Origin of the sequence: Janthinobacterium sp. FW305-128 (assembly GCF_020858135.1) — a bacterium.
In the GTDB taxonomy this organism is placed as follows: Bacteria; Pseudomonadota; Gammaproteobacteria; order Burkholderiales; family Burkholderiaceae_D; genus Janthinobacterium.
Genome location: NZ_JACYMK010000011.1, coordinates 230,687 through 287,942, shown reverse-complemented (window position 1 = coordinate 287,942; position 57,256 = coordinate 230,687). Strand labels below are relative to the sequence as shown.

Genomic DNA, 57,256 nt, shown 5'->3' with positions numbered 1-57,256 from the left:
TCGGACGGGTGCGCTTGCAGCATCGCCAGGTCGGTGCCGGCATCGAGCAGCAATTGCGCCGCCAGCGCCATGCGCCCGGTGATGCCGGCGGCGGCCTGCGCGCGCATCCGCTCCAGGCGGGCCACACCGATAGCGGGCACGGCTGCAGCCAGCAGCTGGGCAAAATCGATGGCCAGCCCTTCCGTCAGGGTGGCGCTGGCCACCGTTCCCTGGTTCAGCAGGGCCAGGCGCGCGGGCGCGACGTCGGCGACGCCACGGCTCATGCAGCACCCTGCATTTCACCCTTATCCGTCTTGCGCCAGGCTTTTTCCAATAGTCCACTCAACAACTGCATCTCGTCCGGCGTGAAATCGGCAAACAGGCTGGCGATCCATTGCGCGTGTTCATCGACCAGGGTGGCAGCCGCCGCTGCTCCCTTGGCACTGAGGCGCACCAGCAGCTTGCGCCGGTCGACCTGGTCCGCGTGGCGCGCCAGGAAACCGTCGCGCTCCAGGCCGTCGAGCAAGCCCGTGATGGTGCCGCGCGTCACGCCGGCCCGCTCGGCCAGTGCGTGCGGCGAGAGCCCCTCGGGCACGTCGCGCAGCAGGGCCAGCAGCACAAACTTGCCTTCCGACAGGCTATACCGGCCCAGACGCGCGGCGCAATCGCCATCGATGGCCGATGCCAAGCCCAGCACTTCAAAACACAGGCGCAAGCGCGCCGTGGACTGCATCATGTCGAGACCGCTGGCGCGGCGCTGCACGTCACCGAGCAAGGCCGTGTATTTCTGTTCGAGTTTTATCATATGGCGCAATATAATATGGCGCCATACTAAATGTCAAATGGAAACCTGAACGGCTTTCCCTTGTGCTTAGAAACGCGCCTTGTCCCTCGCCCACGCGATGATGGCGTTGGCATCGATGGCGCCCGGCTGGCGCGCCACTTCCACGCCGCGCAAAAACAGGGCCAGGGTGGGAATGCTGCGGATATTGAAACGGCTGCCCATGTCCGGCGACGCTTCCGTATTCACCTTGACGACGCGAAACGCGGGTTCCAAGGTCCTGGCGGCTTGCACATAGAAAGGCGCCATGCTGCGGCACGGGCCGCACCATGGCGCCCAGAAGTCCACCAGCACGGGAATGTCGCTGCGTTCGATATGCTTGAGGAAACGGGCGCTGGCCAGGTCCACGGGCTGGCCCGTGAATAGCTCCTTCTGGCACTTGCCGCACGTGGGCTGTTCCGTGAGCCGGGCCGCCGGCAGGCGGTTGACGGCGTCGCAATGGGGGCACACGATGTGCAGGGAGTCTGGCGTGGTCGAGGTCATGGCATTCCTGGAAAGCGTAGCGTCAAGTTGACGGACATTTTACGGGGTATCGCGCGGCAGCGTCGGCTCGCTGGCGGCACATTTGCCAATACTCGCCTATAGTGCGCTGGAACGGCGCGCGTATTGCCCGGCCGGCCAAGGAGCAACATGCCTGATGTCGCAAACAACATGGAACTGAAGCACGCCGAACTCGCTGCCGCCCTCGCCTTGCAGCGCGCCGCCTGTCTGGCCCACCCCGTGCCGCCCCTGGCCGAGCGCAAGCGCGACCTGCAAACCCTGCAGCGCTACATCCGCGACCACAAGCTGGCATTGTGCGAGGCGATCAGCGCCGACTATGGCAACCGTTCCCACCATGAAACCTTGCTGGCGGAGATATTCCCCGCCATCGACGGCATCGATCACGTACTGAAAAAGTTGAAAAAGTGGATGACACCGCAGCGCCGCAGCGTGGACTGGCGCAATTTTCCGGGCGCCCGCAACCGCGTGCTGCCCCAGCCCTTGGGCGTGGTAGGCGTCATCGTGCCGTGGAATTTCCCCGTCAACCTGAGTCTGGTGCCCCTGACTTACATTTTTGCCGCCGGCAACCGCGCCATGGTCAAGATGAGCGAGAACTCGCGCCACCTGGCGCGGCTGCTGATCGAGACCATGCGCGCCTATTTCCCGCCGGAAAAGCTGCAGTTTGTTGACGAAACGGGCGGCGTGGGCATGGCGTTTTCGCAACTGCCGTTCGACCATCTGCTATTTACGGGTTCCGGCCAGACGGGCCGCGCCGTCATGGCGGCGGCCGCACGCAATCTGTGCCCCGTCACGCTGGAGTTGGGCGGCAAGGCGCCGGCCATCGTCTGCGCCGATTTCGACGTGCGCACGGCTGCCGAGCGCATTTTGTTCGTCAAGTACCTGAATGCGGGGCAAATCTGCACCAGCGTCGACCACGCCTGGCTGCCCGAAGCCAGCATCGCCGCCTTCGTCGAGCATGCGCGCCGGATCGTGCCCACGCGCTACCCGCGGCTCGATACGCCCGACTACACCTCCATCATCGACGAGGCCGCCTTTGAGCGCCTGCTGCAGGCCCTGGATGAAGCGCGGGAACGGGGCGCGCAAGTGATTTCGCTGCTGCCGGGGCCAGCGTATGACCGGGCCACGCGCAAGATCGCGCCGCACATCGTGCTCGACGCGCCCGAAGATTGCCTGCTGCTGACGCGGGAAATCTTCGGCCCCATCCTGCCCCTGCGCGGCTATGCGAAGCTGGAGACCGTAGTCGCCAGCATCAACGGCGGGCCGCGCCCGCTGGCCATCTATCCGTTCAGCAACGACAAGCAGACCGTGCAGATGCTGATCGACACGGTAATGTCGGGCGGCGTGTCCGTCAACGACGCGCTGTTCCACGTGGGCCAGCATGATCTGCCCTTCGGCGGCGTGGGCGAGTCCGGCATGGGCCACTACCACGGCGTCGAAGGTTTTCACACTTTCAGCAAGCTGCGGCCCGTGTTCTACCAGGCACGCTACAGCCCTTTGACGCTGCTGCGGCCGCCTTACGGCAAGCTGGCCAGCCGCATATTGAACTTCCTGACCCGCTGATTACAGGAACAGCGAGGCGGCGATGGCCCACATGACGAGGGCGATGATGCCGTCGAGCACGCGCCATGCCATGGGCTTGGCAAACACGGGCGCCAGGTAGCGGGCGCCAAAGCCCAGCAGGAAGAACCACAGGGCCGAAGCCATGATGGCGCCGCCGGCGAAGTAAAAGCGTCCCACGCCTTCATGCTGGCCGCCGATCGAGCCAAGCAAAATCACCGTATCGAGGAAGGCGTGCGGGTTCAGCAGGCTGAACGCCAGCGCCGCGCCGATCACGGCCCAATAGCCTTCGGGCGCCTTGGCGGCCGATACCGTCAGGGCCGTCGGGCGCCAGGCCGATTTGGCCGCGCGCAAGCCGTAGGCGATCAGGAAGGTGGCGCCGCCCGCCTTGGCCCACAGCAGGAAATTGGGGTTGTCGGCAATGAAGGTGCCCATGCCGGCCACGCCGGCCGTGATCAGGATGGCGTCGCACAGCAAACATACAAGAATGCAGGTGAGCACGTAGTGACGCTTCAGCCCCTGCTTGAGCAAGAAGGCGTTTTGCGTGCCGATGGCCACGATCAGGCTCGCGCCGAGCCCCATGCCTTTCAAGAAAATTGCGCTGTCCATATCGATTCCTTTCCATTGCTTTCCATCACGCGCACGGCCGCCCACGCTCTGCCGGCAACGGCAAAGTCATCAGAGGTAGGTGGAGGGTGGTGCGGAACCAGGAGGACCGCGCGGGAGAGTGGAGTTGTTACCCTATTTCAACAGTGTAAAGAAAAAGTAAATATAAGTATAATGAATGATTCTAAACATATATAAGAGAAACTTATGCGCGTCGTCGATTACCGTGGATTGGCAGCCCTCGACGCCGTGATCGGCCTGGGCAGCTTTGAAAAGGCCGCGCAGGCGCTGGCGATCAGCCAGCCGGCCGTGTCGCAGCGCATCCGTACCCTGGAAAACCTGGAAGGCACGTTATTGATCATCCGCAGCCACCCGCCCCTGCCGACGGAAGCGGGCCAGCGCCTGATCGCCCACTACCGGCAAGTCAAGCTGCTCGAAGCGGCGCTCGACGCCCAGCCCGGCCCCACGACGCAATTGCCGGCGCTGGCCATCGCCGTCAATGCCGACAGCGCCGCCACGTGGATACCGGAAGCGCTGGGGCCGCTGCTGTCGCCGCCGTCGTGCCTGCTCGATATCCGCCTCGACGACCAGGACCATACCTTGAGCCAGCTGCGCGAAGGGCGCGTGTTTGCCTGCGTCACCAGCGCCAACGACCTGGTGGCCGGCACCACGGCCACGCCGCTGGGCGGCATGCGCTACCTGTGCGTGGCGTCCCCCGCATTCGCGCAGCAGTGGTTTCCCCATGGTTTTACGGTGGAAGCCGTCAGCCAGGCGCCCGCCATCACCTTTGGCAGCAAGGATGCGCTGCACGAGCGCTACCTGCAGCACCGCCTCGGCTACACGGGCCGCTATCCGCACCATGTGCTCGGTTCGGCGCGCGACTTCGTACGCTTCATCGAAGCGGGCTATGCTTATGGCATGGTGCCCCTGCTGCAGGCGGAAACGGCGCTGGCCGCCGGCAGGCTCGTCGACGTGGCGGCCGGGCAGGCGCTCGACGTGCCTCTGACCTGGCATGCCTGGGATATCCAGACCCCCCTCACGCGCACCCTGTCGGACGCCGTCATCGCCACGGCGCGCAAATGGCTGTTACAGGATTGATTGACGCATGCAACATTTATCTATGCCAGACAGCAACTTCCCCGTGTGCACCCTGCCCAGCCTGGCCTACACTGCAAGCATCCACCATCACCTTCGGGAGCCCGCATGACGATCCTGCGCACCACCCTGCTCGGTTTGCTGGCGGCCATCCCGCTCACTGCCGGCCTGGCTGCCTGCTCGCCCTTGACCGCCATCAATGCCTTGTCATCCGGCAGCACCTCGCACGTGACGCGCGGCCTGGCCTACGGCCCCCTGCCACGGCAGAAACTCGATGTGTACGCGCCCAAGACCCGCACGGGACCCGTGCCCGTGGTCGTGTTCTTTTATGGCGGCAACTGGACGACGGGCGAGCGCGCCGACTATGCCTTCGTCGGCCACGCGCTCGCGGCGCGCGGCTACCTGGCCGTGATCGCCGACTACCGGCTGTATCCGGACGTGCACTACCCCGAGATATTGCAGGATGCGGCCCGCGCCGTGGCCTGGGCCGCGATGGAATCGAGCCGCCATGGCGGCGACCCGACGCGTTTGTTTGTCATGGGCCATAGCGCCGGCGCCTACAATGCGGCCATGCTGGCGCTCGACGCCAGCCTGCTGGCGCGCCATGGCATGCGTCCGCACGACTTGCGGGGCTGGATAGGCCTGGCCGGCCCCTATGATTTCCTGCCGATCGAAAACACCATCACCCGGCCCGTGTTCTTTTACCCGGACACGCCCGCCGCTTCGCAGCCCATCCATCACGTGACAGCCGACGCCCCGCCCGCCCTGCTGATCGCTCCAAAGCCCGGCAAGGACAAGCTGGTCGATCCACAACGCAACACAGGCGGCCTGGCCAACGCCTTGCGCGCGCTGCACCGGTCCGTGACGGAAACCTATTTCGACCATGTGGGCCACGCCACCCTGGTCGCCACGCTGGCCGCCCCGTTGCGCAGGCTGGCGCCCACGCTGGACGCCGTCAGCGCCTTCATCGATGCGAACAGTGGCGCCGGCAACGCGGTCTCGTCAGCGGTCTTGCCCGCAGTCTTGTCAGATACCGGCTCGCCGGCAGGGCCAGCCTTGCCGCCCCGCTCACCTGGCTCAGGCACGTCAGCCCCGGAGCTGCACGCATACGACAAAACGCCCGCCCCGTGAAGGACGGGCGCTCTGCCCAAACCAATACGCACAATGCCGCGTGCCGGCTGGCCGCATAGCAAGGCTCGGCCCTCGCGATGCGGCTCAGCTGCAAGCAGCTTCGTACTTACTCTTTACGGCTGGCGCTGCTGCTCTTGCTTTGAGCGGAGCCCGCTTGCGATGCGCTGCCGCTGGCCGAGCTTTCGCTGCCGGACGACTGCTGGCTGCCCTGGTGGCTGGCGCTTTGCAGGCTTTGACCGTCACGGCTTTGCGCACCGCGCTGCTGGTCGCGGTTAGCGCCGTTTTGCTGATAGGCCTGGAACGGTTCGGCCATGCGCTGCATCGCTTCCTGCTGCTTGCGCACGTTTTTCTCCGTTTCTTCCGAAGCGGTGCGGGCCACTTCTTCAGCCAGGGCCTTGGCGGTACGGCTCGTTTCATTCACATGACGCTCTGCCACATTGGCCAGTTCGACCTGCGTATCGGCAGCCAGGCGCGACACCTGTTGCTGATACTTGCGCAGTTGCTCAGCGGCTGGCTGGCCCGAGGCGGCGGCCACCTGGAATACATCTTCGGCGCGCTCGACCGTCAACAGGTTCTGGCTGGTGACCGTGCTTTCTTCCAGCAAGCCTTGCGCCAGTTGCATGTTCAGGTCACTGAAATGCTGCATCGATTGAAACAGCGACTTCGACAGGCCATTGAAGAAAGCCAGCTGCGCTTCCAGGTGATTTTTGGCGGCGGGGGTAACACTACGGGAATATGGATACATGGAGTTCCTCATTAATAGCGGTTGGGTGGACATAAACAGATGGCGATACCACCGGCTGTCGAACGGTGAGACAGACAGCCGGGCTACGCCACGAACGCGAAAAAACATATCCGATTGGTGGGAAGATGCTTTGCAACGCGAGTCCCAAGGCTACGTGAGCACCGCAGGTGAGGCATGATCTGGATCAAAGGTGCGCTAGGCTGCGCAAAAAGTTTGGGCTGGACGGCTTGCTCTTGGCAAACGTCAGTAACGGAAAGGGAAATCTGTGTCAGGCAAGCTCAGCCAGCGGCGCCCGTGCCCGGCACGACGGGCTTGTAGCCATGGCTGCGCAGCGACGCTTCCAGCCAGCGGTTGCCGTACCAGCCGCGCGCCAGCAGGTAACTGAGTTCCGCGCCGGCCATCAGCAGCATCATCGGGCCGATGCGCATTTCGGTGGCGAGATGGCTGCCAAACCACAGGCAGGCATCCATCGCCAACATGAGCAGCACCAGCCACCAGCGGCGCTTGGCGACGGCCCAGAACGAGCCCAGGAACAGGGCCGGCCAGGAGAAACCCGCTTTGACGTAGGCATAGCGGCCGGCATCATCGGCAAACAAGGTGGCGCTGTGCTTCATGCTGCTCTCTTCAGGTAATGCCCGGCATCAAGGCTCGGGACGGTGGCAGACGGCTTCGACATTGTGGCCATCGGGCCCCAGCACGAAAGCGCCATAGTAATTCGGGTGATAGATGGCGCGGATGCCGGGCGCGCCATTATCTTTGCCGCCCGCGTCCAGCGCGGCCTTGTAGAACGCGTCCACCTGGGCGCGGTTGTCGGCCGCGAAGGCGAGATGCATGCCGGCATGCGCCGCGCCGCCCACGCCGAACCAGAAATCGGGCTTGCCATCCTTGCCCATGCCAACCCAGCCCTGCTCTTCCATCACCACCGAGACGCCCAGAGGCGCCAGGGCGGCGGAAAAGAAAGCCTTGCTGGCCTGTGCATCGCTGACAGTCAAACCGATGTGATCAAGAATCATGATGGCGCTCCTTGCAGGTAGTGGGAAAGGAAGCGCATTATGCGCCAGCATTGCCTTTTAAGCAAGCAAAGCTACAGATCCTGCGCGTAGCGGGCAAGCATCTGCTCCTGTGTTTCCAGCGGGCCAATACTTCCCGTCTGGTCCCCGATCATCCGGCCCATCGTCGGCAAGACGGAGCGTTCGACCTGGGCCGTGCTATCCCACAGGCGCGCACGCATCAAGGCCTTGGCGCAGTGCAAATAAGCTTCGGCCACGCGCAGGCGCATGAGCAGGCGCGGCGGGTTGCGCTCGCCGGCAAAATATGCCAGCAGCGCCGCATCGTCGCTGAGGCTGGCCTCGCCATTCACGCGCAAGGTTTCATCGACGCCGGGAATCATGAACAGCAGTCCCGCCCTGCCCGTCTCGGCAATATTGCTGAAACTGTCCAGGCGGTTATTGCCCTTGGCATCGGGCAGCAGCAGAGTATGGGCATCGAGCACGTGCACGAAACCGGGCGCACCGCCCCGTGGCGAGGCGTCGAGCTGGCCGCCAGCCCCGCCCGTGGCCAGCACGACGAACGGCGACAGCCCGATGAAGGCGATGCAATGCGGATCGAGGTGGTCGAGCTGCTTGCTCAGCGCCCGCCCCTGCGCGGGCGGATAATGCGCGCGCAGTTGCTCCAGCGAATCGATTTCCATGCGCCCCCCGCTTAGCGCAGATTGCCCGTATGGCCCAGCGAATAGCGGCCCGGCTGCGGCCAGACGGTCAGACCGTGCGGTTCCTGGCCGACTTTCACTTTGGACACGTCGCCGCTGTTCGTATCGATGCGGTACACCACGTCGTCAAAACGGCCGGACAGCCACAGATACTTGCCGTCGGCGCTCACGTTGCCCATGTCGGGGCTGCCGCCGCCGGGAATCGGCCAGTTCGACACGACTTTTTCCGTGGCGAAATCGATCACGCTGACGCTGCCCTTGCCCTTCGGCTTGCCGTGGATGCGGTGCGTGCCGCGGTTGGCCACGTACAGCTTTTTACCATCGCGGCTCGGGTACAGGCCGTGCGCGCCCACGCCCGTCTGGATGAAGCCGATTTCCTTCAGGGTGGCGCCATCGACGATGTGCACGCCGTCGGCGTCCATGTCGGCGATAAAGAATTTCTTGCCGTCCGGCGAGATGCGTATGTCTTGCGGCATGCCCTTCTTGACGCTGCAGATTTCATTCGCCGGGCCGCCCACGGGGCCGGACTCGGCAAAGCGCTTGGCCGGCATCTGCAATTTCAGGTAACCGTCGACCTTGCGGCCCACCAGGTCGATCTTGGCGATGGTGCCGTCGAATTCGCAGGTGAACATGGCGTAGCGGCCATCGTTCGAAAAATCCGCATGGTTGATGCCGCCGCACTGGGGCGTATCGATCGAATACTGCACCGCCATGGTTTTCGGATCGCGGAAATCGAGGCGGTGGCGCGCTTCGGCCACGACGATGGCCGACTTGCCGTCCGGCGTGAAATACATATTGTAGGGATCATCGACGGGCACTTCCTTGCCCGGCTTGCCCGTCAAGGGGTCAACCGGCGTCAGGCTGCCCTTGTCCGTGCGCTCGGCATTGTTCGCCACCCACAGTGTGCGCAAGTCCCACGACGGCACCACGTGCTGCGGGCCGCTGCCGACCTTGAACTTGTCGACCACTTTCAGGCTGTCCTGGTCGATCACATAGACATCGTTCGAGCGCAGGTTCGGCACATAGACGCGGCGCAAGTGATCCTTGACGACGGGACTCATATTGCTGCTGGCGATGCTGCCGTACACGTTTTTCGGGTCCACCAGCGGCGGCATGCCCGGCAGCGGCGAATAGGCGGCCGCCGGCGCCGCGGCGACAGCGGCCGGGGCCGGCGTGCTGGCGCCGATGACCTGGCTGGCCACGCCCAGGCCGGCCAGTGCGGCAGCCAGGGCGGACAAGGTGACGATGGTGCGTCGTTGAGATTTTTTCATGTGTTTTCGCGTCATTTCGTTGCAAAAGCCGGAAGTTCAACACGTCCAGCGGAAGATTTACTTATTTCGTTGCAGCAATTGCTTGATGGCGGCCACCGAGGTGTCCACCTGCAGCTTGATACCGATCTGGCCCAGCTCCTTTGTTGCCCGCGTCGCGTCGCCGCGCACGCCGTCCGCCACGCCGGGCTTCGGTCCGTGCGCCATGGCCTCGCTGCGCACGAGCGACGGGTCCGTCGCCAGCATCAAGGCCGCGTCCGCCAAGCCCGCATGCAGGCCGATCTCGGCGCTGCTGTGGCCGCGCTTCTGCAGTTCGGCAATATAGGCCGATTGCGTGATGTCATAGTAATCGAGCAAGGCGTAGGCGCGCGCTTCCTTGCCCGCAGGTGTCTTGCCCCAGGCGCGGTTGAGTTTATTCGCCACGTTCTGCTCGTTCTTCTGGTAGCCACCGTGATCGCCAAGGAAAATGATGTCGCGGAAGCCATGCTGACGCAGGCTGGCGGCGGCCCCTTCCAGAACGGCTTCAAAGGCGGCCGGCGGTATCGAAATCGTGCCGGCAAAGCGCATGTGGCCGGCCGGTGGCGAAATCGCCCCTTCCGGCACGTAGGAAACGACGGGGGCGACGATGGTGTTACCCAGCTGCTGTGCGATCTGGCGCGCCAGCAAGCCGGCGCGCACATTGTGCTTGCCCAGTGCGATATACGGCCCGCTCTGCTCGACTCCGCCGATCGGCACGAGCACGGTGGTGGCGCCGTGGTCGATACGGCTGCGCAACTCCGTGCTGGTCAGTTCTTCCAGCATGACGCTGCTGCTGGCAGGCGCGGCCGCCATGACGGGCGCCGTACCCAGCAGAGGCGACAACGTCAGGACGAACAGGGAAACAAGGGACTTGCGTGAAATACGAAGCGTGGATGGCGCACACGGCGCCGTTCGCTGGAGGAACTGCAGAGTCATAAGCCAACATCTTTCCGAGGTCAAAGGCGCCGTGCCCGGCCTTGCCAGGCAAGCTGGCTGCCACGCAAGAATTGTATTCCATCATGACAGGAAGGGCACGTTAATTTGACGCGGCAGTTTGCGAGGAATTGACCTGGGGCAGCGAATGGCGCAGCGTCGTCCGCATGAACAGCGAACGCCGTGCCTGATCAGGAGGGCCATGCCGACGCGCTAAGCAACCCCCAATAAATTATTGTGATTTCTGACTGCCATAACCGGCGCTCTGCAAGGTGGCCGACGAGGCTTGCTCACTGCTAGCAGTGCCCGCACTGCGTCGCAGCGAGCGCCTTGCACAGCATCCGGTTCTGTTTGTCATAAATTCACACTAATTTCCCGAGGATTACTTAGAAATTGCCGACAAGCCGTTTGCTTCTTACGTTTGCTTATTACGTTTGCTTATTACGTTTCACGACATCGCCGCTACCCGTCAAGAACAGCCGCAGGTAGTTCGCTCGAATTTACTCAAGCGTATTGCGCCTGCGCCATGCAATAAAACGGCCCAGTGCGGCGCCCGTCATGACCGAGATCAAAAGCCAGCCTTTGACCTCTGCCTCATCCTGAGAAATAACCATCCAACTGCCCATGCCTACGACGAAACCTGCCAAGCCGCCGTAGCCGATGTACATGCGCCGATCCAGATTGTCCACGGTTTGTTGCAAGGCTTCAGGACGGGCAATTGCTTCTTGTATAAGGATGGTTCCACATTCGAGGCAACGTGCACTCATGGCTGAATTTTGGGCATTACACACTGGACAGGTCATCGGCGGCCGGAAAAGAAAAGTGGTTAATTGATATAACGTGGCCGAGGATAAAATTTCCAAGAGGCAACTTATATAATATAACATGCCTGTTAGCTGTTTTTCAAAAAATGGTCCGCCAACCGTAATGCGATACCGATATCTGAAACTTTGGCATGGCACCATATTTATTTCCACATCAGCTTGAGCAACCCAAGCTTGCACCCTGGCGCTTACGCGAATGTGACAATGTGTGATGTTTCCATGTGGAAAATTTGCTATCGTTGATGGCATTCCTTCCTTATCTTCAGATTGAATCTGATTAAAACCATCCTCTCAATGAAAAGAATATCAACTGCTTTCCTTATTTATCTGACCTTCTGCTCCGCTCTGGCCTTTGTTGACTTCGATTGGGATGCGGAAAACGAACAAGCTGCAAAGTCATCAATCTATAAGCAGACGCTCTACATGAACAACGTCCAACGACAGGCATATATAGACGACCTCGAAACCATCCATTCTGCGGGCGTGATGGGGGGAGTAAACGGCAGACGCCTGCATGGAAATGAGGCCAGCGATATTCACGATTTGGCGAACCAGATTCGTCAAAAAACAGGGAGGAACATCGTTGAATTTCCCTCCAAACCGTTTGGCGAGGCCATTTCCAGCTTTTTCAAAATCCCATTTATATTATTGATTAATAAATAGAAAAAACGTTTACTTGGGAATATGGCGTCGATGCGTCAAAGCAGGTGTGGAAGCCTTCCAGCACCTGACAATGACATACGGCATGCCCGAGTTCATCCCAGCATGCGGCGCGCCGGTTGCGCTGCGCGGCGCGGGGCCGTTGCCGGGGCCGGCAAGCCGCCCGCCACCTTCAATGATTTTTCCTTGGCATCGCCGCGCAGGCGGAATACGGCCACCACATCGACCAGCTCAACGGCGCGGTCTTGCAGCGAGGATGCGGCTGCGGCCGCCTCTTCCACCAGGGCCGCGTTTTGCTGGGTGACCTGGTCCATTTGCGAAATGGCCTGGTTCACTTGCTCGATGCCGGCGCTTTGCTCGTGGCTGGCGTTGGCGATGTCGCCCATGATGTCCGTCACGCGGCGGATGCTGGCGACGATTTCTTCCATTGTCGCGCCCGCCTGGTCGACCAGCGCGCTGCCCGTGTTGACTTTATCCACGGAATCCTCGATCAAGCCCTTGATTTCCTTGGCAGCCGCTGCCGAACGCTGCGCCAGGTTGCGCACTTCCGTTGCCACCACGGCGAAGCCACGGCCCTGCTCGCCCGCGCGGGCCGCCTCGACGGCCGCATTCAGCGCCAAAATATTGGTTTGGAAGGCAATGCCGTCGATCACGCCGATAATGTCGGCGATCTTCTTCGCCGATTCGTTGATCGAACCCATCGTACCGACGACCTGCGCCACCACGGCGCCGCCCTTGCGCGCCACGTCCGAGGCGGACACGGCCAGGGTATTCGCCTGGCGCGCATTGTCCGTATTCTGGCGCACGGCCGAGGTCAGCTCTTCCAGGCTGGAGGCCGTTTCTTCCAGCGACGACGCCTGCTGCTCCGTGCGCACGGACAGGTCCGCGTTGCCGGCGGAAATCTGCGCAGCCGCCACGCTGACCGTATCGGCCGAGGCGCGCACGGTGGCGATCACGCCGACGATACGCTCCAGAAACTTGTTGAAGGCGGTGGCCGTGCGGCCCACTTCATCCATGCGCTCGACGGGCATGGCGGCGGACAGGTCCAGCGAGGCGCTGACCCGCTCCAGCGTATGTTCGATATTGCCCAGACCGCCGCTGATGGTGCGGTAGATATGCCAGGCCAGCGCGCCCGTCAGCAGCACGGCCACGCCCAGCACGGCCAGCATGGTGTTGAACGCCGTGTCGTAGGCGGCCAGGCTTTCCGCTTTGACATCGTCGACCAGCTTGTTGTTGTAGGCGATATGGTCATCCATGCTCTTTTTCGCGGCGGCGGCCGTGATGGCCAGCGGCGTGCCGGCCAGCAAGGTGGCGCGCACGCCATCCATGTCGCCCGCGTAGGCGGCGGCAAAGAATGGCACCAGCGCGCGGCGGTACGCTTCCATGGCGGCCTGGTCGGCGTCGAGCATCTTGCTGTCCGTCGCGTCGTACAGGCGCTCGGCGCGGTAGGTGGCGATGACCTTGTCGAAATTCGTGTTGGCGTCGGCCACGGCCTTGTCCAGCGCCGTCTTGTCGGCCAGATTCGAGAACACGGACAGGCGGTAGCCGGCCAGGCGCGAGTCGGCCAGGAAACCCTTGGCCGCATTCAAGCCCTGGATGCTGGGAATGATGCGGTTTTGCACGGTGTCAAAACGTTCCTGGGCGCGCTGTAGCTGGATGGCGCCGCCGGCGCCCAGCAATAGCAGGGCCAGCAAGGCGATGGTGAGGGTCAGGATTAATTGCTTGGTGATATTCATGGTGTTTCACAGTAAAAAGGTGGCCTGGCAAGGCCAGGCGGGATGAGTAGCTGCCGATCAGGTGGCCAGGACCGGTGGCAGGCGGCGCGGGCTTAGGCCGCCAGCGGGGCTGCGTCAGGCGTGCGGCGCAGCAAGTCACCATGCTGGCGGCAAAACGCCAGGCCCGCCTTGTGGCCCACGTCGAACAGCAGTTGCATGTTCGAGCTGGACCAGTCCAGGGTGTCGGGCCAGTGCTGTTCCGGGATGCCGCCCATCAAGTCGAGCTTCAGCAGACGCCGCTTGGGCTGGCCCGTGCGCGCATCCGTGTTGTGCTCAAGCTCAAACAGGCGCAGCTCGCTCTTGGAAATCTTCACCAGCGGCGTGATGATGGAGCGCACCCAGGCGTCGTACAGGTTGCGCGGCTTGCGCAACAGGCGCTCGTCGCCGAGGATGTCGAGGATGACCAGGGTGTCGGCGTCATGGTGCTCGCCCTTGCCTTCGATAAACGGGTCGAAATTGAGCGTGTCGAGGGCCGCGCCTTCGATGTAGTCGTCGCCGTCGATGGTCGTCGGCGCATACAGAAAGGGAAACGACAGGGCCGCGCGCACGTGGATGGGCTCGATCTCGTGCTTGCCCCAGATTTGCATGCGGTGCTCGCTGAGGTTGTAGGCATTGATGTAGAAATCGGGGCGCATGCGCGTCACGCCCGAGAAGTCGACGGCTTTTTCCAGGAAGGGCAAATGCGCGCACAGGCCCAGGCTTTTCGCGGACAGGTCCGATGGCGACAGCGACGACACCATCAGCTTGCCCCAGTCCGACCAGGCCGTGGGCACGCCCGCAAACGTTTGCTGGAATGCCTGAAAAAAAGGATTGTTGGCCGGCGGCTGGAAAGCGTCGCGGAAGGTGCTCGCGTGCATGCCCGGCTTCTGGAATACCTTGTAGTTGATCGGGATCATCTTGTAGATGCTGTCGGCCACGCCCGTGTCGGCCCAGCTTTGCAGGGCCTGGCGCGGCGTGGCCTCGTGCGGCGTCGTGTAAAGCAAACCCATCAGCACTCCCGCGCCGGACGCGGAAATGACGTCGAACTCGATGCCCTCATCGAGGAAAGCGGCCAGCGCGCCGGCGATCAGGGTGGAATTTGGTGCACCGCCACCCAGCAGCAAACCCGTTTTGCGGGCCGGTTTCGCGGTCGCGGCTGGCGCCGGATCCGGCGGCGTCGTCATCACTGTCTTCATGCACACTCCCTGAACGGAACGGGGCAGTCACCCCTTAATTGTTGGTTACTACACGCTTATGGCGCCTAATCCTGCACATGTCCCGGCAACCGCCGAAGCGATGCAATGTTGCAGAAACAGATATGAAATTAACATAAATAAATTCCTTATGGCAATTTCAATAACGTATGACTGATATTCAGGAAGGGCATAAGCTGATGCTGTGCGGCATTGCTTGATGCGGCGCAGCAAATATAAATTTAGCGGATTAGGATTAATCGCTTTGGGGTAGGAATATTCCCCAACCCGCCGCCAGCGCGGGGGCCAGGGGTATCAGGCGATGGATGCAGGGTCGGGAGGGGACGCGGAAAAATGCAGGTGGGTACACAGATGGTCAACAAAGACACGGATTTTGGGCGACAGGTGGCGGCTCGACGGCCACAGCACCCAGAACTTGCTCGAGTACAGCAAGCTGTCGGCCAGCACGGCTTGCAGTTCACCGCGTGCGATGGCGTCGCGCACGATAAAGTCGGGTAAATAGGCGAGGCCCACGCCCTGCGTGGCGGCACCGATCAAGGCTTCGATATTGTTGCAGGTCAATGCGGTCGGCAAGCGCAGCTCGCCGCCGCTGTCGCCCTCGGCGCGCTGCAGCGCCCATTCCTGCAACTTGCCCGTGGTGGGGAATTTATAGCGCACGCAGGCGTGCCCTTCCAGCGCACGCGGCGTGGCCGGCACGCCATGGCGGGCGAAGTACGCGGGAGAACCGACGATGGCAAAGGCAAACGGCCCCAGTTCGCGCGCCATCAGCCGCGAATCGGTGAGCGTTCCGCTGCGCACGGCCACGTCGACGCCTTCGGCCACCACGTCGACCAGGCGGTCGTTGAAATCGAGGTCCAGTTCGATCTCCGGGTACTTGCGCGTAAAGTCCGCCAGCAGGGGCAGGATGATGCGGTAGCCGATCACGGGCAGGCTGACGCGCAGCTTGCCGCGCGGCGCCTCGGCCAGGTGCGACAGTTCCGCCTCGGCATCGCCCAGGTCGGCCAGGATGCGCTGGCAGCGCTCGTAAAACAGCGCGCCCTCGTTGCTCAGGCTGATGCGCCGCGTGCTGCGGTTGAGCAGGCGCACGCCCAGCTTTTCTTCCAGCCGCGCCACGCTCTTGCCCACGGCCGAAGCCGACACGCCGAGCAGCCGCCCGGCCGCCACGTAACTGCGCGTTTCCGCCGCGCGCACGAAGGCGGCAATGCCGTTCAAATTATCCATGCGACCTCAATTAGGGAATATTTGTCCGTTATGAGTGGATTTTCAGCCACTTTTTCATGGATTGCATCCATATTATCATCGGATTCCCTCTTTCTGGAATCATTCCCATGGATACGAATCACCGCATGCAGCCTGCCTCCGCGTCCCGGCGCGCCTTCGTGCTGGCCGCCGTCTGCCTCGCTGCGCTGTGCATGCCGCTCAGTTTTACGGGACCGGCCATCGCCATTCCCGCCATCGCCGCCGAGCTGCGCGGCACGCCGCTGGCGCTGGCCTGGATCACGAATGCCTTCATGCTCAGCTTTGGCGGCTGCCTGATGGTGGCCGGCGCGCTGGCCGACCGTTATGGCCGCAAGCGCGTGTTCTTGCTGGGCATGGCTGTGTTTTCCGCCGCCGCGCTGGCCTTGGCGGCCGCGCCCGCCATCCTGTGGCTCGACGTGCTGCGCGCCGTCCAGGGCCTGGGCTGCGCCATGGCCCTGTCGAGCGGACTGGCGGCCCTGGCTCAGGAATTCGACGGCCCGGCCCGCGCGCGCGCCTTCAGCCTGATCGGCACGGCCTTCGGCGTGGGCCTTGCCTTCGGCCCCTTCCTGGCCGGCACCTTGATCACGCACACGGGCTGGCGCGCCATCTTCATCGTCACGGCCGTGGCCGGCCTGGCCGCCCTGCTGGCCGCCGCGCGCGCCATGCGCGAATCGCGCGACCCGCAAGCGCAAGGCGTCGATTGGCCCGGCGCCCTGACGTTTACGGGTGCGCTCTCCCTGTTTACCTATGGCTTGCTGCAGGCGCCGCACAAAGGCTGGGCCAGCGCCGCCAGCCTGGGGCTGTTCGGTGGCGCGGCCTTGCTGCTGGCTGCGTTCATCCGCGTGGAACGGCGCGACGCGCGGCCCATGCTGGACTTGACCCTGTTCCGCCTGCCCGCCTTTGCCGGCGTGCAATTGCTGGCCGCCGCGCCCGCGTTTTCCTTCGTCGTGCTGCTCGTATTGCTGCCGGCCCGCTTCATCGGCATCGAAGGCTACAGCGCGCTGGAGGCGGGACGCATGATGATCGCCCTGTCCGCGCCCATGCTGGTGCTGCCGGTCCTGGCCGGCCTGGCGGCGCAGCGCCTTGCCGCCGCGCACATTTGCGCCAGCGGCCTGCTGCTGGCGGCGGGCGGCTTGCTGTGGCTGTCGACGTGTGCGCCGGGCCAGTCGCCCACTACCTTGATCGGGCCGCTGCTGCTGATCGGTTGCGGCATCAGCCTGCCCTGGGGCTTGATGGATGGTCTGGCCATCAGCGTCGTGCCCGTCGAACGGGCTGGCATGGCGGCCGGCATCTTTAACACGACGAGGGTGGCGGGCGAAGGCCTGGCGCTGGCCATCGTCAGCGCGCTGCTGGGCACGTTTACTGTCGCGGCGCTGGGCCACGCCGACCTTGCCGGCATCGGAGCGGAACAGGCGGCGCACGCGGGCTCCTTCCTGGCGCTGGGCGAGCTGCGCCATGCGGCCACCCTGCTGCCGCAGGCTGGCGCCGCCGAACTGGCGCAAGCGTACGGCACGGCCTTTTGCCACTTGCTGTATGTGCTGGCCAGCATTACGACGACCTCGGCCCTGCTGATTCTGGTCTTCCTGCGGCATCCTGCCCTTGCCGCAACGGACTCGACCACCCTGCCCGCCTGCGACACTCCCTCCTGATCTCCTCCTGCCATACACGGCGGCGCCCACGCGCCGTCGCCCGCCTTTGATGTTTCTCCGCAACACCCACAAAGTTTCCGAACGACGCCAAGAACAAAACGAGTTTACTTATCAAAGCGCTTTGAACTATACTCAAAGCGCTTTGAAACATAGTTAAAGCGCTTTGGTTGTGCAAAGTGATGCGCGCCGATCCCACATCTATAAAAACACTGGAGACACAATGAACAAATTTTTCTTGAAAGCGTTGCCAGCGGCAGTGCTCATGGCCTTGAGCGCGTCGGCCCAGGCAGCCCTGCCGATCGACTTCGGCGGTTACATCCGCTCGGGCATCGGTACCAGCAGCGAAGGCGGCAAGGAAGCGTGTTTCGGCCTGGCCGGCGCCTCGTCCAAATATCGTCTGGGCAATGAGTGCGAAACCTACGGCGAGCTGAAATTCGGCGGCGAAGCCTTCAAGGCAGCGAACGGCACCACCTTCCGCATCAATACCCTGGTGGCGTTCTCCGTCAACCAGAACCAGGACTGGGAACAATCGGACCCGTCGTGGCGCGAAATGAACGTGGTGGCGGACAAGATCGGCACGGGCGCCTTCGCCGAAGCGCGCGCCTGGGTCGGCAAGCGCTACTACGACCGCCAGGACGTGCACATCACCGATTACTACTTCTGGAATAACAGCGGCCCTGGCGCCGGCCTGGAAAACATCGACCTGGGCGCGGCCAAGCTGGCCTATGCCATCGTGCGCACGGCCGACGATGGCGACAGCAAGCGCATGGGCCTGTCCCACGACTTGCGCTTTTCCGGCATCAAGGTCAATCCGGACGGCGAACTGACCTTGGGCCTGCAATTCAACCAGAAACGCAACGCGCAAGGCGCAGCCCCCATCGCCAGCGGCCACTTGCTGACCATCATGCATACGCAAGGCAATCTGCTGGGCGGCTTCAACAAGGTGGCACTGCAGTACGGCAAAGGCAGCGCGGCCAACACGGGCGGCTTCAGCCTGGGCGCCAGCAAGGATGACAAGGTCGTGCGCCTGACGGAACAAATCATGATCCAGCCCAAAGGTTCCTGGTCGGGCATGGGTACCTTCGTCTACGAAGACAAGGAAACGGCAGGCGTGAGCAGCAAGTGGACGTCGATCGGCGCGCGCCCCGTCTACCACTTCACGGACAACTACAGCCTGGCCGTGGAACTGGGCCACGACATCGTCAAGCCGGAAGGCGGCGAAAGCCGCAACCTGACCAAGCTGACCTTCGCGCCGCAACTGTCGGCCGGCAACAGCTTCTGGTCGCGCCCCGTGCTGCGCGCCTTCTACACCTACGCCAAATGGAACAAGGCAGCCCAGTCGGCCGCCGCGGCGGAATCGGCGCTGTCGTCGACGGGCGTGTTCGGTGGCAAGACCAATGGCAGCTCGATGGGCTTCCAGGTGGAAAGCTGGTGGTAATCGCCGGCATCTAGAACGTCGGCAAGCGTCCCCGGACGCTTGCCGGTGGCAGCAACACCGCCCGCTTTTTCAGGGGCAAGTCATATCCGGACCCACCATTTCGCCGCTGCACGCGATGGCCGGCAGCTTCAATGTAGTGATTCAGCAGTATCCTCTTTTAGCGCGGGCGCCCCTGGGTTTGCCCGCGTATTTTTTTGGGCGCCGCCGCCGCAGGTCATACCCCTGATCATTCCGGCATTTATCAGATAAACTACCCTTCATCGCACCGCATCGCTCCCGACCCACCCCATACGCAGCATTCATGAACCTCAAAAATCTCGCCAGAACGCTAGGAATATCCGAAACCACCGTCAGCCGCGCCTTGAATGGCTATCCGGAAGTGAGCGAACGCACGCGCGAGCGGGTGCTGGCCGCCGCACAGGCGGCCGGCTACCGCCCCAATCCCATGGCGCGCAGCCTGGCCGTGGGGCGTACGAACATCGTCGGCATCATCTACCCGCTGATGCCGAACGACCTGGCCGACCCCATGTTCATCGACATCGTGGGCGGCATGTCCGAAGCGCTGGAAGCGCAGCAGATGGACATGATGATCGCGCCCGCCTCGGCCACCAACGAATTCCACACGTATGAACGCATGGTCAAGGGCCGCCGCATCGATGGCTTGATCGTCGGGCGCACGAAACCGTTCGACGAGCGCATCGCCTACTTGGCGCAGCAGGGCATGCCGTTCGTCGCGCATGGCCGCACGCAGCTGAACCAGCCGCATGCGTGGTTCGACTACGACAACGAAGCGGGTATGCGCCTGGCCGTCGAGCGCCTGGCGCAGCTGGGCCACCAGCGCATCGGCCTGATCAGCGCCACGCCGGACCTGAACTTCGTGCGCCAGCGCGTCGAGAGTTTCCAGCACGCCATGCAGGCGGGCGGCCTGGCCATCGATCCCGACAACCTGGTCGACAATGCGCACGACCGCCGCGCCGGCTACCAGGCCATGCAGCGCCTTCTGGCCCGCTCGCCGCGCCCTACCGCCGTCATCGTCGACAACCACATGTCGGGCGTGGGCGCCGTGCGCGCCCTGCTCGACGCGGGCATCGCCATCGGCCGCGAAATGTCGCTGATCGTCTGGGGCGTGATGGAAGATTCCCTGGCCGGCCACAACGTCACCACCGTCGTCCAGCCCGACCCGCGCGGCGCCGGCGCGAAGATGATCCACATGCTGCTGGCCCTGATGGACGGCACGCCCGTCACCGACCTGCAGGAACTGTGGCCATGCGAACTGTTGCCGGGCGAGTCGGCGGGGCCGGTAATCCACGCCTGATTTACCCCTAGAGCAAACTACAGGGGTCGGTCACTGCATTGGAATGCATCCCATTGGGACGCATTCCCCCTCAGGGTCCGACCCCAGCCTCCGCTTGGGGTTTCGTAAAACGCCCTCTTCCGCTCTGTTTTGCCCTCCTGAATCACCCTCATAAAAAAATCGTATGTCTGGCGCGTGTATCGCTTTACTTTTCAAAGCGCTTTGAACTATACTCATTTCATACCCAAAGCGCTTTGAATTTTAAAATAAGACGTTCGCCTACCAACCAGCAGCGCCGCCCAGATAGCCACGGCTACAGGCACTTTTAAGAAATCATTCATGCCGACCATCCAGAACAATCTCGCCCACCTGCCCGCCGACTGGTGGCGCAGCGCCGTCATCTACCAGGTCTATCCACGCAGCTTCCTCGACAGCAATGGCGACGGCATCGGCGACTTGCCCGGCATCACCTCCAAGCTCGATTACATCGCCGCCCTGGGCGCCGACATCGTCTGGATCTCGCCCTTCTTCACATCGCCGATGAAGGACTTCGGCTACGACGTGGCCGACTTCTGCGACGTCGATCCCATGTTCGGCACCCTGGCCGATTTCGACCGCCTGGTGGCGCGCGCCCATGAACTGGGCCTGAAAGTGATGATCGACCAAGTGCTGTCGCACTCGTCCGACGTCCACCCGTGGTTCGTGGAAAGCCGCTCCAGCCGCGACAATCCCAAGGCCGACTGGTATGTGTGGGCCGACCAGAAACCGGACGGCACGCCGCCGAACAACTGGCTGTCCGTGTTCGGCGGTTCCGCCTGGCAATGGGAGCCGCGCCGCGGCCAGTACTACCTGCATGATTTTCTCGTCAGCCAGCCCGACCTCAACTTCCACAACCCGGCCGTGCAGCAGGCGCAGCTGGACAACCTGCGTTTCTGGCTCGAGCGCGGCGTCGACGGTTTCCGCTTCGATTCCTGCAACTTCCCCTACCACGACCAGTTGCTGCGCGACAATCCGCCCGCCGCGCAGCGCGATGCGAGCAGCGTGTCGGCCATCAACCCGTACGGCATGCAGGCGCACATGTACGACAAGACGCAGCCGGAAAACATCGCCTACCTGCAGCGCGTGCGCGCCATCCTTGATGAATACCAGGCCATTTCCATCGGCGAAGTGGGCGACGACAATGCGCTGGCCACGATGGCCGCCTACACGGGCGCCGACAAGCTGCACATGGCTTACAGTTTCAACCTGCTGACGGCCGAGTTTTCCGCCGCGCATATCCGCAAGCAGGTGGAAGAATTCGAGGCGCAAGTGGCCGACGGCTGGGCTTCCTGGTCCGTGGGCAACCACGACAGCGTGCGCGTCATGACGCGCTGGGGTGGCCAGAACCCGTCGCCGTCGTTGGCCAAGGTGGTGCTGGCCGTGCAGGCGGCCTTGAAAGGCACGCCCTGCCTGTACCAGGGCGATGAACTGGCCCTGACGGAAGCGGACATTCCTTTCGAGGCGCTGCAAGACCCGTACGGCATCCCGTTCTGGCCCCAGTTCAAGGGCCGCGACGGCTGCCGCACGCCGATGCCATGGGTGGCCGATGCGCCGCATGGCGGCTTCAGTAATGCCAAACCTTGGCTGCCCGTGCCGCCCGAACACCTGGCGCGCGCCGTCGATGTGGAAGAAACCGATGCCGGCTCGCCGCTGCGCTTTGCGCAAAACATCCTCGCCTGGCGCCGCACCCTGCCGCAGTTGCTGCGCGGCGATATCGTCTTCTTCGATGCGCCGGAACCCGTGCTGGCCCTGCGCCGCGACTTGCCGGGACAGCCGTCCGTGCTGGCCGCCTTCAACCTGGGCACGGAGGCGGTCACCTTCACTTGGCCTGACGCGGCGCCAGCAGCCGGCCTGGCCGGTCACGGCTTGCCAGGCAGTAAAGATGGCCAGCAGATCAGCCTGCCCCCGCATGGCGGCTGGTTCGGCACGCACGCTTAAACAGTACCCTTTGGCGGCCATGCCGCCAATTACAATAACGAGCCCCGCGCATCAGCGGGGCCAAATTGAGAGAACGAGGACGACATGGCTGGACTGAAGTTAACAGGCCTGAAGAAGGCATATGGCGACGTGCAAACCCTGCACGGCATCGACCTGGAGATCGCCGATGGCGAATTCATGGTCTTCGTGGGCCCGTCGGGTTGCGGCAAATCGACCTTGCTGCGCAGCATCTGCGGCCTGGAAGAAATCAGCGGCGGCGACTTATTCATCGGCAAGACGCGCATGAACGACGTGCCGCCCGCCAAGCGCGGCATCGCCATGGTGTTCCAGAGCTACGCCCTGTACCCGCACATGAGCGTGGCACAGAACATGGCCTTCGGCCTGAAACTGGCCGGTATGAGTAAAGTACAGATCGCCGACGCCGTGCAGCGCGCCGCGCAAATCCTGCGCATCGAACCTTTGCTCGAACGCAAGCCGAAAGACTTGTCGGGCGGCCAGCGCCAGCGCGTCGCCATCGGCCGCGCCATCGTGCGCAAACCCGACGTCTTCCTGTTCGACGAACCGCTGTCAAACCTGGACGCCTCCTTGCGCGTGCAGATGCGCATCGAACTGGCGAATCTGCACCGCGAATTGCGCTCGACCATGATCTACGTCACGCATGACCAGGTCGAGGCGATGACCCTGGCCGACCGCATCGTCGTGCTCAACGCGGGACGCATCGAACAGGTGGGCGCACCGCTCGAGCTGTACCACCATCCCGCCAACCTGTTCGTGGCCGGCTTCCTCGGTTCGCCCCGCATGAACTTCCTCAAAGGCAAGATCCACAGCTATATCGACGGCGTGGCCACCATCGCCACCAACGCGGGCGGCATGCTGCAGGCGGCGTTGACGCAGCCGCTGGCCAGCGGTATGCCCGTCACCGTCGGCGCGCGCCCCGAGCACGTGCAGGCATGCGCGCCCGGTGCCGCTGCCGCCATCACAGCCACCGTGCAGGCGGTGGAAAAACTGGGCGACATCAGCTATCTGTATGTGCACGTCCCGGGCGGCGACGAGCCGCTGGTGGTGCGTGCCGATGCGGATACGGACTGGGCGATTGGCCAGTCCGTGGCGCTGCAGGTGGCGCCCGCCCGCGTCCACGTGTTCGACGAGCACGGCCAGACCCGCACCTGATCTATCCGCTTTAGGGGCCAGGCGCTACAGGCGCCGCCTGGCCTGGTTGCATCGTTTCAGCCTTGATACTCAACATAAACTTAGCATAAAAAAAGATACTGGAGATTGACATGTCCTTCACGCACCCGAAACGCAGCTTCATCAAAACCACCCTGATCGCCGCCGCCCTGGCCGGCATCGGCAACCTGGCCGCCGTCAGCATGGCGAACGCGGCCGAAGCAGGCACCCTGTTGATCTGGATCAATGGAGACAAAGGCTACAAGGGCTTGGCCAAGGTCGGCGAAGAATTCACCAAGAAGACGGGCATCAAGGTCGTCGTCGAGCATCCGGAAGATGCGCCGAACAAATTCCAGCAGGCGGCCGCCGCCGGCAAGGGCCCGGACATCTGGATCTGGCCGCATGACCGCATCGGCGGCTGGATCGACGCAGGCTTGCTGCAACCAGTAACGCCAAGCAAGGAAGCGCGCGCCGCCATCCTGCCGCTGGCCTGGAATGCCTTTACCGTGGGCGGCAAGACCTGGGGCTACCCGATCTCGATCGAAGCCGTCGCCCTCGTCTACAACAAGGACCTGGTGCCGACCCCGCCTAAGACCTTCGAGGAAATCGCCGCGCTGGACAAGAAACTCTCCGCACAAGGCAAGAAAGCCATCCTGTGGGATTACACGAATACCTATTTCACGTGGCCGCTGCTGGGCGCGGGCGGCGGTTTCCCGTTTGAAGTCAAGTCCGACGGCCGCTACGATGCAGCGAAAACCGGCGTGAACAATGCCGGTTCGCAAGCCGGCGTGAATGCGCTGATGAGCCTGATCAACAGCGGCGCCATGCCGAAGGGCGCGGGCTACGCGGAGATGGAAGCGGGCTTCAACCAGGGCAAGATCGCCATGATGATCAACGGCCCATGGTCGTGGGACAATGCGCGCAAATCGAAGATCAATTACGGCGTGGCAACGATTCCTACCGTGGCAGGCAAGACGGCCACCCCATTCGTGGGCGTGCTGGGTGCGATGATTTCGAAAGCCAGCCCGAACAAGGACCTGGCGACGGAATTCCTGGAAAACCAGATGCTGCAGCTCAATGGCCTGAAAACCATCAACGCCGACGTCCCGCTGGGCACGCCAGCTAATAAAGTGCTGTTCGCGGAATTGAAAGCCAATCCGAACATCCAGGCGACGATGGAAAGCGCCCAAGCGGGCCGCCCGATGCCGAACAATCCGGAAATGGGCCGCTTCTGGTCGTCGATGCAATCGGCGCTGGAAAACATCACCCAGGGCCGCCAGACGACCAAGGATGGCCTGGATGCGGCGGCGAAGCGGATTACGACCGCCAATTAATTAGCTTTAGGTAGGTCGGATTAGGCCCGAAGGGCCGTAATCCGACAACATTGTTGGCGGCTGATGTCGGATTACGCGGCGTAGCCGCTAATCCGACCTACGCCACCACGCTTGACATCCAGCATCCATCTTCACAGGTATCCCATCGTGCGCAAGTTTATCGGCCCTACGGTATTGACCATCAGCATGGCGCTGGGTCTGTATCTGCTCTTCATGTTGTACATTTCCGGCCAGACCATGCTGGCCGCCGTTTTCCTCGGCTTGCTGACCCTGACGACGTTTGTCTTCACGTCGCCGCGCGCCTATGCCTACCGTTATCTGTTTCCCGGCATCACGGCGGTAATCGTCTTCGTGCTGCTGCCGATGGTGTACACGGTGTCGATCGGCTTTACCAATTTCAGTTCGCGCAACCTGCTCACCTACGACAGGGCCACGCAATACCTGCTCGACGAGACGCAGCGCGTGGAAAGCGCCGGCTATGCCATGACCGTGCATGCCGACAACAAGGAATACCGCTTGCGCCTGGAAAGCCCGGACACGGGCGAAGTGCTGCTGACGCCGCCGCTGGCCCTGAAGCGCGCCGTCCCGCTGAAGGTGGACGTGGCGCCGGCTGACCCCGTGCAGGCGCCCGTGCTGGCCCCTGCCCTGCCTATCAAGGACATCATCGCCCTGCAAAAGGACTTGAAGCTGCTGACGCTTATCCTGCCGAACAGGATCGAGCTGCGCATGGTGGGCTTGCGCGAATTCGGCCCCGTCGCGCATGTCTACAAACAATTGCCGGACAAGACCCTCAAAAAAGTCGCCACGGGCGAACTCGTGACGCCGAACTTCAAGACGGGCTTTTATGAAATGCCGGACGGCACGAAACTGGAACCGGGCTTCAAGGTCAATGTGGGCTTTGCCAACTTCGTGAAAATCTTCTCCGATGAAGCGTTCCGCGGCCCCTTCCTGCGTATTTTCGTCTGGACCATCGTCTTCGCCCTGATCAGCGTGGCCACCACGACGGGCCTGGGCATGGTGCTGGCCGTTCTGCTGAACTGGGATGCGCTGCGCTTCCGCGGCCTGTACCGCACCCTGCTGTTCCTGCCATACGCTGTGCCCGGTTTCATTTCCATCCTCGTCTTCAAGGGGTTGTTCAATAACAACTTCGGCGAAATCAACCTCGTGCTCGACGCCCTGTTCGGCATCAAGCCCGCCTGGTTCTCGGACACCACCCTGGCCAAGGCGATGATCCTGATCGTCAACACCTGGCTCGGCTATCCCTACATGATGGTCGTGTGCATGGGCTTGATCAAGGCGATCCCGTCGGACCTGTACGAAGCGTCGGCCCTGGCCGGCGCGGGACCGCTGACGAATTTCTTCAAGATCACCCTGCCGTTGATCATCAAGCCGCTGACGCCGCTGATGGTGGCCAGCCTGGGCTTCAACTTCAATAATTTCGTGCTGATCAGCTTGCTGACGGGCGGGCGTCCCGATTTCCTCGACACAACGTTACCGGCCGGCACGACGGACTTGCTCGTGTCCTACACCTACCGTATCGCGTTCGAGGATTCCGGCCAGAACTTTGGCCTGGCCGCCGCCATCTCGACCCTGATCTTCTTCCTCGTGGCCGCGATTTCGCTGGTCAACATGCGCCTGACGCGCATGAACAAAGCATAAAGGACAGTAATGGCTATCGTTGTCGACCGTTCCAACCGCTGGCGCATCCTGGCGGCCCACGTCGCCGTAATCGCGCTGATCGCGCTGGTGATGTTCCCCTTCCTGATGATCTTGTCGATCTCCTTGCGGCCCGGCAACTTCGCCTCGGGCAGTTTGATCCCGCCCGAGATCAGCTTCGAGCACTGGCGATTGGCGCTGGGCATGTCTTACCAGGCGCCCAACGGCGCCCTGGTCGAGCCGGACTTCCCCGTGCTGCTGTGGCTGTGGAATTCCATCAAGGTGGCCAGCATGAGCGCCACCGTCACCGTGCTGCTGTCGACCACCTGCGCGTATGCGTTCGCGCGCATGCAATTCCGCTTCAAGTCGCAGACGCTGTCCGCGCTGATGCTGCTGCAGATGTTCCCCGCCGTGCTGGCCCTGGTGGCCATCTACGCCATCTTCGACGTGCTGGGCAGCTACGTGCCGTGGCTGGGCATCGACCACCACGGCAGCCTGGTGCTGGCCTACACGGGCGGCATCGCCCTGCATATCTGGACCATCAAGGGCTATTATCAAACCATCCCCGTCGAGATCGAGGAAGCGGCCAAGGTCGACGGCGCCACGCAATGGCAGGCCTTCGTCTACGTGCTGCTGCCGATGACGGTGCCCATCCTGATGGTGGTGTTTTTGTTGTCCTTCATCGGCGCCATCATCGAATACCCGATCGCGTCCGTGCTGCTGCATGAACAGAACAACCTGACCCTGGCCGTCGGCTCGAAACTGTTCCTGTACGAGCAAAAATACCTGTGGGGCGACTTCGCCGCGGCGGCCATTTTGTCCGGCTTGCCGATCACGGCCGTGTTCCTGCTGGCGCAAAAATGGATGATCTCCGGCCTGACGGCTGGCGGCGTGAAGGGCTGACCATGCGACGCTCCCTGACTACGCTGGCCGCCCTGCTCCTGTGCGCTTCGGCGCAGGCAGGGAGTTTTGCAGACAATCCCATCGTCTACTTTGCCGTGACGGACCGCTTCGCCAACGGCAATCCCGGCAACGACCACAGTTACGGCCGCGCCGCCGACCCGCAAGGCGGCGACGTGGGCAGCTTTCACGGCGGCGACATCGCCGGCATCACGCAGCAGCTCAAAGCCGGCTATTTCAAGGAACTGGGCATCAACGCGCTGTGGATCACGGCGCCGTATGAACAGATCCACGGCTGGGTGGTGGGCGGCAAGCAGCAATTCCAGCACTATGCCTACCACGGCTACTGGGCACTCGATTACACCACGATGGACGCCAACATGGGCACGCGCGACGAGCTGCGCGAGATGATCGCCACGGCGCACGCGCAAGGCATCCGCGTGCTGTTCGACATGGTGCTGAACCACCCCGGCTATGCGGACTTGCGCACCCTGGCCGAATACAAGGTGCCCGTGCTGTGGCCCGGCCATGACAAGGCCGCGCTGCGCGATTATCACAGCTTCATCGACTACAACAACTTCGAATTCAAGCAATGGTGGGGGCCGGACTGGGTACGCGCGGGCCTGCCCGGCTATTCCGATGGCGGCAAAGACGACTACACGATGCAGCTGGCCTACCTGCCCGACTTCCGCACGGAGAGCGGCAAGGCCGTGGGCTTGCCGCCGATTTTGCAGCGCAAGACGGACACGCGTGCCGTCGCCCTGCCCGGCACCACGGTGCGCGGTTATCTGGTGCACTGGCTGGCCGACTGGGTGCGCGAATTCGGCGTCGACGGTTTCAGGGCCGACACCGTCAAGCATGTGGAGCCGGCCAGCTGGCTGGCCCTGCGCGCGGCCGCCACCGAGGCCCTGGCCGACTGGAAGACGCGCCATCCCGAACAAAAGATCGACGACGCACCGTTCTGGATGACGGGCGAAGCGTGGGGCCATGGCCCCGAGCGCAGCAGCTGGTTTGATGCCGGCTTCGACTCGATGATCAATTTCGACTTTCAACACCGCGCGGGCGGCGACTGGAAAAGCATCGACGGCGTGTATCGCCAGTACGCGGGCTTACTGGCGAAAGAGCCACGCCACGACATCCTGTCGTACATCTCCTCGCACGACACCAGCCTGTTCCCGCGCGATCAATTGAAGCACGGCTTGTCCGCCCTGCTGCTGGCGCCGGGCGGCGTGCAGCTGTTCTATGGCGATGAAAGCGCGCGCCAGCCTGGCACGGCGCCCATCGGCGACGAACAGCAGGCCACGCGGTCAAGCATGAACTGGGGCTCGCTCGATGCCGCCACCCTCGCGCATGCGCGCAAGCTGGGCCAGTTCCGCCTGCGCCACCCTGCCCTGGCGCGCGGTGAACACCGGTTCATCAACGACAAGCCGTACGCATTCGCCCGCGTGATGGATGGTGACGCCGTCATCGCCGTGCCCGAGGCGCAAGGCGCGCTCTCACTGAAGGTGCACGGCGTGTTCGCCGATGGCACCCTGCTGCGCGACGCCTACACCAATCAAACCTGTATCGTCAAAGATGGCACCGTCGCGGTACACGCGGCCGGCACCGCCCTGTTAGAAAAGGCTGCACCATGAGTACCTATGACATTTTAGTAGTTGGCGGCGCCGGCATCGACACGATCGTGCGCGTCCCCGACCTGCAATTGCCCGTGGCCGATTCGCTGCACGTGCCGCCCATCCGCGACTATGTGGCGCACACGGGCAATGGCGTGGCGCTCGGTTGCCACGCGCTGGGCCTGCGCTGCAAATTCATCGATTTCATCGGCGACGATGCGCAAGGCGCGGCCATCCTGCAGCGCTATAAAGAGACCAGGCTCGATTTTTCACACATCGTCGAACCCTCGGGCACACGGCGCAGCGTCAACCTGGTCGACCCGCAGGGGCGCAGACTGTCGCTGTACGACGGCCGCCACCCGGAAGACCTGCGCATGCCGGCCGCTTTCTATCTTCCCTACCTGGGACCGGCGCGCCACGCGCACTTTTCCATCATGGGCTGGGTGGCCGCACTGTTTGACGACGCGCAAGTGTGCGGCACGACGGTGTCGACCGATCTGCACGACTGGGATGGCGTCAACCCGCACCACAAGGTCTTTGCCCTGCGCGCCGACCTGGTGTTTCTCAGCACGGCGGCGCTGGGCGAGCGTCGGGACGACGTCATGCGCGAAATTATTTGGCAAGGCCGCGCGCAGGCCGTGATCGCCATGGCCGGCGCGCATGGCGCCTTCCTGCTGGAACGGGGCAGCGCGTCCGTGCGCCACACTCCGACGGCGGGATTGAAGCTGCCCGTGGTGGACACGAATGGCGCGGGCGACTCGTTCGTGGCCGCGTTTTTGCACGCCTGGCTCGATGGACGGCCGCTGGAAGAGGCCATGCGCCGCGGCGCCATCGGCGGCGCGTTTGCCTGCGCCCAGCATGGCACGCATGAACGGTTCATCGGCCAGGCAGAGCTGGATGACTTATATCAAGACAGCACTAGCTTATGACTTAATATTCTATCAAGCGTAGCAACGAGCTAACGGGCGCATGGCACAATGGCTGCGGATTTGACCACCGCAGCCCATTCGAACCGGAGACCACATGAGAATCGAAACCCTGGCCGTGCACGCCGGCTACACCCCCGACCCGACCACCAAGGCCGCCGCCGTCCCCATCTACCAGACGGTGGCCTACGCCTTCGACAATGCCCAGCATGGCGCCGACCTGTTCGACCTCAAGGTCGCCGGCAATATCTATACGCGCATCATGAACCCCACGCAGGACGTGCTGGAAAAGCGGGTCGCTGCACTGGAAGGCGGCGTGGCCGCGCTGGCCGTCGCTTCCGGCATGGCGGCGATCACCTACGCGATCCAGACCATCGCCGAAGCGGGCGACAATTTCATCTCCGCCAGCCAGCTGTACGGCGGCACCTACAACCTGTTTGCCCACACCCTGCCGCAGATCGGCATCGAAGTGCGCTTCGCCGACGCGCGCCAGCCCGAGACCTTCGCCGCCCTGATCGACGCGCGCACCAAGGCCATCTTCTGCGAATCGATCGGCAACCCGCTGGGCAATGTGACGGACGTGGCGAAACTGGCCGAAATCGCGCACGGGCACGGCATCCCGCTGATCGTCGATAACACCGTGCCGAGCCCCTATCTGTTCCGCCCCATCGAGCATGGCGCCGACATCGTCGTCCATTCGCTGACCAAATACCTGGGCGGCCACGGCACCACCGTGGGCGGCGCCATCGTCGACAGCGGCAAATTTCCGTGGGCCGAACACAAGGAGCGTTTCAAGCGCCTGAACGAACCGGACGTGTCCTACCACGGCGTCGTCTACACGGAAGCGTTCGGCCCCGCCGCCTTCATCGGCCGCGCGCGCGTCGTCCCGCTGCGCAACATGGGCGCGGCCATTTCGCCGCTCTCCGCCTTCCAGCTGATCCAGGGCATCGAGACGCTGGCCCTGCGCATGGACCGCATCTGCGACAATACGCTGGCCCTGGCCAAGCACCTGAAGCAGCATCCGAAAGTCGCGTGGGTCAATTACGCGGGCCTGGAAGACCACCCGGACCACGCGCTGGTGAAAAAATACATGCACGGCCGCGCCTCGGGCATCCTGTCCTTCGGCCTGAAACTGGCGGCAAGCGAAGACCCGCGCGCGGCCGGCGCCCGCGTGCTCGACGCCCTGCAGCTGTTTACGCGCCTGGTCAACATCGGCGACGCCAAGTCGCTGGCCACCCACCCGGCATCGACCACGCACCGCCAGCTCAATCCCGAGGAACTGGCCAAGGCGGGCGTGTCCGAAGACATGCTGCGCCTGTCCGTGGGCATCGAGCATATCGACGACTTGCGCGAAGACCTGGAACAGGCCTTGAACGCGGCGTAAGGCCTGTTTTCACACGTTCCCCTGGGGAGTTCATGCCATAATTGACGGCATGAACTCCCCTTCCTCTTCGCCGCTGCAGACCGCGCCGGGCCTGTTCCGCGCCGAATACGCGCGCCGCATGAATGCCGTGCTCGACCATATCGACCGCCATCTGGACACGCCGCTGGACCTGGCCCAACTGGCCGACGTCGCGCATTTTTCGCGTTTCCACTTTCACCGCGTGTTCGCCGCCTGGATGGGTGAAACCTTGGGCGATTATGCGCGCCGCCGGCGCCTGGAATCGGCCGCCTTGCGGCTGGCCTGCCGTCCCGGCGAGTCGATACTCGACATCGCGCTGGCGACGGGCTTCGGTTCCGGCGAAGCGTTTGCGCGCGCCTTCAAGCTGAAATTCGGCTGCACGCCGACAGCCTGGCGCGCCGGCATTGCCGCGAAAAACGCCGCCATGCTCGCGGCCATGCGCCTGCGCCGGCAAGATAGCAATCCGGATCAGGCCATGCGCAATCCCGGTCAGGAATACGGGCCGAACTTCCCGCACCATGGGCACTCCAATCCACTTGATAGAGAGAGTCCCATGCAAGTCACCATCCTCGACCTGCCGCCCGCCACCGTCGCGTGCCAGCGCCATATCGGCCCCTACGGCCCCGCCATCAGCGCCTTCTGGCGCGACACCGTATCACCGTGGATGCAGTCGCACGGCCTGGGCGACGCCACCTGCTACGGCATCGGCCTTGACGATCCCGCCATCACGCCGCCGGAAAAATGCCGCTACGACGCCTGCGTCGCCGTGCCCGACGGCTTCCAGTCAGCCGGACGCGCCAGCCTCGCCACCCTGCCAGGCGGGCGTTATGCGGTGGCGCAATTCAAGGGACCGTCCAGCGCCATCCCCGACGCGTGGACGCGCATGGCGCGCGAATGGCTGCCGGCCAGCGGCCTGCAGTGGGACGAGCGCCCCTGCTTCGAGCGCTTTGCCGCCGCCACGGCGATGGACCCGGCCAACGGCGAATTCTCTTGCGAGATCTGCATCCCCGTGCGGCCGCTGTAACAATCTCGTCGGATTACGCGGCATGCGCCGCTAATCCGACCTACCCTGCGGTATCCGCGTGCGCCGCCGTAGCAACAGCGTAGGTCGGATTAGCGCAGCGTAATCCGACACCGCCGCGTACGCCACGCATCCGCCATTAAGGTCCCGTCAGCACCTGCGCCACCTGCCTGACCCTGTCATCCACGGAACCTGACACATTGACATAGGCAATCCCCCGCCGCGCCAGCTCGGCCTGATACCACGCATGCTGGCGCGCGCGGAAATCCTCGTCGCGGCGGGTGCCGTCCTGAATGAAGGGGAAATCGGGCGCGCACAGCAGCATCAGGTCATAGCGGTGTTCGGCCAGCTGCGCCAATTCCTGCTCGGCCTTGCCGAACATCTCGACGCAGTAAAAATACGTGGTCATGGGCGAGGTATCGCAAAACAGCCAGCGCCGCGCAGCCAACAGCGCCTGCGCTTCGCGGCGCAGCTGTTCCCGGCCGATCTTCAGCAGATCGTCATAGAGCAATACGCCATCCTGGCTTTCCCATAGCTCTCGGCCGTACTCAGCCACCCAGGCCGTCTCGAAATGCGCCGCCAGCGCTTGCGTCAAAGTCGTCTTGCCGCTCGACTCGCCGCCGAGCACGCACACGCGCGTGACAAAATCGGCGTGCACGATGGGCGACAGGAAGGCGCCGTGCGCATGCGGGTCTTGCCGCACGAGGGTGCCGGACACGGGCACCAGGCTTCTGGCCTGGTCCACGCTCACGTGCGTCACCGGCCCGCTTGCATAATACCGTTCCAGCACCTGCGCGAAGCCGGGACCATACTCTTCGCTGGTGAAGACGGCATCGACGGGCAAGTCCAGCACCGTCCAGCACAGCCAGCCCATGAAGTGGCGATGGTCGTCGCCATCGGCGTCGTTGTGCGGCAGCGCACGCGCCGGCACGCCGCGCGCCGCGCACAGGGCGGCCAGGCGCGCATCGTCGAGCACCACGATGTGCGCTTGCGGGAATTGCGCGCGCAGCCACCGTTCCCGGCGCGCCGGTTCCAGGCCGGGAAATTCGGGCTTGGTGTAGCTGACCACCAGCAGCTCTTCGCAGGCGTCTTGCGCACGGTTGATCAACAGTTCATGGCCCTGATGCAGCGGGCAAAATTTGCCGACCACAAGGCCGCGTTTATGGAGCTTCATGCTGCCGCTTCCCGCAAATCCGAGGTGTATTGAATGATCTTGTCTTCCGCCAGCAAGGTCTCGACCGCGATGTCGCCGAAAAAGGGCGCGAGCAAGGCGCGCGCACGGTCAGCCTGCGGCATGGCGTTCGGCGCCAGGCGCAGCGCGACGGCGCCGTCGCCATGCTGATGCACGCCGAACAGGGCGATGGCCAGCGGTTTCAGGGCATGCGTGATGTCGATATTGTTGATCCAGTCGCCGTTGACCGTCCTGTAGCGCAAGGGGCTGCGGCCAGCCAGGCCCACCAGCACGGGGCCATGCGGGCCATGCAGCAGCGACGCGTAATCGCCCGTGCGGTAGCGCACGAGGGGCAGGCAAAAGTTAAAACCGCCCGTCACGGTGATTTCACCGCGCGCGCCATCGGGCACGGGCTGTCCCGCAGCATCGAGGATTTCCACGTACAAGCGGTGCTGCAGCAACACATGGCCGCCTGTCCGCTCGTCGTACACGGCGACGGGTCCCACTTCATTGAGCGAATAGATGTCGAGCACGGGGCAAGCAAAAGCCGCTTCCAGCCGCGCGCGCATGCCGGGCAACAGCATCATCGAGACGGACAGCAGCGCGGCAGGCTTGTGCGTCATGGACAAGGTCAGCAGCTCGGCAAACGAGATGGGGTCGCCCGCGATCAGCTCGGGCGCCATGGCGTCCAGGTAGCGCGCGCGGTCTTCAGGCTGGCGCCAGTCGTCCACGTGCAGATTGATCTTCGCCAGGCCTGATTCGTTCATCGTGGGCGTGACGGAGACATAGGTGAAGCAGCGGCGCTGGTGCCCCAGCAGCATCACGCCCACCTGGCCCGCGCCATGGCGCAGGGTCACGCCGAAGCGGCGCAGCGCGCGCTTGTGGAAGGCCAGGTAGCGCCCCGCCACCAGCGGGTGCGAGGCGATCAGCAGCGGATGGCCCGTGGTGCCCGTCGTCTGGAAATTGATCATGCGCGCCAGGTCCGCATCGTCGGGCACGAAGGCGGCGATGTCGTGCGCCAGTTCGGCGCGGCTGACGGGCGCCACGTCCGCAAGGCGCGCGGGGGGCGAGCCGCAGGCGCGGTAATACGGCACCGTGGCGTAGGTCGTCCTGAAAAAATCCGCCAGCCAGGACGGCGGCGCATCGGCGCTCCAGCCGATCGCGGCATCCATGACGTCCTGTTCATAGGCGCGCAGCGCTTCGACCTCCGCGGCCAGCAGCTTGTTGCCGCTGCGGTTGCGGTACCGGGGCGCGCACGGATGGCTGCGCAGTTTGTCCAGCATGCGTGCGCCCGCCGGCGTCAGGGTGGGACAATAGTCGCGGTCCGATTCCCAGGCACCGCCCGGCAGGTTGACGTCAGGTTTGCCAGCGAGCATCATTCGCGCGACCACTTGTCGGCCGATTCCTCGGCCGCCTTCTTCGCCAGCGCCTCGCGGATCTCGCGCGAACGCTGCTCGGCCAGGCGGCTCGCTTCGAGCAGGCGGCGGCGCTCCGTGCCGCTGATGGCGGACAATCTGTCCGTGGCCTGCGCCACGCTTTCATCGCGGGGCCGAAAACCCAGGCGCGCCAGCACGATGCGCGCCAGTTCCTCGCGCCGCTCCGGGTCTTGCGTGAACTGGTGCGCGGGCGTGGTGGCGGCCAGTTCGCGCGCCGCCTCGCCCAGCACCTGCAGCAGGTCATGCTGCGGCAACCGCTGTGCGATGAACCACTCGTCAGCCAGCAGCCAGCACAGGATCATGGCCAGCGCCAGCCGGTTGCGGTCCGCCTTCACCTGGGCGCCGATAAAACCCTGCAGGGACGCGGCAGGCGCACGCGCGCCATGCAGCAGCACAATGTCGTTGACCAGCGCGGCCACCGCCACCGCCTGCGCATTGGCGACACCGGCGATACGGGGCTCGGCGAAGAATTCGACGGGCGTGTCGGCCAGGCGGTGGGTTAAGGTTTCGAGGTGGGGACCAGAGATATTCATGGGCCTTTTCTTATACAGTGATGTGCAAATTTAGCCCGAAAAGCAAAGGCTGGGGTCAGACCCGGCGGGTCTGACCCCGGATTTAAACATAGTGGCGCCGGCTGAACGCCCGCGCAAAGTCCAGCAAGTCCTCGTAGCGCTCGACGGCATGGATATCCCACCCCTGCTCGCGGCGCGCGCGTTTTAAATCGTCATAGGTCTGCTGCAGCCACTTGTGGCTCGCCGCGCCATCCCAGTCGCGCGCCAGGTTCAGGGCCATGGTGCCGCCCGCGCCGCCCTGGGCCAGCGCCTTGGCGGAAATATCCCAGCCGCTGTTGCCCAGTTCATCCTTGTCGAACATGGTGGTGATGCCATCGTCGGAAATCATCAGGATGTGCGCGGGCCGTTCGCGCTTGCCCGCATAGGTCTTGCGCAGACAGTGGATGGGGAAACAGGTGCCGCCGCCAAAAAACTCCGTCAGCACGCCCAGGATCAGGTCTTCATCGCGCACGAAGCCGGGCGTCTGCATCACCTCGTTCTTGCCGCTCCACAGGGTCACCTGCACTTTCGCGCCGGCGCGCAGGGCGGACAAGGCGATGACGGCGCCGGCCAGGGTCAGGAACGAGGTGTGCGCCTGCGGGTTCGGCATGGAGCCTGAACTGTCCACGTACATGTCCAGGTCGACGGGCACGGCGTCGATGGCGCGCGCCGGTTCGCGGCCATACACGCGGCGCACGGTCGTCACGCCAGGCACGGGGCGCGGCGACTGCATCACGGATTGCAGCCAGTCGATTTCCTCGAGCGGATCGCCGATCTCCCACGCTTCCAGCCCTTCCATCTGCGGCTCCTGCGACTCGGGCGCGGGGCGGCTGGGAAACGCCACCAGGTGCGGCAAGGCCCGCTCGCGGTAGTAGCGGATGGCGATTTCATGGTCGCTCAGATCGATGCCCGAGGCCTTCAGAATGTCGCCCAGCTCGAACGGTTCGCGCAGCTGGCCGCCGCCCTGCCTTGCCGGCGCCTCGCCTTGTGGCTCCTCGCCATCGAGGCCGGAAATGCGCTTGTCGTGCACCGGGTGGATGGCGCCGCCTTCCTCGTCATCCTCGATCTGCTGCGCGCCATACGTCTGGCAGCCCCGGGCCGCGTCGCGCGTGTCCTGCAGATAGCGGCTCGGGCCCAGAGCGTCCGTATCGTCGACCAGGTAGGGCAGCAGCAAGGTGGCGAAACGGCCCGCCGCCAGCATCCAGTCGTTCGCATACACGCGTATCAGGCGCGCGCCCAGCCAGGCGTCCGTGTCCAGGCGTTCGTCCGCCTCGTTCTCAGCCCCTGCTCCGCCCAGCTCTCCCTTTTCCAGCTGCCACAGGTTTTCATAGATGCGCATGTACAAGGTCCACACGCCGCCGCTGCCCTTGGCGCGCGCTTCCACCGTGCGCCCCTGCTGCAGCTTGCGGTAGATGTCGGCCATGCGCAGATTCGCCTGGCGCTGCAAGCGGTCGTTGATGAACAGGTCCGTGTACAGATTGGCCACCATGGGCGCGTGCTGCTCCAGTGTGGGCAAGGCGCGGCGCATGCGCGCCAGCAAACGGAACTGGTCGCCGGCGCTGCCCGGCGCGAGGATATGGTGGCCGATTTCATGGGCGAGGATTTCCAGCGCATAGTCGTCCAGCCCCAGTTCCGTCACCAGCGGCAAGTCCACCACCACGCTCTGGTCCAGCAAACGGATCATGGCGAAGCTGCCGGACAGGCCCTGCTTGCTGGCCTCGACGCGGCTGGCGCACAGGCTGGGGTCGCGCAGGCGCGTAAATTTGCTCCATACGGCCAGGGCCTCGGGCCACGCAGCGCGCCAGGTGTCGATCAGCGCGGTGTCGGCATCGTTCTTCATGCGAGCGGCAGCAGGCGGATCGCGTGCGTCCATGGCGACGTGACGGCGACCGTATGCGCATTGGCGGCGATGGCGATGTCGCCGGCCGGCACATCGAGTTCGATGCGGCGCGCGCCGATCTGCAGGGTCGTCCCATCGAGCCGCACGGCCGATGGCGCGCCCGTTTGCGCCTGCTCGAACTCCTGCGCCGTGGCGCTGTGCAGCACGGCGCCAAAGGCGTCGGCCACCAGCAGGTAATGGCGCTCGCCGCTGCGCACGATAAAACCATCCGCCGCAGCGCGCACCTGCGGCGGCGTGCCGAAGTCGCCGCCGAGGCCTGTGAAGCTGCCGAACTCGCGGCCCTCCGCATTGCCGCGCCACGGATACTCCACCAGCTGCGCATGCACCTGCGGCCACTGCGCACCCGGCTCGCCAAAGGCGGCCAGCGCCAAGTCCGGCGGCAAGGTATCGGCGGCGGCCAGCGCGCCCTGGCGGAAATGCGCGACGCCCGCGCGCCAGGCCAGCACCTGGCCCACGGCGCGCAGCTGCGCCAGCGTGGCGATCTTCGGCGCCAGGGCGGCCAGCTCGCGCTGCCACTGCGCGGGACGCGCCCCCGCCACGGAGGCGATGTGGACGGCGGCGTTGCTCAGCATGCCCAGCACGTCGATGGGCGCCGTCGCCAGCAGCGTTGAAAGCTGCGGTGCCAGCTCGCGCCAGACGGTATTCAAAAACGGGTTTTTCGCCGCCGGACCGGCCAGCCCATGGCCCACCAGTTCCAGGGCCATGTCGTAGGCAGCGAGGGTCGCGCCGCCCGCGCGTTCAGGCGCGGCGGCGGCCACGGCCACCACCAGCGGATCGACGCCGTCAAGCAAGAAGGCGCCGAAGGCGGCCATGTCGAGCGAGGGAAAGCGTCGGCGCGCTTCCGCTGCACGCGCATTGAACTGGGCGCGGCCCCCGGCAAGTAGCGAGGCAAAGGCAGGAGAGATCATCGCGGCCCCTCAGTCGCTGTGCGAAAAGTGCAGCAGATAGCGTTCATCGCCCAGTTCGAACGCGATCTCGTCCCAGTGGATCGCGTACCAGAAACCGGCGGGCGGCGTCATCGTCACGGCATACGTGGAAAAACCGCCCAGCGCCTCGTCGAGCGATGCGAGGAAGGCGGCCACCAGCTGCGCGCGGAAGCGTCCCGGTGGCGCCGCCTGCATGTGCCGCGACGAGAAAAACCAGCGCTGGCACACCTGCTCCAGCTGCGCGCGCCCGCACGGCGCCGCATTAATGTGCCACAAGGGGGCCGGCAAGTCGCGTGCGGGTGCGATGACGTGCAAGGCATGGTCTTCCACGCGCAGGCCCAGCGCCGTGGCAAGATCGGGCGCGTCGGGCAGGCGTGATAATTCGTAGCTCGCGCACAGGTCGCTCGCTTCGCCATTGAGCATGGCCAGCGCTTCCAGGAAGCCTTGACAGTGCAGCACGCTCATTGCGAACGCAGCCAGCTGCGGTAGTTGGTATAGCGCTGATGCAGGTATTTGAGCTTCAGCAGGTCGTCGTACAGGGGGCCGTACAGCTTGCGCCCCTTCGTGCGTTCGCCGATCAGCTTTTCGATGCGGTTCAGGCGCGCCAGGGTTTCACGTTCGCTGACGCCGTCGAGGCCCAGGTCGAATTCGGCCGACAGCACGCCCACCGGATCGTCGCGGTCCAGGTCCAGGCGGTTGAATTCATCGTTGGACAGGTCGAACAGGCGGCGCAGCCAGCCCAATCTGTCGCTGCGGTAGGCGGCGTTTTCCGGCAGCGCGAAAAACGGCGCGTCCGGGTCCGGCTGCAGCTTGTTATGCAGGACGAAGGGCAGCACCTGGCGCAAGTCTTCCAGCTCCACCTCGCCATTGCCGCGGAAATACGCCATGGCCTTGGCGTAGATCATGAGCGCCATCAGCGTGCGCACGGAGATGCCGTTCAAGGTCTGGCAACCGAGATCCTTCAAACGGTCGCGCCCATTGTCGGCCGCCTGCGCGGCGCCCCGGTCAGCACCGGCCAAACGGGCCGTATCCTTGGTCATGTATTCGAACTGGCCGCCGGCCGTCTCGAACAGCTCGAACTGGCTGGCAAAAAATTCCAGGCGGCGGCGCACGGCGTCGGGTATGCCCACCTGGCGGATCGCCTCGCCGATCTGATCGACCTCGCCTTCCGTGAAGATGATATCGGGCGGCACCAGCTCTTCGGGACGCACGTTTTCTTCCACGCGCAGCAGCAGCTCGTTCAGGAAGCGCGGGTTGAAGGCCAGCGCCTGCACCGTCACGTCGACCCGGTCGCGCAGCGCCTCGATCACCTGGTACGTGCCGCCGCCCTGGTCGTCGTTGGCCGTCAGGTACCAGGCCGCTTCCGGGCACTCGTAAATATGGTTCAGCACTTCCGCGTAATTGTCGCCCATCACGGTGAGCAGCGCGCTTTGCGTGCGCGTGGGGATGCGGTTGTATTCATCGACGATTTTCACGCGCATGCCCAGCCAGGCGCGCCAGGCGATGCGGATATCGTCCATGCTTTGCGCATTCACCAGGTCGGCCGGCAGCGGATTGCCGAGCAAATCGGCCACCGTCATCTGCGGGTGGCCATGCTGCATGGCGCGTTTCACCTCCTTGACAGTGGAGCCGGCCAGCACGCCCATCAGCAGGGCGCTGGCCGTCTTGCCCCGCCCCGGCCCGCCCACAAACAGGCATTTGCGGCGCGTGGCGAACGTCAGCAGGGGCAGCAAAATAAAACTCGAATAGCTTTGCGCCGACGGCAAATTCAATGTGCGGCGGCTGTCGCCCACGGAATAGGTCTGCGACGGGCCGTCGTTGTACTCGATGTCGTAGTGGGGGCTGATGATGGCGTGGTTGACGATCCAGAAATACGCCTGGCGCAGCTTTTCATCGAAAGGCCGCGCTTGCGCCTCGCCTTCCGCTCCCAGCGCGATGGGGCCCTGGTACAGGTCCGCCACGTCGAACTGCCGCGCGGCAGGCGCGGCCTTGGGCTTGGTGGGGGCTTGGGACAGGCGCTGGAACAAATTGAATGCAGACATAGAAATCATCAAAAAGGCATCGAATCAACCCCTAAAGCCAAGGACCGGGGTCGGACCCTTAGGGTCCGACCCCAGCATTTCGCTGGGGTTACGGAAATGAAATTATTGCATATCAAGTGCCTTCGGCCTTGTTCAAATCAACAACGGTTTCCTCCAGCTTGCGCCAGCGCCACCAGCCCAGCGCCACGCAGGCCAACAGCAAGGCCAGCAAGCCCGCCACTTCATGGCGGATTTCATACAGCGACGCGCCCATCTGGTTGAGCGCAACAAAGCCCTGGATGCCAGCCGTGGACGGCAGCACCCAGCGCAGCCATTGCAGCACGACGGGCATGGACGATACGGGCCAGGTCAGGCCCGCGAGGAACAGCACCGGCATCGAGGTGGCGATCATCAGCTGCGTGCCCCGTTCGCGCGTGCGGAACAGCATGCCCAGCAGCATGCCGAACGCCGCCTCCGCCAGCGAGAACAGCACCAGCAGCAACAGCATGCCGCCGAAGTTGCCGCCACGGGGGTAATCCTGGAACCAGAAGACGAAGCCGAAGAAATAGCAGCAATTGAGGAAAGCGACGCAGGCAAACGCCAGCAGCATGCCCGCATAGCCGCCCGCCGTGCGCCGGCCGACCACGGGGAAGCTCTTGCGCTGGTACCAGGTGCCGAACAGCATGGTCATGCCGATCAGCAAGGTCTGCTGCACGATCAAGGTCGCCACGCCCGGCACGACATACGCGCCATAGCCTTCCTTGACGTTAAACAGGGGCACGGCGTCAAACGCGATGGGCGAGCGCTGCTGGTTGGCCTGCACGGTCGATGGCGTGCCAGCACCCAGGCGTTTCAACTCGATGCCGGCCGACACCGTGCCCACCACTTCCGCCAGGCCGTTCAAGGCCACCTTGTTGAGCATCAAGTACAGGCCATTGCCCGCCACCTGCGCATGGGCGGCGCGGCCGGCCAGCACGTCCGTCTGCAAACCGTCGGGAAGGATCAGCACGCCCATGACCTTGTCGCGCCACAGCAAATCCTGCGCGACGGGCAAGTCCGGCGTGACGGCCACGACTTGCAGCGAGGGGTGAGCCATGGCGAAGCGCGTGAGCTGGCGCGACATGGCGCTGCGGTCCTGGTCGACGACGGCCACGGGCACGCGCTGGACGATTTCCGTCGAGTATGGCAGCGGATAAAAGAAGGAATAGATGATGCCGCCGATAAACAGCAAGGTCAGCGCCCCCTTGTCCGTCAGCATGGCGCGCCAGGTGGCGATAAAAGCCGGCCAGATCATGCGCGCCCCCAGGCCGCAGGCATATTCGCGCGGCGCGCCAGCAGGAATACGCCCACGGCGCCGCAGCCGATGGCAAAGCCGGCCAAGATCAGCATTTCCTGCACGCCATAACGCCATGGCGCGCCGGCCAGCCAGTATTTCGTTTGCAATTGCAGATAGTGCGTGAGCGGCAAGGCTTCCGCCCAGGCGCGCGCCGGTGCCGGCATGGCCATCAGGGGAAAGGCCTGGCCCGCGAACGCGAAGGCCGGTGCGGTAATAAATGCCGCGCCCGACAGGGCCAGGCGCAGGGACAGGGTGGCGCCGATCAGCAAGGTGGCCATGCCGCAATACGCGAGCACCAGCAGCAACATGCTCAGCAGCAGGGCCGGCAAGCTGCCCGCCACGGCCCAGCCACGCGCCAGGCTGAAGAACAGCAGATACAGCAGCGCCAGCGCGCAGTAGGCGATCACGGGAAACAGCAGCTTGGTGCCGACGGCACGCAGCCAGCTGCCCTTGGCCGAGGCCAGCCATTGCGGCACCGTGCCGTCGCGCAACTCGCGTCCGATGCTCGTGACGACGGCGACGACGATGAAGATCTGCAGCATGGCCGGCATCAGGGCCAACGTTAAAAATGCTTCATAGCTGGTGTTTTCATTGTACAAACTGTTCAGTGTCGTGCGGATCGGTTCGAACTGGGCCGCCGCCTGCACGCCCGACATGCCCTTTTTTGCGCGCGCCGTCATCTCGATGCCGGCCGACAAGGTCGTGCTCACCGTGCGCACGTCGCGCAGCAAGGCGCCCGCGTGCGAGGAAAACTGCGCGTTGTACAGCCATTGCACGGTGGCTTGCCTGCCGCCCAGCAGTTTCTGTTCGAAATCGTTGGGGATCAGCAGGTAGCCGAACGCCGTACGCTCGCGCAAGCGATGCAGGGCTTCGTCGCTGGACGCCACTTTCGCCGCCACCTGGACACCGGGCGAAGCGTCGAGCCAGCGCGTGAGCTGGCGCGACAAGGTCGAGTTGTCGTTATCGATGACGACGATGGGCAAGTCGCGCGCGATGCCGGCGGAAAACACCAGCCACAACATACCGCACAGCACGATGGGAATCCAGCTGAGCATGCCGAAGTCCCAGAAGTCGCCGCGCAGCCGCGCCCACTCGCGCGCCAGCGCAGAAACCGGCCCCTTATCCGCTTCGTTCATCGCGTATCAGAGCGGTGGAAACACGACCGACATGCCCGGGCGCAAGCCCTCGACCTTGATGGCGGGGCGCAGCCGGATTTCAAACGTGCGCAAGTCAGTGCCGCCCGGGCGGGCCGCGCGCCACGTGGCGAAATCGGGCAGCACGGCCACGGAACTGACCTTGAAGCTCACTTGCTGCTTCAAGGCCGGCACATTGGCCGTATGCGTGCTGCCCATGGCAAACGCGGCCATTTCATCTTCGCGCACCTGCAGCACGGCCCAGGCGTCATCGAGGTTCACCAGGGTGATCACGGGGAAGCCTTGCGGCGCCAGTTCACCGGGCTGTATCTGGATCTTGCTGACCTGCCCGGCCACGGGCGCGGCGATCTTCGTTTCCGCCAGGGCGACCTGCGCTTCCGTCAGCACGGCGCCCACCTGGCGCGCCTGGGCGGCGGCGGCCGTCTTGTCTTCCGGACGGGCGCCCTTTTGCGCCATGTCATATTGCGCGCGGGCCGCTTGCGCCAGCTGGTCGGCGGCGCGCCATTGCGCTTGCGCCTCGTCGCGTTTCTGCTGCGCGATCACGCCTTGCTCGTACATATTGTTGACGCGGGTGTACGTGGTCTTGGCGATGGTGGCGCCCGTTTGCGCCCGCTCCCAGTTGGCTTTCGCGGCGGCGATTTCTTCCGGACGCGCACCCGCTTGCGCCTTTTGCGCCACGGCATCGGCTGCCTGCGTGGCGGCCGTCGCTTGCGCGATCTTCGCGTCCACTTCCGGACTCGTCAGCTGGAACAGCAATTCCCCTTTCGGCACCGTCTGGCCAAGCTTAACGTACAGCTCGCCCACCCTGCCCGGCACTTTCGACGAGACATTGACTTCCTGCGCATCCATCTGTCCCTGCAAAGGCAGGCGCTGCGGCTGGAACGCCTGGTACAAGCCCCAGCCCACGAAGCCGAGGACGATGATGGCGGCGACTATGGCCAATGGTTTTTTGGAGGTGCTCATTATTATTTGTCCACAGGTAATTGGATATCGGCCGCAGCGGCCAGGCTGCCCAGGCGCTGCGTCTCGCCCGTCGCTTCCAGCAATTGCGCCAGGCCCATCACATAGTTATAGGCAGTCTGCGCGCGCTGGGTCTCGACCTTGGCCAGGTTCAGGCGCGCGTCGACCACTTCCAGCGACGTCACTTGTCCTTGCTGGAAAGCGACCGTTTGCAAACGGATATTTTCGCGCGCCAGCTCCACCGACGACGCCGTGGACAGGTACTGGATGCGGGCGTTTTCCAGCGCGCGCCAGTTCTTTTCGATCAGGGTGGGAATGTCGCGCTCGGCCTGGCGCGCCACCACTTCCACGCGCTCCTGGTCCAGCTTGGCGGCGGCGATCATCTTGCCCGTGTTGATGCGGTGCACGAGCGGCACGGCCACGACGAGGCCGATGGCCCAGTTCGACCGCACGAGTTTTTCGTTGCCGCGATTCAAGTTGTAGTTACCGATGGCAAACACGGTGGGCGCGTACTCCTTGCCATGCAGCTTCAAGGCTTGCTCGGCCTGCACGCGCTTGCTGTCGATCTTTTTCCAGTTCGCATTTTCGCGCATGCCCGTGCTGATGAACGATTGCAAGGTACCGACGGGCAGGCTGTTGACGAACAGGGGAGTGCTGGGCCGCACTTGCGTGTTGACGGCGAGCAAACGGTCGAGCGCCACCTGGGCGATTTCCTCATCGCTGCGCGCCTGCGCCTCGTCGCTGCGGGCGCTGTCGAGGGCCACGTCGGCACGCAGGCGTTCCGCGCGCGAAATCAGGCCGCCCTTTTCCAGCTTGGCCGCGTCGCGCTGGTGCTGCGTCACGCCGGCCGTCACTTCGGCCCGCACGGCCACCACCCGCTTCGCCAGCAATAATTGAAAATAGCGCTGCGCCACCAGGGTGGCCAGCTGCTCTTCCGCTTCCGTGCGCTCCGCCTGCGCGGCCAGGGTCAGGCTCGACGCGAGGCCCTTGACGGCGTCCAGGCGCCCGCCCGTGTAGATGGGCCACATGCCCAGCAAGCCGAACGAGGTCAGGTCCGTCACCACTTCGCGGCTCAGGGAATTGGGAATCTGTGGTTTGGGCAAGCCGGGAATCGATGGCAGCACGGACTCGATGCCGCCCACCACGCCGGACAAGCCGCTCGTATCGATGTTCAAGTCCGTCGACAGGCGGCCGCGAAACGCCGTCAAGTCCACGGAAGGGCCGTCGATATTCGACAGCGCCTCCGCCTTGAGGGTCTTCGCGCGCACGTCGAGCGCGGCGCCCTGCACGGCGCCCGAAGCGGCTGCCGCTTGCTGCAGCGCTTCGCTGAATGTCAGAGGTTCCGCCAGGGCCGGCATGGCCGCGCCCAGCGCGCTCGCCAGCAATAATGATAAATGTCCTTGCAATCTGCCCATGTAGCGTCCAGTCAATGAATGAGGGGAAAGCACGGGGTTGCCATGTTTATACTTTCACAATAGCAATTATATCCACGGATGTCCATTCCAGCCTGCACTATTGGTTACGCAAGCTGACAGACAAAAACGGGCGCCTCATGCGGGGCGCCCGTTTTTGTCAGACTACACGGCTAGCGGCTTACTTCTTCGCCTTCTTGCCGCCCTTTTCCTTTTCCTTTTCCTTTTCAAATACGGCAAAGAACTCGGACGCCATGCTGCGGATGGCGCGGCCGATATTGGCGTAGTCGTATTCGTTCAGGTTGGCCAGCGAGACGCGGCCGGACGGATGCGTGGTGCCGAAGCCGCGGCCCGGCAGCAGGATGACGCCCGTTTCCTCGGCCAGGCGGAACAGCGCTTCGTTCGGTTTCAGTTTTTTCAGCAGCCACTGCGAAAACTCCACGCCATGCATCTGCGCGGCCAAGGATTCCATGTCCAGCAGATGGTAGTAGCGCACGGAATTGGCGTCGTGCACCATCGGCAAGCCCAGTTCGCGGTACAGCGCTTCCTTGCGGCGCAGCACGATGCGTTTCATCGATTGCTTGTACTTTTGCTCTTCATCCATCAGCGAGAACAAGGAGAACAGGGTCATCTGCGCCTGCACGGGCGTGGACAGGCCGGCCGTGTGGTTCAGCGCCACCGTGCGGCTGTCGGCCACCAGGCGGTCGATGAATTTCAGCTGGCGCGGTTCCGTCGTGATGGAGTGATAACGGGCATCGAGCTGCTTCTTGATGGTTTCAGGCAACTTCGCAATCTTGTCGTCGAGCACATTGTTTTCATGCGTGGCCACCACGCCCATGCGCCAGCCCGTCGCGCCGAAGTATTTCGAGAACGAATATACGAGGATGGTGTTGAACGGGCAGATGGCGAACAGCGAGACGAAATTGTCGGCGAACGTGCCGTACACGTCATCGGTCAAAATGATCAGGTCCGGGCGCTTCTTGATGATCTTGGCGATGTATTCCAGGGTCTCGTCGTCAATCTTGACGGATGGCGGATTGCTGGGGTTGACGAGGAAGAAAGCCTTCACTTTCGGGTCGAGCAGCTTGTCCAGTTCCTTCTTGGTGAATTGCCAGTTGTTCGATTGCGGCGCATCGATGTGCACGGTGTTCAGCTTGTAGTCGTTCAGCTGGGGAATCTCGATGTAGGGCGTGAAGATCGGCATGCCCAGGGCGATCGTGTCGCCTTCCTGGATGATGTGGTTCGATTTCAGGCTGGCGAACAGATAGGTCATGGCCGCCGTGCCGCCCTCGACCGCGTACATGTCGAAGTTGCCGACAAACGGATGGTCGCCGATCATTTCGCGGTGGATATACTGGCCGACGATTTTCTCGGACAGGCGCAGCATGCGGTCCGGCACGGGATAGTTGCAGCCGAGGATGGCTTCGCACATCTCATAGATGAAGTCGCCCGCGCTCAGGCCCAGCTGGTCGCGCACATACGACACGGCCGCCTCGATGAAATGCGCGCCCGGGTTGCCTTCGTGCTTGCGCACGAAGATTTCAAAGCGCGCCTCGATGCCCTCGCGCGTGGGAAAGCCGCCCACGTCGTCCATGTACACATACGAGCGCTCCGCTTCCGTCATGGCGAACTGGCCGAACTGGAAGAAGCCGTGGCGTGGCGTGGTCGCCAGGAAATTCGGGTTGCCGCGGCCCGCATTGAGCATCAGGCGGTTGCTTTGCTTGGCCGTCTGGATCAGCGCATCCTTCAATTCGAAGGGGCTCAACAGGGCGAGTTTGCTTGGGTTACTGAAATCCATTTTTGCTACTCCTTATCAGACTGATAATTTTGAGGGTTCTTGCAAAGGTGCTTGCACATACATGCAGACTCAGACGAAGGCCACAATCAGCGGCCCCAGCAAGGTCAGGAAAACGTTGGCCAGGGCATACGTGATGGCAAACGGTACGGTGGGAATCGAGTTTTGCGCCGCGTTCAGCACTTCGCCGAACGCGGGATTGGCGCTGCGCGAGCCGGACAAGGCGCCCGCAAACACGGCCACGTTGTCATAGCGCAAGACGTAACGGCCGACCAGCATGGTCAGTATCATCGGCAGGATGGTCACCACGACGCCCACGCCGAACAGGGTCAGGCCGTGTTCGCGCACGGTTTGCACGGCTTGCAGGCCGGACGTGAGGCCGACGACGGCAACGAAGCCGGCCAGGCCCAGATCCTTGAGGATTTGCACGGCGCCGCTGGGCATGTAACCGAAGGTCTGGCGCTTGGCGCGGAACCAGCCGAACACGAGACCCGACAGCAGCACGCCGCCGCCGCTGCCCAGTGTCAGCGGAATCGAACCGATGCGCGCCACCAGCAAGCCCACCAGCAGGCCGACGACGAGGCCGGCGCCCATGTAGACGAAATCCGTCTTGGCGCTCGGCACGATCATGTAGCCCACTTCGGCCGCCACGCGCTTGACGTCCTGCTCGGCGCCATAGATGGTCACCACGTCGCCCGTCTGCACGACGGTTTCCGGCTGCATGGGCAGGATCTTGCCCATGCGGCTCAGCTGCACGACAAAGATGCCGTGACGCACGCCCGGCGCCGTCGCGCTGCGGATTTCACCCACCGTCTTGTTGTGGTAAGCCTTGTTGGTCAGCACCATGTCGCGGCGCTGCATCACCAGTTCCATGCCTTCGACGGCCAGCAATTCCTTGCCCAGCTGGGAAGACACGCTGAGCATGGCTTCGCGGCGGCCCACCAGCAGCACGATATCGTCGGCGGCCAGCACCAGGTCCGGGCTGACGTCGATGATCTGGCCATTGCGTTTCACGCGCTCGATGGTGATGGCCGTGTTCGGATGAGCGCTTTCGATCTCTTCCACGGTGCGGCCGGCACCGGGACCCACGTCGTAGATGCGGCCGATCAAGTCGGGCGCGGCCGGCGTCTGGCCAGGTCCCAGCACCTGCACGCCCGCCTGCAGCGCCGTTTCCGCCTTGATCGCATCTTCGCGGATGGTGCGACCCATGAGTTTCGGCAAGATATTGACGCAGACGATGATGGCGCCGAACGAGCCGAACACATAGGTCACGGCATAGCCGACAGCCACGTTGCCCTGCAGGCGCGCCACCTCGTCGGCCGCCAGGCCCAGCTTGGTGATCGCGTCGCCGGCCGTGCCGATGATGGCCGACTGCGTCAAGCCGCCCGCCGCCACGCCGGCCGCCAGGCCCTTGTCCAGGCCGAACACCTTGGCCATGATGACCACCGTCAGCAGCGCCGTCACGGCCAGCACGACGGCCAGGATGATTTCGCGCACGGACTGGCGCCCCAGCGAATTGAAGAATTGCGGTCCGCTTTCATAACCGACCGCGTAAATGAACAGGGCGAACAGTACCGACTTGACGCCGGGATCGATGGCCACGCCTACCTGGCTGACGAGGACCGCCACCAGCAGTGAACCGGCGACCCCGCCCAGCTGAAACGAGCCGAACTTGATCTTGCCGATGTAGTAGCCCACTGCCAGGGAGAGAAACAAGGCAATTTCGGGCGACTTCTTGAATAACTCATGCAACCATTCCATGCGGACCGCCTTTCGTGTTGAAGGAATTCTTTACTGCCTGTGCTCTTGCAAGCTGCTCATGCATGAACGGACCCGGCCAGGGCCACGATGAGCGGCCCCAGCAGAGGCAGCACCACGTTCGAGATGGCATAGGTAATCGTGTAGCCCAGCAAGGGCGTGGAATTGCCGGCCGCGTTCTGCACGGCCGACAAGGCTGGCGTGCTGCACTGCTGGCCGGCGATGGCGCCCAAGAGCACGGGCGCTTCCAGCTTGAGGAAAAAGTGGCCCACCAGCAACGACAGCGAGGCGGGGATGACGGCGATCAAGACGCCCATCAGCGGCAGCGACAAGCCGTACTGGCGCACCAGCTCGATTGCCTGCGGTCCCGACGCCAGGCCGACGCAGGCAATGAAGGTGGCCAGGCCGATATCCTTCATCATGTCGAGCGCGCTGGGGTGGATGCCCGGCATGCCAGGTTTTCGCGCCTGGTACCAGCCGAACACGAGCCCCGTCAGCAAGGCCCCGCCGCCCGTGCCCAGCGAAAACGGAATGCCGCCCAGCCTGGCGGTAAAGCCGCCGATATACACGCCGAGCACGATGCCGATGCTGGCGTAGACGATATTGCTGCGGTCGCCCGTGGGCACGCGCTTGCCGATGGCGGCCAGCGCCGTGTTCAGTTCGCGTCCTTCCGTCGTGCCGTACAGGCGCAGCACGTCGTCGCGCTGCAGGGCCAGGTCGGGCAAGGGCGGCATGCTGTGCTCGCCGCGGATGACGGCCGCCACATGCACGCCGGTGGGCAAGGCAAGCTGGCGCAGGGGCTGACCCACCAGCGCGGCTTGCTGCAGCACCACTTCGACGGCGGAGACGGCCATGTTCAAGCCCGTCGTGTCGGCAAATTCCTCGCCCAGGATGGCTTCGGCCGCCACCAGTGCGGGACGGTGGCCGATCACCAGCACTTCGTCGTTATTGCGCAGGCGCAGTGGCGGCTCCAACGGTAATACCTTGCCGTGCCGGCGCACGCGCGTGATGCTGGCGCGGCCCGCAAAAATATGCTGCAAGGCATCAAGGCGGCGTCCCGCGCCCCGGCTGATGCGGTAAGCGCGGCCGACCATTTCCGGCGTCGCCTGCAAATCGTCGGCGCCCGCCTGCGCGCCGCCCATTTTTTCCCATAATTTGTCCGCTTCCTCGCGCAGATTGACGCGCAACAACAGCGGAAAAATCTGGCTGGTGACGATGACGATGGCGATCAGGCCAAAGATATATGTGATGGAATACGCGGTGACCACATTGGCTTGCAGCTCGGCGATGCGGGCCGCCGGCAGCGCCAGCTTCGAGATCGCGTCCGTGGCCGTGCCGACGACGGCCGATTCCGTCGCCGCGCCCGCCATCATGCCGGCCGCCGTCCCTTGGTCCAGGCCCAGGAAACGCGTGGCCAGCAGCACCAGCGCCAGCACCACCACCACTTCGATCAGGCACAGTATTCCCAGGCGCAAGCCCTTGGCATTGAGGTTGGCAAAGAACTGGGGACCGCCCGCGTAGCCGAGGGCAAAGATAAACAGCATGAAGAAAACGTTTTTCACGCTGGCGTCCAGGGTAATGCCCAGCTGGCCGATCAGCAGCGCGGCGATCAGGGTGCCGCACACGCCGCCGAGCTGGATCGGGCCGAAGCGTATCTGCCCTACCGCGTAGCCCAGCGCCAGCGCCAGGAACAGGGCCAATTCCGGCACCTGGTGCAATACCGACGCGATCGAATCGAGCATGGGCAAACCTTCGAAAAGATAACGGATGGTTACAAGGGAGCACAGCGTTCGGTGGCTGGCGGCGGCTTGCCGTTGAACGGGCGCACGGGTCCCGCACGACAGCCGCCATGGCGGCTATCGCTGGGAAAGTATTGCAAAGTGTTGCAAAGTAGAATGATGTTCGGCGAAAATTTTATAAGTGTCAACAGGTGTTCTGTTGAACTCGCTTTGCGTTTCCTCAAACATCCTGCGCACGATTGAAGCAGTCGTTTGACATAGCTCAACTAAACCATTAGTAATGATTTGGACGATACCAAAGTGCCTTGCGCGCCAGCGGCGTCTCCTCCGGCAGGTCAGGATTGACGAGCTCCAGCACGTAACGCCGGGACAGATTCAGGCCCTGCGCGAGACGGCCGAAATGGCGCTGGAACAGCTGCGCAAAGCTGCCATCGGCCAGCATGGTTTCCAGTCCCAGTTCAATGTGGCGCGCCAGTTCCGGCCTGTGCTTGCCGACAAAAAAGTACAGTGCGGCCGGGTAGCGGATGACCAGGTGGGTGTCTAGCGCCAGCGGCAATTGCGCGTGGCTGGCCAGCTCGCTTTGCGCCTCGATCACGGAACGGGGAAAGTAATCGATGCGCCCTGCCGCCAGTTGCTGGAACAGGCCTTCGTAGGTGCTCGACGTATCGAGGCGCAAGCCATTCGCCTGCAGGATGGCGCAGTCGGGCCAGTCGCGCATCTGGCCGGCAGACAGCCGCGCCAGGGCGGCGACGCTGCGCACGCCGCGCAGCAGCTGCGTCTGGCGGGCATGGATCAGGGCCACGCGCCAGCCGATCAGGCCGCGGTCGATCGGTATGCGCACCGGCAGCAATTGCGTTTCGCGCGCCCGGCTCGTCATGGCCCAGACGACATCGACGCTGCCTGACGCCATGGCGATTTCCTGCATGGCGCGCGTCTGCACCATGCGCAGTGCGGAGCGGCGCAAGGCATAGACATGGCCCGACCGCGACAGCGCCTGTTGCAGCAAGGCCGTCACATAACCTTGCTGTGGATCATCGAGCGCCTGATGGCGCGGATACACGAGCTGCAGTGGCGGCGACGTGCCGGCGGCGGCAGCGCGCAACGGCCACAGGGCGGCAAGCTTGAGCAGGGGGCGGCGCTGCATGGCCCCTCCTTTCCAGCGCTTTCATCAGCGTTCTTATCAGAATGACAGTATCGCGCAGCGGGGCACGCTTGTCGACTGGATTATGGAAACTGTGTACAAAACAACAGCAATTCAGGCGGAAGTGGAGCGGTGCAAATTAATCCAGATCAATAAAACCGTAAATAGAAAATAAATCTTGCGTGCTGCTCTGGACGGCATGCGCGCCCCTCGCCTACGCTGTTTTTTTATCTGAAAAACAAGAGGACCACATGCAGACAGCGCGCTTGAATATTATTGGAATGGATCACGAAGGCTGCGCCGACAGATTGACGGGCGCACTTGAGGCCGTCACGGGCGTGGCCACCGTCTGCGTCTCGCTGGCGCGCCACGGCGCCACGGTGCAATTCGACGAACGCCTGGCCACGCAGGAACGTTTGCTGACCGCCGTCAACGACGCCGGCTTCATGGGCGAGGCGTCCGATGAAGAACAATTGCCATCGTGCAGCGGCGCCTGCGGCCACTGCCGCCACTGAGCGCCCGCCTCCCCTTTTCCGCTCAGCCTCCCCGCGCGCCCCGGTCGCGCAAATGCGCCAGCACGCGGCGCGGTCCCAGCGACTGCAGGTCGAACGGCGGCAATTCGATGGCATCGAGCGTATTCTTGAACAGCAAGCCCAGCTCCGTATCGCCTTCCAGGCTCAAACGGCGGCTGAAGAACAGGGTGTCCGGATCTTCCTGGCGCCGCGCCAGCAGCATCAAGTCATGCACGCTGGCGGCGATGCACAGGTCCGGCACGTCAACATAGCGTTCGGCCACGAACACCGTGCCCTGCCACTCAAAATCGAAGGCGATACCGGCGTCCAGCAAGCGCAAGCGCAGGCTGCGCCCCTCCAGGCTGCAGCGCACGTCGTCGGGCAATTGCGGCGCCAGCAAGCGGTTCAAGCCTTGCACGAACAGCCAGGAGGCGGGATACGGCGGCAGCTTGGACAGCAATTCGGCCAGCGGTTCGGGCAGCCGGTACGACACGGCGGGCTTGCTCATGGCAGGCTTGGCCGGGACCGGGACGGGCAATCTTTCCAGTTGATCTTGCATGTTCTTCCTTTCGATGCGTTCAATGGGCGGCGTGCTGTTCCATGCCGGGCTGGCCGTGCCAATAGCCGTCGCAGGCGCCGGCCGGCTGGCAGGCCGCCAGCTGGGCCTGGGCGCCGATGCCGCTGACCTGCCCCCGGCGGGCGCGGTCGAAGATGGCAATCACCTGTTCCGTATGCATGGCTTGCGGACTGATGCGCGCCACCGACACGCCCATGTCACGCATGGCGTCGAGTTCGCGCACCAGGTTGTAGACGAGCGCCGACTGCGTCTGCGTGCCATTGAGTACGAGGAAGGGCACTTCGTCGCGCGTGCGCAGCAGCAGCCCGTCCGGCTCTTCCAGGCAGCTGTAGCCGCAGTCGTCCTTCGGCAGGTTGCGGTTGCGCGCCGTGAAGCAGCGCGCGGAAAACGCCAGCGGCATGCGGCCGTAGGCAAACACTTCCGTCTCCAGCCCTTCCGGTTTCTGGCGCTGCATCTCGGCCAGCGCCGTCTGCCCCATTTCCAGCGGCATCACCCAGCGCCGCGCCCCCATGCGCGCCATCAGTTGCAGGCTGGGGCCATTGAACAGGTTCAAATGGGGGCCGGCGACGAAGGACGCGCCCTTTTCCATGCAGTGCACGGCGCCCATGTCGTTGGCCTCGACGCCGTAGCGCCCATTGCCCGTGATGCGGCGCAGGGTGGCCAGTTCGGCGCCCGCCTCGATCAGCGCCTGCGTCGACAGCACCACTTCCTTGCCGGCGGCGGCCAGCATGTCGGCGATATCGAGCCAGTCGGCCAGGCGCAGCTCATGCCGGCGCGAGCAGACGGTTTCGCCCAGGTACACGATATCGACGGCGGTGCCGGCGATCTGCTGGTAAAACTCGAAGACGGTGGCGCGCGGCCAGTAGTACAGCAAGGGACCCAAAGAGAGTTTTAGCATGCCTTTTCCAATATTTTTTTAAGTGACAAAACCGTAGCGAGCGGCTCGCGGCGGGGCCGAGAAGCGCAACCGTGCTCCAGCACGGTGAGCATCGCAGGCCGCGCCCCGGGACGCGCAGCAGGTTTTGCTATTTCCAGGAGCGGTGATAGGCGCCAAGCGTGTGCTGCTGGCCTTCAGCCAGCTTGTCCATGGCCGCCATCCAGCCCGGCTTGACGGCGTAGCGCGTATTGCCTTCGCGGCAGGCGTCGATCGCTTCGCGCCACACGCGCGTCACCTGCGCCACATACGCGGGGCTGCGCTGGCGCCCTTCGATCTTCACGGCGCGCACGCCCATGGCGATCAGCTGCGGCAGCAGCGCCAGCGTGTTCAGGCTGGCCGGCTCCTCGATGGCGTAATACTCTTCGTCGTTGACTTCGAAACGCCCCTTGCACAGGGTCGGATAGCTGGCGTTTTCGCCCGGTGCGTAGCGGTCGATCAGCACGCCGTTCAGGCGCGATTCGAGGCCGTTCGGCGTTTCCAGCCAGCGCACGGATTTCGCCGGCGAGCACACGCCGTGCGTGTTCGGCGCCTCGCCCGTCGCATACGACGACAGCGCGCAGCGCCCTTCGACCATCACGCACAGGCTGCCGAAGCCGAAGACCTCGATCTCGACGTCCGTCTTGGCGATCAGTTGCTCGACCTGCGCCATCGACAGCACGCGCGGCAGCACGGCGCGGGCGATGCCGAAGTGTTCCTGGTAAAAATTGATCGCTTCGTAGTTGGTGGCCGAGCCTTGCACGGACAGGTGCAGGCGCAGCTGCGGGTGATGCTCGCTTGCATACGCCATCAAGCCCGGATCGGCGACGATCATGGCGTCGATGCCGGCTTGCGCGGCGCGGTCGATGGCGCTGCGCCACACGGCCCAGTTGTGCGGCTGCGGATAGGTATTCAGCGCCAGCAGCACCTTGCGTCCATATTGGTGGGCGTAGCGCACGCCCTCGGCGATGGCCTTTTCGTCGAAATTGAGGCCGGCGAAATTGCGTGCATTGGTGGCGTCGCGAAAACCCAGGTACACGGTGTCGGCGCCATTGTCGACGGCCGCTTTCAAGGCGGGCAGGCTGCCGGCGGGGCAGACCAGTTCCAGCGGTCCGGCCACGCGGGTGGCGGTAGTTGATTCAAGCATCATGATATTCACAGTCCTGTATCGGCTCAGGGTGCAGACTATAGCCCCGCCCATACCGCCCAGTCCTTGACACAGGTGAAGGAATGCATGCATGGCTGGCGCGCGTTCAACTTGCTTGACCTGGCTGTAAAATGCTCCACTTTTTCCCTATCCGATTGCCCGCCATGACCCGCAAACCGCTGCTGATTTTCCTGCTCACCCTGTTCCTCACCGCGCTGCAGGTGCAGTGGGCCGGGCCGCCCGATGGCTATGACGCAGGGACCATCTCCGTGCTGTCGCCCGAGGTGCTGGGCGCGTATCCGGGCGTGCTGCTGCTGTTCCTGCTGGCCGTGTTCGCGCGCCGCAAGATGCCGCTGCTGCGTCAGGCCGCCATCTGCACGGGCCTGCTGGCCGTCTACTGGCTGCTGGCGAACTACGTCACCTTCGACGCGCGCGTGGCCAGCTGGAGCACCTACACGCCGCTGGAAATCTGGACGCACGTGCTGCCCGCCTCCGTCGCCAGCGTCGCCGCCTGCGGCGCCGCGTTCTTTTGCGCGAGCTGGCTGATCCTGCGCGAAACGCGCTGGAACAAAAGCGGCTGACGTGGTTTTTTCACCTGCATCAAGGATTCGTCACGCAACTGCACGCGCCCTTTGACGCCACTATATTTAGTGATTAATCTCCATAAAAACACCGCATGTTGTGTTTATTGGAGGTTTCATGACGACAAATGCAGTTTCCCCCACACGCGGCCAGGTCGATGTCGCCGCGTCCATCAATGAATACCTGGACCGGCGCGACTGGCGTGTCAACGCCAACGCCAACCAGGGTTACTCGCTGGGCGGCCTGATACTCAATGTATCGGGCAAGGTCATCGCCAATTACTGGCTGGACCAGGTGTATCCGCCGGAAGTGGGCGCGGCGCACCGCGAAGCGGCCCTGCACATCCACGACCTCGACATGCTGGCTGGCTATTGCGCCGGCTGGTCGCTGCGCACCCTGCTGCATGAAGGCTTGAACGGCGTGCCGGGCAAGATCGAATCGGGCCCGCCCAAGCACATGTCGAGCGCCATCGGCCAGATCGTCAATTTTCTCGGCACCCTGCAAAACGAGTGGGCCGGCGCGCAGGCGTTCAGCTCCTTCGATACCTATATGGCGCCCTACATCCGCAAGGACAGCCTGTGCTATGAAGACGTGCGCCAGTACATGCAGGAGCTGATCTTCAACCTCAACGTGCCATCGCGCTGGGGCACGCAGACGCCGTTCACCAACCTCACTTTCGACTGGGTCTGCCCGGACGACCTGCGCGAGCAGATTCCCGTCATCGCCGGCCGGGAAATGGACTTCAGCTATGGCGAGCTGCAGGCGGAGATGGACATGATCAACCGCGCCTACATCGAGATCATGATGGCGGGCGACGCCAAGGGCAGGGTCTTCACCTTCCCCATCCCCACCTATAACATCACCGAGGATTTCGACTGGCATAGCGAAAACGCGGAACGCCTGTTCGAAATGACGGCCCGCTACGGCCTGCCCTACTTCCAGAACTTCATCAATTCGGAACTCAAGCCGAACATGATCCGCTCCATGTGCTGCCGCTTGCAGCTGGACTTGCGCGAACTGCTGAAAAGGGGCAATGGCCTGTTCGGTTCCGCCGAGCAGACGGGCTCCCTGGGCGTGGTGACGATCAACTGCGCACGCCTGGGCCACCTGTGGCGCGGCGACGAAGCGGCCTTGATGGCGGACCTGGACCGCCTGCTGGAACTGGGCAAGACCAGCCTGGAAATCAAGCGCCGCACCATCGAGGAACTGATGCAGCAAGGCCTGTTCCCCTACACGAAACGCTACCTGGGCACCCTGCGCAACCACTTTTCCACCCTGGGCGTGAACGGCATCAACGAGATGATCCGCAATTTCAGCGGCGACGCCTGGGACATCACGTCCGCCGAGGGCCATGCGCTGGCGATCCGCCTGCTCGACCACGTGCGCGCCCGCATGGTGGCCTTCCAGGAAGAGACGGGCCATATGTACAACCTGGAAGCGACGCCGGCCGAAGGCACGACGTACCGCTTCGCCCGCGAAGACCGCAAGCGCTATCCCGCCATCCTGCAGGCCGGCACCGTCGACAATCCGTATTACACGAACTCGTCGCAGCTGCCCGTCGGCCACACGGACGACCCGTTCGAAGCGCTGGAATTGCAGGACGCGCTGCAGCGCAAATACACGGGCGGCACGGTGCTGCATTTGTACATGACGGAAGCGCTGTCGGACGCGAACGCCTGCCGCGAGCTGGTCAAACGCGCCCTGAGCCGCTTCTCGCTGCCCTACATCACCGTCACGCCCACGTTTTCCATCTGCCCGCGCCACGGCTACCTGGC

The 57,256-nt window shown here is 63.8% G+C and carries 51 protein-coding genes (2 of these 51 cut by a window edge); 19 read left to right on the top strand and 32 right to left on the bottom strand.

Annotated features, from left to right (window positions below):
• The 3 genes from IGS60_RS22655 to trxC all read right to left on the bottom strand — a co-directional run.
• Window positions 1–263, bottom strand: the 5' portion of a protein-coding gene (locus IGS60_RS22655) for a HEAT repeat domain-containing protein (RefSeq protein ID WP_230506272.1). 484 nt of this gene lie to the left of the window's left edge; 263 of the gene's 747 nt are visible here — the first part of the coding sequence; the start codon lies at window positions 261–263; the stop codon falls past the left edge of the window.
• Window positions 260–781, bottom strand: a complete 522-nt coding sequence (locus IGS60_RS22650) for a MarR family transcriptional regulator (RefSeq protein WP_230506281.1) — start codon at window positions 779–781, stop codon at window positions 260–262. The genes IGS60_RS22655 and IGS60_RS22650 overlap by 4 nt, the downstream gene beginning before the upstream one ends.
• A gap of 69 nt (window positions 782–850) precedes the next feature.
• Window positions 851–1,303: a thioredoxin TrxC gene (trxC, locus tag IGS60_RS22645; RefSeq protein WP_230506271.1), complete on the bottom strand. Its 453-nt coding sequence runs from the start codon at window positions 1,301–1,303 to the stop codon at window positions 851–853.
• A 147-nt stretch (window positions 1,304–1,450) separates the two neighbouring features.
• Here trxC and IGS60_RS22640 point away from each other — a divergent pair, with 147 nt between their 5' ends.
• The gene (locus IGS60_RS22640; protein WP_230506270.1) at window positions 1,451–2,881 is read left to right on the top strand and encodes a coniferyl aldehyde dehydrogenase; all 1,431 of its coding nucleotides are present in this window, start codon (window positions 1,451–1,453) and stop codon (window positions 2,879–2,881) included.
• On the opposite strand, the gene IGS60_RS22635 is transcribed toward IGS60_RS22640, so the two are convergent.
• Window positions 2,882–3,487, bottom strand: coding sequence for a LysE/ArgO family amino acid transporter (locus IGS60_RS22635; protein ID WP_070218259.1), 606 nt, complete (start codon window positions 3,485–3,487; stop codon window positions 2,882–2,884).
• Between the two features lie 204 nt (window positions 3,488–3,691).
• Between IGS60_RS22635 and IGS60_RS22630 the strand changes: the two genes are divergently transcribed.
• Together IGS60_RS22630 and IGS60_RS22625 are read left to right on the top strand one after the other, a co-directional pair.
• Complete coding sequence (locus IGS60_RS22630) at window positions 3,692–4,582, top strand: LysR family transcriptional regulator ArgP (protein WP_035817600.1); 891 nt, start codon at window positions 3,692–3,694, stop codon at window positions 4,580–4,582.
• A gap of 105 nt (window positions 4,583–4,687) precedes the next feature.
• On the top strand, window positions 4,688–5,710 hold the full coding sequence (locus tag IGS60_RS22625; RefSeq protein WP_230506269.1) for an alpha/beta hydrolase: 1,023 nt from the start codon (window positions 4,688–4,690) through the stop codon (window positions 5,708–5,710).
• Between the two features lie 106 nt (window positions 5,711–5,816).
• Here IGS60_RS22625 and IGS60_RS22620 read toward each other — a convergent pair whose 3' ends face one another.
• The 7 genes from IGS60_RS22620 to IGS60_RS22590 all read right to left on the bottom strand — a co-directional run bounded on the left by IGS60_RS22620 (window position 5,817) and on the right by IGS60_RS22590 (window position 11,455).
• Window positions 5,817–6,455: a phasin family protein gene (locus IGS60_RS22620; protein WP_070218260.1), complete on the bottom strand. Its 639-nt coding sequence runs from the start codon at window positions 6,453–6,455 to the stop codon at window positions 5,817–5,819.
• 278 nt (window positions 6,456–6,733) lie between these two features.
• Window positions 6,734–7,069, bottom strand: a complete 336-nt coding sequence (locus IGS60_RS22615; RefSeq protein ID WP_070312362.1) for a hypothetical protein — start codon at window positions 7,067–7,069, stop codon at window positions 6,734–6,736.
• 27 nt (window positions 7,070–7,096) lie between these two features.
• Complete coding sequence (locus IGS60_RS22610; RefSeq protein WP_218069324.1) at window positions 7,097–7,468, bottom strand: VOC family protein; 372 nt, start codon at window positions 7,466–7,468, stop codon at window positions 7,097–7,099.
• Between the two features lie 71 nt (window positions 7,469–7,539).
• Window positions 7,540–8,145: a pyridoxamine 5'-phosphate oxidase family protein gene (locus IGS60_RS22605; RefSeq protein WP_230506268.1), complete on the bottom strand. Its 606-nt coding sequence runs from the start codon at window positions 8,143–8,145 to the stop codon at window positions 7,540–7,542.
• Window positions 8,146–8,156: 11 nt separating this feature from the next.
• Window positions 8,157–9,434, bottom strand: coding sequence for a YncE family protein (locus IGS60_RS22600; RefSeq protein WP_070218263.1), 1,278 nt, complete (start codon window positions 9,432–9,434; stop codon window positions 8,157–8,159).
• Between the two features lie 57 nt (window positions 9,435–9,491).
• A complete protein-coding gene (locus IGS60_RS22595) occupies window positions 9,492–10,262 on the bottom strand; it encodes a creatininase family protein (protein WP_230506267.1) in 771 nt (256 codons plus the stop codon).
• A gap of 620 nt (window positions 10,263–10,882) precedes the next feature.
• Entirely contained in the window at window positions 10,883–11,455 is a 573-nt protein-coding gene (locus tag IGS60_RS22590) for a hypothetical protein (protein ID WP_230506266.1), read from the bottom strand.
• Window positions 11,456–11,500: 45 nt separating this feature from the next.
• Here IGS60_RS22590 and IGS60_RS22585 point away from each other — a divergent pair, with 45 nt between their 5' ends.
• Window positions 11,501–11,869: a hypothetical protein gene (locus IGS60_RS22585; protein WP_070311956.1), complete on the top strand. Its 369-nt coding sequence runs from the start codon at window positions 11,501–11,503 to the stop codon at window positions 11,867–11,869.
• Between the two features lie 92 nt (window positions 11,870–11,961).
• Here the strand turns inward: IGS60_RS22585 and IGS60_RS22580 are convergent, their stop codons facing one another.
• The 3 genes from IGS60_RS22580 to IGS60_RS22570 form a co-directional block, all read right to left on the bottom strand.
• Window positions 11,962–13,602, bottom strand: a complete 1,641-nt coding sequence (locus IGS60_RS22580) for a methyl-accepting chemotaxis protein (protein ID WP_230506265.1) — start codon at window positions 13,600–13,602, stop codon at window positions 11,962–11,964.
• Between the two features lie 92 nt (window positions 13,603–13,694).
• Window positions 13,695–14,804, bottom strand: a complete 1,110-nt coding sequence (locus tag IGS60_RS22575) for a patatin-like phospholipase family protein (RefSeq protein ID WP_070311954.1) — start codon at window positions 14,802–14,804, stop codon at window positions 13,695–13,697.
• 324 nt (window positions 14,805–15,128) lie between these two features.
• On the bottom strand, window positions 15,129–16,055 hold the full coding sequence (locus IGS60_RS22570) for a LysR family transcriptional regulator (RefSeq protein ID WP_230506264.1): 927 nt from the start codon (window positions 16,053–16,055) through the stop codon (window positions 15,129–15,131).
• 107 nt (window positions 16,056–16,162) lie between these two features.
• Here IGS60_RS22570 and IGS60_RS22565 point away from each other — a divergent pair, with 107 nt between their 5' ends.
• From IGS60_RS22565 to IGS60_RS22510, 12 genes are all read left to right on the top strand, one after another.
• Window positions 16,163–17,722 carry an MFS transporter gene (locus IGS60_RS22565; RefSeq protein ID WP_230506263.1) on the top strand — a complete coding sequence of 520 codons (1,560 nt, stop codon included), beginning with the start codon at window positions 16,163–16,165 and terminating at the stop codon, window positions 17,720–17,722.
• A gap of 220 nt (window positions 17,723–17,942) precedes the next feature.
• Complete coding sequence (locus tag IGS60_RS22560; RefSeq protein ID WP_070218271.1) at window positions 17,943–19,160, top strand: carbohydrate porin; 1,218 nt, start codon at window positions 17,943–17,945, stop codon at window positions 19,158–19,160.
• A gap of 301 nt (window positions 19,161–19,461) precedes the next feature.
• On the top strand, window positions 19,462–20,475 hold the full coding sequence (locus tag IGS60_RS22555) for a substrate-binding domain-containing protein (RefSeq protein WP_121669083.1): 1,014 nt from the start codon (window positions 19,462–19,464) through the stop codon (window positions 20,473–20,475).
• A gap of 318 nt (window positions 20,476–20,793) precedes the next feature.
• Window positions 20,794–22,431 carry an alpha-amylase family glycosyl hydrolase gene (locus IGS60_RS22550; protein WP_230506262.1) on the top strand — a complete coding sequence of 546 codons (1,638 nt, stop codon included), beginning with the start codon at window positions 20,794–20,796 and terminating at the stop codon, window positions 22,429–22,431.
• Between the two features lie 84 nt (window positions 22,432–22,515).
• Window positions 22,516–23,601: an ABC transporter ATP-binding protein gene (locus IGS60_RS22545; RefSeq protein ID WP_070311949.1), complete on the top strand. Its 1,086-nt coding sequence runs from the start codon at window positions 22,516–22,518 to the stop codon at window positions 23,599–23,601.
• 110 nt (window positions 23,602–23,711) lie between these two features.
• On the top strand, window positions 23,712–24,932 hold the full coding sequence (gene malE / locus IGS60_RS22540) for a maltose/maltodextrin ABC transporter substrate-binding protein MalE (RefSeq protein WP_230506261.1): 1,221 nt from the start codon (window positions 23,712–23,714) through the stop codon (window positions 24,930–24,932).
• 147 nt (window positions 24,933–25,079) lie between these two features.
• The gene (malF, locus tag IGS60_RS22535; protein ID WP_230506260.1) at window positions 25,080–26,591 is read left to right on the top strand and encodes a maltose ABC transporter permease MalF; all 1,512 of its coding nucleotides are present in this window, start codon (window positions 25,080–25,082) and stop codon (window positions 26,589–26,591) included.
• A 9-nt stretch (window positions 26,592–26,600) separates the two neighbouring features.
• Window positions 26,601–27,491 (top strand): maltose ABC transporter permease MalG, encoded by an 891-nt coding sequence (malG, locus tag IGS60_RS22530; RefSeq protein WP_070218276.1) that lies wholly within the window; start codon window positions 26,601–26,603, stop codon window positions 27,489–27,491.
• Window positions 27,492–27,493: 2 nt separating this feature from the next.
• The gene (locus IGS60_RS22525) at window positions 27,494–29,122 is read left to right on the top strand and encodes an alpha-amylase family glycosyl hydrolase (protein WP_230506259.1); all 1,629 of its coding nucleotides are present in this window, start codon (window positions 27,494–27,496) and stop codon (window positions 29,120–29,122) included.
• On the top strand, window positions 29,119–30,030 hold the full coding sequence (locus IGS60_RS22520; protein ID WP_230506258.1) for a carbohydrate kinase family protein: 912 nt from the start codon (window positions 29,119–29,121) through the stop codon (window positions 30,028–30,030). The genes IGS60_RS22525 and IGS60_RS22520 overlap by 4 nt, the downstream gene beginning before the upstream one ends.
• Before the next feature lie 94 nt (window positions 30,031–30,124).
• Window positions 30,125–31,411 (top strand): O-acetylhomoserine aminocarboxypropyltransferase/cysteine synthase family protein, encoded by a 1,287-nt coding sequence (locus tag IGS60_RS22515; RefSeq protein WP_230506257.1) that lies wholly within the window; start codon window positions 30,125–30,127, stop codon window positions 31,409–31,411.
• Between the two features lie 49 nt (window positions 31,412–31,460).
• Window positions 31,461–32,453 carry a GyrI-like domain-containing protein gene (locus tag IGS60_RS22510; RefSeq protein ID WP_230506256.1) on the top strand — a complete coding sequence of 331 codons (993 nt, stop codon included), beginning with the start codon at window positions 31,461–31,463 and terminating at the stop codon, window positions 32,451–32,453.
• A gap of 136 nt (window positions 32,454–32,589) precedes the next feature.
• Here IGS60_RS22510 and IGS60_RS22505 read toward each other — a convergent pair whose 3' ends face one another.
• The 15 genes from IGS60_RS22505 to IGS60_RS22435 form a co-directional block, all read right to left on the bottom strand.
• Window positions 32,590–33,624, bottom strand: a complete 1,035-nt coding sequence (locus tag IGS60_RS22505) for an AAA family ATPase (RefSeq protein WP_230506255.1) — start codon at window positions 33,622–33,624, stop codon at window positions 32,590–32,592.
• The gene (locus tag IGS60_RS22500; protein WP_230506254.1) at window positions 33,621–35,000 is read right to left on the bottom strand and encodes a capsule biosynthesis protein CapK; all 1,380 of its coding nucleotides are present in this window, start codon (window positions 34,998–35,000) and stop codon (window positions 33,621–33,623) included. Before IGS60_RS22500 ends, IGS60_RS22505 begins: the two co-directional genes overlap by 4 nt.
• Window positions 34,997–35,590: a hypothetical protein gene (locus IGS60_RS22495; protein ID WP_230506253.1), complete on the bottom strand. Its 594-nt coding sequence runs from the start codon at window positions 35,588–35,590 to the stop codon at window positions 34,997–34,999. Before IGS60_RS22495 ends, IGS60_RS22500 begins: the two co-directional genes overlap by 4 nt.
• A gap of 82 nt (window positions 35,591–35,672) precedes the next feature.
• Window positions 35,673–37,448: a VWA domain-containing protein gene (locus IGS60_RS22490; protein ID WP_230506252.1), complete on the bottom strand. Its 1,776-nt coding sequence runs from the start codon at window positions 37,446–37,448 to the stop codon at window positions 35,673–35,675.
• Window positions 37,445–38,416 carry a hypothetical protein gene (locus IGS60_RS22485; RefSeq protein ID WP_230506251.1) on the bottom strand — a complete coding sequence of 324 codons (972 nt, stop codon included), beginning with the start codon at window positions 38,414–38,416 and terminating at the stop codon, window positions 37,445–37,447. Before IGS60_RS22485 ends, IGS60_RS22490 begins: the two co-directional genes overlap by 4 nt.
• A 9-nt stretch (window positions 38,417–38,425) precedes the next feature.
• Window positions 38,426–38,893: a hypothetical protein gene (locus tag IGS60_RS22480; RefSeq protein ID WP_230506250.1), complete on the bottom strand. Its 468-nt coding sequence runs from the start codon at window positions 38,891–38,893 to the stop codon at window positions 38,426–38,428.
• 2 nt (window positions 38,894–38,895) lie between these two features.
• Complete coding sequence (locus IGS60_RS22475; protein ID WP_070218287.1) at window positions 38,896–40,476, bottom strand: AAA family ATPase; 1,581 nt, start codon at window positions 40,474–40,476, stop codon at window positions 38,896–38,898.
• A 112-nt stretch (window positions 40,477–40,588) separates the two neighbouring features.
• Complete coding sequence (locus IGS60_RS22470; protein ID WP_230506249.1) at window positions 40,589–41,749, bottom strand: ABC transporter permease; 1,161 nt, start codon at window positions 41,747–41,749, stop codon at window positions 40,589–40,591.
• Window positions 41,746–42,927, bottom strand: coding sequence for an ABC transporter permease (locus IGS60_RS22465; protein ID WP_070218289.1), 1,182 nt, complete (start codon window positions 42,925–42,927; stop codon window positions 41,746–41,748). Before IGS60_RS22465 ends, IGS60_RS22470 begins: the two co-directional genes overlap by 4 nt.
• Before the next feature lie 6 nt (window positions 42,928–42,933).
• Complete coding sequence (locus IGS60_RS22460) at window positions 42,934–43,908, bottom strand: HlyD family secretion protein (RefSeq protein WP_121669067.1); 975 nt, start codon at window positions 43,906–43,908, stop codon at window positions 42,934–42,936.
• A 2-nt stretch (window positions 43,909–43,910) separates the two neighbouring features.
• Window positions 43,911–45,320, bottom strand: coding sequence for a TolC family protein (locus tag IGS60_RS22455; protein WP_230506248.1), 1,410 nt, complete (start codon window positions 45,318–45,320; stop codon window positions 43,911–43,913).
• Window positions 45,321–45,498: 178 nt separating this feature from the next.
• Window positions 45,499–47,115, bottom strand: coding sequence for a bifunctional aspartate transaminase/aspartate 4-decarboxylase (locus IGS60_RS22450; protein ID WP_230506247.1), 1,617 nt, complete (start codon window positions 47,113–47,115; stop codon window positions 45,499–45,501).
• A gap of 69 nt (window positions 47,116–47,184) precedes the next feature.
• Entirely contained in the window at window positions 47,185–48,873 is a 1,689-nt protein-coding gene (gene aspT / locus IGS60_RS22445; RefSeq protein ID WP_230506246.1) for an aspartate-alanine antiporter, read from the bottom strand.
• 56 nt (window positions 48,874–48,929) lie between these two features.
• Complete coding sequence (aspT, locus tag IGS60_RS22440) at window positions 48,930–50,612, bottom strand: aspartate-alanine antiporter (protein WP_230506245.1); 1,683 nt, start codon at window positions 50,610–50,612, stop codon at window positions 48,930–48,932.
• A gap of 271 nt (window positions 50,613–50,883) precedes the next feature.
• Complete coding sequence (locus IGS60_RS22435) at window positions 50,884–51,753, bottom strand: ABC transporter substrate-binding protein (protein ID WP_230506244.1); 870 nt, start codon at window positions 51,751–51,753, stop codon at window positions 50,884–50,886.
• A 248-nt stretch (window positions 51,754–52,001) separates the two neighbouring features.
• On the opposite strand from IGS60_RS22435, the gene IGS60_RS22430 reads away from it, so the two are divergent.
• A complete protein-coding gene (locus tag IGS60_RS22430; RefSeq protein WP_070218296.1) occupies window positions 52,002–52,265 on the top strand; it encodes a heavy-metal-associated domain-containing protein in 264 nt (87 codons plus the stop codon).
• 22 nt (window positions 52,266–52,287) lie between these two features.
• On the opposite strand, the gene IGS60_RS22425 is transcribed toward IGS60_RS22430, so the two are convergent.
• From IGS60_RS22425 to IGS60_RS22415, 3 genes are all read right to left on the bottom strand, one after another.
• Window positions 52,288–52,821: an SCP2 domain-containing protein gene (locus tag IGS60_RS22425; RefSeq protein WP_099408747.1), complete on the bottom strand. Its 534-nt coding sequence runs from the start codon at window positions 52,819–52,821 to the stop codon at window positions 52,288–52,290.
• A 19-nt stretch (window positions 52,822–52,840) separates the two neighbouring features.
• A complete protein-coding gene (locus IGS60_RS22420) occupies window positions 52,841–53,737 on the bottom strand; it encodes a U32 family peptidase (RefSeq protein ID WP_099408832.1) in 897 nt (298 codons plus the stop codon).
• 127 nt (window positions 53,738–53,864) lie between these two features.
• Window positions 53,865–54,899, bottom strand: a complete 1,035-nt coding sequence (locus IGS60_RS22415) for a peptidase U32 family protein (RefSeq protein WP_070311960.1) — start codon at window positions 54,897–54,899, stop codon at window positions 53,865–53,867.
• 164 nt (window positions 54,900–55,063) lie between these two features.
• Between IGS60_RS22415 and IGS60_RS22410 the strand changes: the two genes are divergently transcribed.
• On the top strand, window positions 55,064–55,480 hold the full coding sequence (locus IGS60_RS22410) for a hypothetical protein (protein ID WP_070289792.1): 417 nt from the start codon (window positions 55,064–55,066) through the stop codon (window positions 55,478–55,480).
• A 118-nt stretch (window positions 55,481–55,598) separates the two neighbouring features.
• Window positions 55,599–57,256 carry the 5' portion of a ribonucleoside triphosphate reductase gene (locus tag IGS60_RS22405; protein ID WP_099408749.1) on the top strand. Its footprint extends 91 nt past the window's final position, so the window shows 1,658 of its 1,749 coding nt (coding positions 1–1,658); it begins with the start codon at window positions 55,599–55,601; its stop codon lies beyond the right edge, outside the window.

Excerpts from the sequence above, each read along its gene's own strand:
- trxC (WP_230506271.1), bottom strand. The coding sequence starts at position 1,303 with ATGACCTCGACCACGCCAGACTCCCTGCACATCGTGTGCCCCCATTGC.
- IGS60_RS22640 (WP_230506270.1), top strand. The coding sequence starts at position 1,451 with ATGCCTGATGTCGCAAACAACATGGAACTGAAGCACGCCGAACTCGCT.
- IGS60_RS22635 (WP_070218259.1), bottom strand. The coding sequence starts at position 3,487 with ATGGACAGCGCAATTTTCTTGAAAGGCATGGGGCTCGGCGCGAGCCTG.
- IGS60_RS22630 (WP_035817600.1), top strand. The coding sequence starts at position 3,692 with ATGCGCGTCGTCGATTACCGTGGATTGGCAGCCCTCGACGCCGTGATC.
- IGS60_RS22625 (WP_230506269.1), top strand. The coding sequence starts at position 4,688 with ATGACGATCCTGCGCACCACCCTGCTCGGTTTGCTGGCGGCCATCCCG.
- IGS60_RS22620 (WP_070218260.1), bottom strand. The coding sequence starts at position 6,455 with ATGTATCCATATTCCCGTAGTGTTACCCCCGCCGCCAAAAATCACCTG.
- IGS60_RS22615 (WP_070312362.1), bottom strand. The coding sequence starts at position 7,069 with ATGAAGCACAGCGCCACCTTGTTTGCCGATGATGCCGGCCGCTATGCC.
- IGS60_RS22610 (WP_218069324.1), bottom strand. The coding sequence starts at position 7,468 with ATGATTCTTGATCACATCGGTTTGACTGTCAGCGATGCACAGGCCAGC.
- IGS60_RS22605 (WP_230506268.1), bottom strand. The coding sequence starts at position 8,145 with ATGGAAATCGATTCGCTGGAGCAACTGCGCGCGCATTATCCGCCCGCG.
- IGS60_RS22600 (WP_070218263.1), bottom strand. The coding sequence starts at position 9,434 with ATGAAAAAATCTCAACGACGCACCATCGTCACCTTGTCCGCCCTGGCT.
- IGS60_RS22595 (WP_230506267.1), bottom strand. The coding sequence starts at position 10,262 with ATGGCGGCCGCGCCTGCCAGCAGCAGCGTCATGCTGGAAGAACTGACC.
- IGS60_RS22590 (WP_230506266.1), bottom strand. The coding sequence starts at position 11,455 with ATGCCATCAACGATAGCAAATTTTCCACATGGAAACATCACACATTGT.
- IGS60_RS22585 (WP_070311956.1), top strand. The coding sequence starts at position 11,501 with ATGAAAAGAATATCAACTGCTTTCCTTATTTATCTGACCTTCTGCTCC.
- IGS60_RS22580 (WP_230506265.1), bottom strand. The coding sequence starts at position 13,602 with ATGAATATCACCAAGCAATTAATCCTGACCCTCACCATCGCCTTGCTG.
- IGS60_RS22575 (WP_070311954.1), bottom strand. The coding sequence starts at position 14,804 with ATGACGACGCCGCCGGATCCGGCGCCAGCCGCGACCGCGAAACCGGCC.
- IGS60_RS22570 (WP_230506264.1), bottom strand. The coding sequence starts at position 16,055 with ATGGATAATTTGAACGGCATTGCCGCCTTCGTGCGCGCGGCGGAAACG.
- IGS60_RS22565 (WP_230506263.1), top strand. The coding sequence starts at position 16,163 with ATGGATACGAATCACCGCATGCAGCCTGCCTCCGCGTCCCGGCGCGCC.
- IGS60_RS22560 (WP_070218271.1), top strand. The coding sequence starts at position 17,943 with ATGAACAAATTTTTCTTGAAAGCGTTGCCAGCGGCAGTGCTCATGGCC.
- IGS60_RS22555 (WP_121669083.1), top strand. The coding sequence starts at position 19,462 with ATGAACCTCAAAAATCTCGCCAGAACGCTAGGAATATCCGAAACCACC.
- IGS60_RS22550 (WP_230506262.1), top strand. The coding sequence starts at position 20,794 with ATGCCGACCATCCAGAACAATCTCGCCCACCTGCCCGCCGACTGGTGG.
- IGS60_RS22545 (WP_070311949.1), top strand. The coding sequence starts at position 22,516 with ATGGCTGGACTGAAGTTAACAGGCCTGAAGAAGGCATATGGCGACGTG.
- malE (WP_230506261.1), top strand. The coding sequence starts at position 23,712 with ATGTCCTTCACGCACCCGAAACGCAGCTTCATCAAAACCACCCTGATC.
- malG (WP_070218276.1), top strand. The coding sequence starts at position 26,601 with ATGGCTATCGTTGTCGACCGTTCCAACCGCTGGCGCATCCTGGCGGCC.
- IGS60_RS22525 (WP_230506259.1), top strand. The coding sequence starts at position 27,494 with ATGCGACGCTCCCTGACTACGCTGGCCGCCCTGCTCCTGTGCGCTTCG.
- IGS60_RS22520 (WP_230506258.1), top strand. The coding sequence starts at position 29,119 with ATGAGTACCTATGACATTTTAGTAGTTGGCGGCGCCGGCATCGACACG.
- IGS60_RS22515 (WP_230506257.1), top strand. The coding sequence starts at position 30,125 with ATGAGAATCGAAACCCTGGCCGTGCACGCCGGCTACACCCCCGACCCG.
- IGS60_RS22510 (WP_230506256.1), top strand. The coding sequence starts at position 31,461 with ATGAACTCCCCTTCCTCTTCGCCGCTGCAGACCGCGCCGGGCCTGTTC.
- IGS60_RS22505 (WP_230506255.1), bottom strand. The coding sequence starts at position 33,624 with ATGAAGCTCCATAAACGCGGCCTTGTGGTCGGCAAATTTTGCCCGCTG.
- IGS60_RS22500 (WP_230506254.1), bottom strand. The coding sequence starts at position 35,000 with ATGATGCTCGCTGGCAAACCTGACGTCAACCTGCCGGGCGGTGCCTGG.
- IGS60_RS22495 (WP_230506253.1), bottom strand. The coding sequence starts at position 35,590 with ATGAATATCTCTGGTCCCCACCTCGAAACCTTAACCCACCGCCTGGCC.
- IGS60_RS22490 (WP_230506252.1), bottom strand. The coding sequence starts at position 37,448 with ATGAAGAACGATGCCGACACCGCGCTGATCGACACCTGGCGCGCTGCG.
- IGS60_RS22485 (WP_230506251.1), bottom strand. The coding sequence starts at position 38,416 with ATGATCTCTCCTGCCTTTGCCTCGCTACTTGCCGGGGGCCGCGCCCAG.
- IGS60_RS22475 (WP_070218287.1), bottom strand. The coding sequence starts at position 40,476 with ATGTCTGCATTCAATTTGTTCCAGCGCCTGTCCCAAGCCCCCACCAAG.
- IGS60_RS22470 (WP_230506249.1), bottom strand. The coding sequence starts at position 41,749 with ATGATCTGGCCGGCTTTTATCGCCACCTGGCGCGCCATGCTGACGGAC.
- IGS60_RS22465 (WP_070218289.1), bottom strand. The coding sequence starts at position 42,927 with ATGAACGAAGCGGATAAGGGGCCGGTTTCTGCGCTGGCGCGCGAGTGG.
- IGS60_RS22460 (WP_121669067.1), bottom strand. The coding sequence starts at position 43,908 with ATGAGCACCTCCAAAAAACCATTGGCCATAGTCGCCGCCATCATCGTC.
- IGS60_RS22455 (WP_230506248.1), bottom strand. The coding sequence starts at position 45,320 with ATGGGCAGATTGCAAGGACATTTATCATTATTGCTGGCGAGCGCGCTG.
- IGS60_RS22450 (WP_230506247.1), bottom strand. The coding sequence starts at position 47,115 with ATGGATTTCAGTAACCCAAGCAAACTCGCCCTGTTGAGCCCCTTCGAA.
- aspT (WP_230506246.1), bottom strand. The coding sequence starts at position 48,873 with ATGGAATGGTTGCATGAGTTATTCAAGAAGTCGCCCGAAATTGCCTTG.
- aspT (WP_230506245.1), bottom strand. The coding sequence starts at position 50,612 with ATGCTCGATTCGATCGCGTCGGTATTGCACCAGGTGCCGGAATTGGCC.
- IGS60_RS22435 (WP_230506244.1), bottom strand. The coding sequence starts at position 51,753 with ATGCAGCGCCGCCCCCTGCTCAAGCTTGCCGCCCTGTGGCCGTTGCGC.
- IGS60_RS22430 (WP_070218296.1), top strand. The coding sequence starts at position 52,002 with ATGCAGACAGCGCGCTTGAATATTATTGGAATGGATCACGAAGGCTGC.
- IGS60_RS22425 (WP_099408747.1), bottom strand. The coding sequence starts at position 52,821 with ATGCAAGATCAACTGGAAAGATTGCCCGTCCCGGTCCCGGCCAAGCCT.
- IGS60_RS22420 (WP_099408832.1), bottom strand. The coding sequence starts at position 53,737 with ATGCTAAAACTCTCTTTGGGTCCCTTGCTGTACTACTGGCCGCGCGCC.
- IGS60_RS22415 (WP_070311960.1), bottom strand. The coding sequence starts at position 54,899 with ATGCTTGAATCAACTACCGCCACCCGCGTGGCCGGACCGCTGGAACTG.
- IGS60_RS22410 (WP_070289792.1), top strand. The coding sequence starts at position 55,064 with ATGACCCGCAAACCGCTGCTGATTTTCCTGCTCACCCTGTTCCTCACC.